At 67.5% G+C, this 57,671-nt stretch carries 47 protein-coding genes, 4 pseudogenes and 1 riboswitch (1 of these 52 running past the window's edge); of the genes and pseudogenes, 12 read left to right on the plus strand and 39 right to left on the minus strand.

Going from position 1 to position 57,671, the window contains the following annotated elements:
• A pseudogene (locus tag NR112_RS00005) lies at positions 1-220 on the plus strand (cupredoxin domain-containing protein); the annotation flags it as partial.
• Between the two features lie 90 nt (positions 221-310).
• Here the strand turns inward: NR112_RS00005 and NR112_RS00010 are convergent.
• The 3 genes and pseudogenes from NR112_RS00010 to NR112_RS00020 all read right to left on the minus strand — a co-directional run.
• A pseudogene (locus NR112_RS00010) lies at positions 311-850 on the minus strand (transposase); the annotation flags it as partial.
• Positions 851-1,002: 152 nt separating this feature from the next.
• A complete protein-coding gene (locus NR112_RS00015) occupies positions 1,003-2,469 on the minus strand; it encodes a hypothetical protein (protein ID WP_256791948.1) in 1,467 nt (488 codons plus the stop codon).
• A complete protein-coding gene (locus NR112_RS00020; protein ID WP_256791949.1) occupies positions 2,469-2,849 on the minus strand; it encodes a hypothetical protein in 381 nt (126 codons plus the stop codon). Before NR112_RS00020 ends, NR112_RS00015 begins: the two co-directional genes overlap by 1 nt.
• Before the next feature lie 182 nt (positions 2,850-3,031).
• On the opposite strand from NR112_RS00020, the gene NR112_RS00025 reads away from it, so the two are divergent.
• Positions 3,032-3,937: a hypothetical protein gene (locus NR112_RS00025; protein ID WP_256791950.1), complete on the plus strand. Its 906-nt coding sequence runs from the start codon at positions 3,032-3,034 to the stop codon at positions 3,935-3,937.
• A gap of 231 nt (positions 3,938-4,168) precedes the next feature.
• Here the strand turns inward: NR112_RS00025 and NR112_RS00030 are convergent, their stop codons facing one another.
• Together NR112_RS00030 and NR112_RS00035 are read right to left on the minus strand one after the other, a co-directional pair.
• The gene (locus NR112_RS00030) at positions 4,169-5,251 is read right to left on the minus strand and encodes a DUF4192 domain-containing protein (protein ID WP_256791951.1); all 1,083 of its coding nucleotides are present in this window, start codon (positions 5,249-5,251) and stop codon (positions 4,169-4,171) included.
• Between the two features lie 132 nt (positions 5,252-5,383).
• The gene (locus NR112_RS00035) at positions 5,384-5,803 is read right to left on the minus strand and encodes a hypothetical protein (RefSeq protein WP_256791952.1); all 420 of its coding nucleotides are present in this window, start codon (positions 5,801-5,803) and stop codon (positions 5,384-5,386) included.
• A 329-nt stretch (positions 5,804-6,132) separates the two neighbouring features.
• Between NR112_RS00035 and mobF the strand changes: the two genes are divergently transcribed.
• The 5 genes from mobF (at position 6,133) to NR112_RS00060 (ending at position 18,777) form a co-directional block, all read left to right on the plus strand.
• The gene (gene mobF / locus NR112_RS00040) at positions 6,133-12,255 is read left to right on the plus strand and encodes a MobF family relaxase (RefSeq protein ID WP_256791953.1); all 6,123 of its coding nucleotides are present in this window, start codon (positions 6,133-6,135) and stop codon (positions 12,253-12,255) included.
• A gap of 604 nt (positions 12,256-12,859) precedes the next feature.
• Positions 12,860-13,192 carry an Lsr2 family protein gene (locus NR112_RS00045; protein ID WP_256791954.1) on the plus strand — a complete coding sequence of 111 codons (333 nt, stop codon included), beginning with the start codon at positions 12,860-12,862 and terminating at the stop codon, positions 13,190-13,192.
• 1,471 nt (positions 13,193-14,663) lie between these two features.
• Entirely contained in the window at positions 14,664-15,032 is a 369-nt protein-coding gene (locus tag NR112_RS00050) for a hypothetical protein (RefSeq protein WP_256791955.1), read from the plus strand.
• An 8-nt stretch (positions 15,033-15,040) separates the two neighbouring features.
• Positions 15,041-16,555: a hypothetical protein gene (locus NR112_RS00055; protein WP_256791956.1), complete on the plus strand. Its 1,515-nt coding sequence runs from the start codon at positions 15,041-15,043 to the stop codon at positions 16,553-16,555.
• Positions 16,556-16,602: 47 nt separating this feature from the next.
• Positions 16,603-18,777, plus strand: coding sequence for an ROK family protein (locus tag NR112_RS00060; RefSeq protein ID WP_256791957.1), 2,175 nt, complete (start codon positions 16,603-16,605; stop codon positions 18,775-18,777).
• A 1,098-nt stretch (positions 18,778-19,875) separates the two neighbouring features.
• On the opposite strand, the gene NR112_RS23130 is transcribed toward NR112_RS00060, so the two are convergent.
• The 3 genes from NR112_RS23130 to NR112_RS00070 are packed head-to-tail and all read right to left on the minus strand — an operon-like array spanning position 19,876 to position 22,595.
• Positions 19,876-20,670 carry an SDR family NAD(P)-dependent oxidoreductase gene (locus NR112_RS23130; protein WP_374510793.1) on the minus strand — a complete coding sequence of 265 codons (795 nt, stop codon included), beginning with the start codon at positions 20,668-20,670 and terminating at the stop codon, positions 19,876-19,878.
• 15 nt (positions 20,671-20,685) lie between these two features.
• Positions 20,686-21,678, minus strand: coding sequence for a hypothetical protein (locus tag NR112_RS00065; protein WP_256791958.1), 993 nt, complete (start codon positions 21,676-21,678; stop codon positions 20,686-20,688).
• On the minus strand, positions 21,675-22,595 hold the full coding sequence (locus NR112_RS00070) for a hypothetical protein (RefSeq protein ID WP_256791959.1): 921 nt from the start codon (positions 22,593-22,595) through the stop codon (positions 21,675-21,677). Before NR112_RS00070 ends, NR112_RS00065 begins: the two co-directional genes overlap by 4 nt.
• Before the next feature lie 813 nt (positions 22,596-23,408).
• Between NR112_RS00070 and NR112_RS00075 the strand changes: the two genes are divergently transcribed.
• On the plus strand, positions 23,409-23,711 hold the full coding sequence (locus NR112_RS00075) for an IS110 family transposase (protein ID WP_256791960.1): 303 nt from the start codon (positions 23,409-23,411) through the stop codon (positions 23,709-23,711).
• Positions 23,712-24,139: 428 nt separating this feature from the next.
• Here NR112_RS00075 and NR112_RS00085 read toward each other — a convergent pair whose 3' ends face one another.
• The 13 genes from NR112_RS00085 to NR112_RS00145 all read right to left on the minus strand — a co-directional run bounded on the left by NR112_RS00085 (position 24,140) and on the right by NR112_RS00145 (position 36,694).
• Positions 24,140-24,814 (minus strand): hypothetical protein, encoded by a 675-nt coding sequence (locus NR112_RS00085; RefSeq protein ID WP_256791961.1) that lies wholly within the window; start codon positions 24,812-24,814, stop codon positions 24,140-24,142.
• Positions 24,811-26,205 carry a type IV secretory system conjugative DNA transfer family protein gene (locus NR112_RS00090; RefSeq protein ID WP_256791962.1) on the minus strand — a complete coding sequence of 465 codons (1,395 nt, stop codon included), beginning with the start codon at positions 26,203-26,205 and terminating at the stop codon, positions 24,811-24,813. The genes NR112_RS00085 and NR112_RS00090 overlap by 4 nt, the downstream gene beginning before the upstream one ends.
• A 134-nt stretch (positions 26,206-26,339) precedes the next feature.
• Positions 26,340-26,807, minus strand: a complete 468-nt coding sequence (locus NR112_RS00095; RefSeq protein ID WP_256791963.1) for a hypothetical protein — start codon at positions 26,805-26,807, stop codon at positions 26,340-26,342.
• Positions 26,808-26,854: 47 nt separating this feature from the next.
• Positions 26,855-27,190 carry a hypothetical protein gene (locus NR112_RS00100; RefSeq protein WP_256791964.1) on the minus strand — a complete coding sequence of 112 codons (336 nt, stop codon included), beginning with the start codon at positions 27,188-27,190 and terminating at the stop codon, positions 26,855-26,857.
• Positions 27,187-28,851 carry a peptidoglycan DD-metalloendopeptidase family protein gene (locus tag NR112_RS00105; protein WP_256791965.1) on the minus strand — a complete coding sequence of 555 codons (1,665 nt, stop codon included), beginning with the start codon at positions 28,849-28,851 and terminating at the stop codon, positions 27,187-27,189. Before NR112_RS00105 ends, NR112_RS00100 begins: the two co-directional genes overlap by 4 nt.
• A 12-nt stretch (positions 28,852-28,863) precedes the next feature.
• Positions 28,864-30,183: an ATP-binding protein gene (locus NR112_RS00110; protein ID WP_256791966.1), complete on the minus strand. Its 1,320-nt coding sequence runs from the start codon at positions 30,181-30,183 to the stop codon at positions 28,864-28,866.
• 250 nt (positions 30,184-30,433) lie between these two features.
• Positions 30,434-32,008, minus strand: a complete 1,575-nt coding sequence (locus tag NR112_RS00115) for an SCO6880 family protein (RefSeq protein ID WP_256791967.1) — start codon at positions 32,006-32,008, stop codon at positions 30,434-30,436.
• Positions 32,009-32,024: 16 nt separating this feature from the next.
• The gene (locus tag NR112_RS00120) at positions 32,025-33,488 is read right to left on the minus strand and encodes a type IV secretion system protein (protein ID WP_256791968.1); all 1,464 of its coding nucleotides are present in this window, start codon (positions 33,486-33,488) and stop codon (positions 32,025-32,027) included.
• Positions 33,489-33,490: 2 nt separating this feature from the next.
• Positions 33,491-34,396, minus strand: a complete 906-nt coding sequence (locus NR112_RS00125) for a hypothetical protein (RefSeq protein ID WP_256791969.1) — start codon at positions 34,394-34,396, stop codon at positions 33,491-33,493.
• Positions 34,397-34,479: 83 nt separating this feature from the next.
• On the minus strand, positions 34,480-34,791 hold the full coding sequence (locus NR112_RS00130) for a hypothetical protein (RefSeq protein WP_256791970.1): 312 nt from the start codon (positions 34,789-34,791) through the stop codon (positions 34,480-34,482).
• Positions 34,788-35,618, minus strand: a complete 831-nt coding sequence (locus NR112_RS00135; protein ID WP_256791971.1) for a hypothetical protein — start codon at positions 35,616-35,618, stop codon at positions 34,788-34,790. Before NR112_RS00135 ends, NR112_RS00130 begins: the two co-directional genes overlap by 4 nt.
• Positions 35,615-35,836, minus strand: coding sequence for a hypothetical protein (locus NR112_RS00140; protein ID WP_256791972.1), 222 nt, complete (start codon positions 35,834-35,836; stop codon positions 35,615-35,617). Before NR112_RS00140 ends, NR112_RS00135 begins: the two co-directional genes overlap by 4 nt.
• A gap of 51 nt (positions 35,837-35,887) precedes the next feature.
• The gene (locus tag NR112_RS00145) at positions 35,888-36,694 is read right to left on the minus strand and encodes a hypothetical protein (protein WP_256791973.1); all 807 of its coding nucleotides are present in this window, start codon (positions 36,692-36,694) and stop codon (positions 35,888-35,890) included.
• 230 nt (positions 36,695-36,924) lie between these two features.
• On the opposite strand from NR112_RS00145, the gene NR112_RS22355 reads away from it, so the two are divergent.
• The gene (locus NR112_RS22355) at positions 36,925-37,242 is read left to right on the plus strand and encodes a hypothetical protein (protein ID WP_306216573.1); all 318 of its coding nucleotides are present in this window, start codon (positions 36,925-36,927) and stop codon (positions 37,240-37,242) included.
• Positions 37,243-37,851: 609 nt separating this feature from the next.
• Here the strand turns inward: NR112_RS22355 and NR112_RS00155 are convergent.
• Entirely contained in the window at positions 37,852-39,069 is a 1,218-nt protein-coding gene (locus tag NR112_RS00155) for a hypothetical protein (protein ID WP_256791974.1), read from the minus strand.
• 72 nt (positions 39,070-39,141) lie between these two features.
• Here NR112_RS00155 and NR112_RS00160 point away from each other — a divergent pair.
• Positions 39,142-39,546: pseudogene (locus NR112_RS00160) on the plus strand (IS3 family transposase); the annotation flags it as partial.
• A 398-nt stretch (positions 39,547-39,944) separates the two neighbouring features.
• Here NR112_RS00160 and NR112_RS00165 read toward each other — a convergent pair.
• The 8 genes and pseudogenes from NR112_RS00165 to NR112_RS00195 all read right to left on the minus strand — a co-directional run.
• On the minus strand, positions 39,945-40,316 hold the full coding sequence (locus NR112_RS00165; RefSeq protein WP_256791975.1) for a hypothetical protein: 372 nt from the start codon (positions 40,314-40,316) through the stop codon (positions 39,945-39,947).
• A gap of 146 nt (positions 40,317-40,462) precedes the next feature.
• Positions 40,463-41,995 (minus strand): zinc-ribbon domain-containing protein, encoded by a 1,533-nt coding sequence (locus NR112_RS00170; RefSeq protein ID WP_256791976.1) that lies wholly within the window; start codon positions 41,993-41,995, stop codon positions 40,463-40,465.
• 166 nt (positions 41,996-42,161) lie between these two features.
• Positions 42,162-42,262, minus strand: a riboswitch (SAM riboswitch).
• Positions 42,251-43,225, minus strand: a complete 975-nt coding sequence (locus NR112_RS23135) for a DUF6308 family protein (protein ID WP_374510812.1) — start codon at positions 43,223-43,225, stop codon at positions 42,251-42,253. It overlaps the preceding riboswitch by 12 nt.
• Positions 43,226-43,482: 257 nt before the next feature.
• Positions 43,483-44,796, minus strand: coding sequence for a hypothetical protein (locus tag NR112_RS00175; RefSeq protein ID WP_256791977.1), 1,314 nt, complete (start codon positions 44,794-44,796; stop codon positions 43,483-43,485).
• A 63-nt stretch (positions 44,797-44,859) separates the two neighbouring features.
• On the minus strand, positions 44,860-45,156 hold the full coding sequence (locus NR112_RS00180; RefSeq protein WP_256791978.1) for a hypothetical protein: 297 nt from the start codon (positions 45,154-45,156) through the stop codon (positions 44,860-44,862).
• 247 nt (positions 45,157-45,403) lie between these two features.
• The gene (locus tag NR112_RS00185; RefSeq protein WP_256791979.1) at positions 45,404-45,811 is read right to left on the minus strand and encodes a hypothetical protein; all 408 of its coding nucleotides are present in this window, start codon (positions 45,809-45,811) and stop codon (positions 45,404-45,406) included.
• Positions 45,811-46,017, minus strand: coding sequence for a hypothetical protein (locus tag NR112_RS00190; protein WP_256791980.1), 207 nt, complete (start codon positions 46,015-46,017; stop codon positions 45,811-45,813). The genes NR112_RS00185 and NR112_RS00190 overlap by 1 nt, the downstream gene beginning before the upstream one ends.
• Before the next feature lie 129 nt (positions 46,018-46,146).
• A pseudogene (locus NR112_RS00195) lies at positions 46,147-46,314 on the minus strand (ATPase, T2SS/T4P/T4SS family); the annotation flags it as partial.
• 184 nt (positions 46,315-46,498) lie between these two features.
• Between NR112_RS00195 and NR112_RS00200 the strand changes: the two are divergent.
• A complete protein-coding gene (locus NR112_RS00200) occupies positions 46,499-47,569 on the plus strand; it encodes a DUF262 domain-containing protein (RefSeq protein WP_256791981.1) in 1,071 nt (356 codons plus the stop codon).
• The gene (locus tag NR112_RS00205; RefSeq protein WP_256791982.1) at positions 47,566-48,240 is read left to right on the plus strand and encodes a HEPN domain-containing protein; all 675 of its coding nucleotides are present in this window, start codon (positions 47,566-47,568) and stop codon (positions 48,238-48,240) included. The genes NR112_RS00200 and NR112_RS00205 overlap by 4 nt, the downstream gene beginning before the upstream one ends.
• A 231-nt stretch (positions 48,241-48,471) precedes the next feature.
• On the opposite strand, the gene NR112_RS00210 is transcribed toward NR112_RS00205, so the two are convergent.
• From NR112_RS00210 to NR112_RS00250, 9 genes are all read right to left on the minus strand, one after another.
• On the minus strand, positions 48,472-51,540 hold the full coding sequence (locus tag NR112_RS00210; RefSeq protein WP_256791983.1) for a LysM peptidoglycan-binding domain-containing protein: 3,069 nt from the start codon (positions 51,538-51,540) through the stop codon (positions 48,472-48,474).
• 581 nt (positions 51,541-52,121) lie between these two features.
• Entirely contained in the window at positions 52,122-52,514 is a 393-nt protein-coding gene (locus NR112_RS00215) for a pilus assembly protein TadG-related protein (RefSeq protein ID WP_256791984.1), read from the minus strand.
• Positions 52,515-52,633: 119 nt separating this feature from the next.
• On the minus strand, positions 52,634-53,023 hold the full coding sequence (locus NR112_RS00220; RefSeq protein WP_256792828.1) for a TadE/TadG family type IV pilus assembly protein: 390 nt from the start codon (positions 53,021-53,023) through the stop codon (positions 52,634-52,636).
• A 98-nt stretch (positions 53,024-53,121) separates the two neighbouring features.
• Complete coding sequence (locus NR112_RS00225; protein ID WP_256791985.1) at positions 53,122-53,538, minus strand: TadE/TadG family type IV pilus assembly protein; 417 nt, start codon at positions 53,536-53,538, stop codon at positions 53,122-53,124.
• A 25-nt stretch (positions 53,539-53,563) separates the two neighbouring features.
• Entirely contained in the window at positions 53,564-53,800 is a 237-nt protein-coding gene (locus tag NR112_RS00230; protein ID WP_256791986.1) for a hypothetical protein, read from the minus strand.
• Positions 53,801-53,923: 123 nt separating this feature from the next.
• On the minus strand, positions 53,924-54,838 hold the full coding sequence (locus tag NR112_RS00235; RefSeq protein WP_256791987.1) for a type II secretion system F family protein: 915 nt from the start codon (positions 54,836-54,838) through the stop codon (positions 53,924-53,926).
• A complete protein-coding gene (locus tag NR112_RS00240; RefSeq protein WP_256791988.1) occupies positions 54,838-55,722 on the minus strand; it encodes a type II secretion system F family protein in 885 nt (294 codons plus the stop codon). The genes NR112_RS00235 and NR112_RS00240 overlap by 1 nt, the downstream gene beginning before the upstream one ends.
• On the minus strand, positions 55,719-57,287 hold the full coding sequence (locus NR112_RS00245) for a CpaF family protein (protein WP_256791989.1): 1,569 nt from the start codon (positions 57,285-57,287) through the stop codon (positions 55,719-55,721). The genes NR112_RS00240 and NR112_RS00245 overlap by 4 nt, the downstream gene beginning before the upstream one ends.
• Before the next feature lie 53 nt (positions 57,288-57,340).
• Positions 57,341-57,671 carry the 3' end of a hypothetical protein gene (locus tag NR112_RS00250; protein WP_256791990.1) on the minus strand. The gene runs 473 nt beyond the window's last position, so the window shows 331 of its 804 coding nt (coding positions 474-804); its start codon lies off the right edge, out of view — the gene reads right to left on this strand; its stop codon occupies positions 57,341-57,343.

The raw sequence follows: 57,671 nt of genomic DNA on the forward strand, positions 1-57,671 counted from the left end.
CCCCGCGCCGGCGACCATCCCGCTGAAGGTGGGTGAGACGCTGACGATCGTTGTCACCAGCGACCACGCCGACGAAGTGCACGCGCACGGCTTCGAGATCGAGCAAGAGATCAAGCCAGGCGTCCCCGCGTCGCTCGAGCTGACCGGCGCGACTCCCGGGGTGTACGAGGTGGAGATGCACCATCCGGCTCTGACGCTGCTGCAGGTTGCGGTCAGTTGAGCAGACCACGTCGTGACCACAGCCACCGTGACCTGGGCCTCGGCAGTCCAGTTCTCACTCGTCGCTCCCGCCCACGGAGTCGGAAGCCAGCAGCGGCCTGGAACACCAAGCCTGCATGTCCTCGATCACCCGGTCCGTGATCCGGCTGACGGCGTCCTTGGAGATGCTCGCGCCGTATACCTCGGCGAAGTGCGCACTGATCTCTCCGGTACTCAAACCCTTGGCATACAACGAGCTCGTGACCGCGTCCACGTCCGTCAGGCGCCGCTGCCGCTTCCGGACGATGACCGGCTCGAACCTGCCGTCCCGGTCCCGGGGGACCTCGATGGTGACCTTGCCGGCGTTGTCCGTCAGGACCGTCTTGGCGCGAGTCCCGTTGCGGGAGTTGCCGCCGTTGCGGCCGGCGACCTCATGCTTGTCGTAGCCGTCGTGCTCGCTCATCTCCTCCTCGAGCGCGGACTCGAGGACCTGTTTGGTGATCGCCTTGAGCAGCCCGTCCGGGCCGGTCAGATCCTCACCCCTGGCCCGAGCGGCCTTGACCAGCTCACGCACCGCGTCACGCTCGACCTGAGCCGCCGTGCGCGTCTTCCCTTCCTTACCAGGGCTCACGCCCTCCAGCTTCTCGGTCATGACCAGACCCTTCCCGCTGAACAATCAGCGACTTGGACCAGTTACACCCTTTTCCGGACACTCCCGATCTCAGCGCGTTCTTCTCTGTTTACATCTCGGCCGAGGCGGGTGGGCTCCTTTGGGGCTTGCGGTCGGGGCGTTACCCGAGAAGATCACCTGAGGCGTCCGCTGCCGGATGTCGCCGCCGGAAGAGCGCGTGTCTGACTGTGGTGATGCGCGAGTGGATCAGGTTTCAGGCCAAGTGTTTTCGCTGCGTCATTACCGTTGGGGCCGCTGAGGTAGGCAGCGGCTCCGGCTGCCGTCTTGGCTCCTTCTATGGCCCGGTCTGCTGCTCGCATGAGTGCTTCCCTGACGATGTCGGGGAGCGCGACGGGTCGGTCATGAGCGTGGTCGACGGGCCGCACCCAGGACTCGGTGGAGGCGTTGCCGTACGGGCCACGCGCCTCGAGCGCCATCGCCATGGTGTTCACGCCGCGAGCCGACCCGAGCAGGTCTGGATCCTCAGTGGACTCTCGGAGGGCATAGGCGAGGTCTGCAGAGGTTGCGAGACCCAGCTGCAGCGTCCGGGACACCTGTTTCAGATCGACCGTGGCGGCGAGGACTTCGATGCTCGCCAGGCCGGAGCGGTCGTGAATGATCTCGCGCGTCGCGGCTCGGATCTCGTTGGCCGCGTTGACCAGGTCAGGGCCTGGTCGGCGTCCGCGGGACGGTGCGAGCTGCGGCCACACGGTCGCGAGCCCGACCCAGCTCGCTTGGGCGGACTCCAGCGCCGGCGCGAGGCGAGTGCGGTACGCGCCGGGTTCGATCGCGCCGGACCCGGACCCGGCGCGCAGCAGCGTCTGGCTGGTGAAGGCGATGTGCGCCTGGGTCTGCGCGATGAGCGCGATCGTCCCGGCGGTCGGGGCGCCGGACAAGGAGCGGTGCGCCTGGATGTCCCACGTGGCCAGCGCCTGCCGCAGCCGATCTGGCTCGGCGGGTGGTTTGTGTTCGCCGTGCAACGCTGTGGGGAAGGTGCCGGCGACGTAGGAGCCGGCGAGCTGTTCGAAGGCGGCCACTCGGTCGCGTGCCTCCACGGTGCGCTTCCGCGACTCAGGAGGTACCGCGGCGCGCCTGGTCGCGGACAGGGCGGTGAGGTCGCGCAGGTCGCGGTTCAGAGCGACCTGCACGCCGTGGGCGCCGACATAGAGGACGTGCATCAACCGTGCCTTGGCGGCGTCGAGGTCCGCTTCGACTTCGGGGCGCATGGGGCGGACATCGGTGCGGCGGCGCGGCAACAGCTCAGCGGCTGTCGTGAGGTTTTCGCACACCGTGAGCAGCCGGTCGTCGCCGAGGCCAGTCCCGGGCCATGGGCTCCTCCGGGAGGCCTTCATCAGGTTGTTGTTCATCGTCTGGAGCTGCTTCATCAGGTCCTGAGCAGAATTGTGACGCTCGGATTGGCCTGCGTGTGGGGACGGTTCGGGGAACGCGCGCCACAGATCGGCGGCGGCTTCGACGACCTCGCCCCATGTCCGGATCATGACCCGGCCGTCCATCAGCGGGGTGTCCATGAGCACCTCGCGCACGAGCAGATCGCTGTCCAGCAGCAGCTCCCCGAGGCTGCGGCCCTCGCGGGCGGGCATCAGCCGTGCTCTCCAAGGAGGTCGCAGAGCGCGACGACGACGCGGCTGCCGCCGACGGGCAGCGCCTCGATCGGGACCGTTCGGGTCAGGGCCTCCGCCGCCTGCACCAGCTCGAGCGGGTCGCCTCGGTCCGGGCGCGACACTGAGGGCTGGATATCGTCGTGCTCGACGGCGGCGGGCAGCAGGCCGCGGGCCTGGCTGGCTGCGAATGTAGCGCCCAGGCCGAGGTCCGACAGGGCGAAGGACTCCTCCAGCCCGGGCTGCGGGTCGGCAGCCAGGATGCTCAGGCAGCGGTCGGCTGCAGCCTGCAGGAGCAGGGCCACCCCGCCGATCACCGCCAGACCATCGTTGCCCGTCGTCGTCTCCGTCTTCGACGTCATGGCGCGTCCCTTCTTCGTCGGATCTGGCCGTCTTCATCCACGCAGACAGCGGGCGCGGCGGACCGCCCCGCCGCGGGCCTGTGGATAACCCACGGGGTGTCGGTGCGTCGTCGGACACTGTTCTCACGGACAAAAGCCGGGCAGCCGCCTGCTGACGATCAGCCGGAGCACGACGGGCGGCGTTGTCGCTCGGCTTGGGGGTGGGTGTGATGGGAGTACGGCTGACCACGCTGCTGGCGCAGACGCCGGGTATAGGCGTCAGCACCGTTGCGATGGCGACGCTGCCCCCGTTGCTGCCGGGCCCGCTCGGCTGGGTCGTCTTCCTCGGCGCACTATCCCTGGCGGTCGCCCTGCTTGGCGGCGCCGGCGAACCGGCCGCGGTACGTGCGCTGTTCGGTGCGCGGGCGTTGACGCCAGCCGAGGCCGCCGCACTGGCTCCGGCGATCGTTCTGCTCTGCCGGCGCGGCCTGGGGCCGCCGCTGGTTCGCCTCTACCTCTGGCCCGGAGGACCGGCGGTGGCCGCGACAGGAGCCGGCCGCCGGTCCGTTCTCGTCTCCGCAGAGATGGTGTCGCAGGTCCGTCGGGGCCGGCTCCCGCCGGAGCAGGCAGCCGCGGTGATCGCCCACGCGGCGGGTCTCGTCCGAGTCGGGGCCCTCCGGTCCGAGCTGGCGGTGCAGCTGTGGACCATCCCGTGGCGGTTCCTGCGCGGCCTCGCCCGCGCCGTTGGCGCGGCAGGCGGGCGCCTGCCGCTGGTGGCGCTGATGTGGCGGGCACGTTTCGTCGTGGGCCTGATCGCCCTCGGCCAAGGCGTCAGCACCGGCCCGCCCGAGGCTGTCGTGGCCGGCGCGTTGAGTGCGGCCGTCGTCGGGTTGAGCTACCTCGTGCCCCGGTGGGAGCGAGCGTGGGCCGCGCGGCTGCAGGCCATCGGGGACGAGGAGGTCGCTCGCATCGGTCTGGCATCGGCGTTGGCTGATTTCCTGCTGCGGCAGTCACGCTCGGCCGCCACGTTCGAACGGGTCCACGCTCTCGAGCTTGCTCACGCCTCCCTGCAGCCGTCGGGTCCACAGGATAGGACGAGGCGACGCTGACAGGCGACTCGAGCGACGCCGCGCGCGTGGTCCGGCAGGCCGGGCCATTGACGCTCACGCCCACACGTCACCGCCTTGGGCACCGGTGCCGTCGCGAGTGACCTTCACAAGGAGGGCGCGGGTCCCCTCTGAACTCGATCGCGTTCTTCACGAGTCGTTGTCTCATCCCGTGCACCGCCCAGTCGAGGCGTCCGACGCATGCCACCGGCCGGCCTGCGAGCTCACCGCGTCTCAGCGGTGTGGTCCGTCAGGGCCGCGCCCGGCCGGGGGCTTCGGTGGCTCGCGGGTCGCGTGGCGCAGCTCCTCCGACGTGGACGATGCGGACGGGTCACGGCCGGGTCCGTCGAGGTCGTCCGGGACGGTCCAGGTCCGTGGGTCCATCCCGAGCTCCAGGGCCACCTCGATGAGGCGGGTCATCTGGTACGCGGTCCCCGCCGGGACGCGGTCCAGAGCGACGCGCGCCTTGAGGGCGTCGCCGTCTAGCCAGTGCGCGAACGCGGTCAACGACGCCACCGGCGCCACCGGTGACTCCGGCCACGTGGCTGATTCGGGTGACTCAGCGCTCTCGGGGCAGCGCGTCAGCAGGTCGCGCCACAGCTCGGCGTGACGGGATGCCGTCGAGCGTTCCATCGACGCCCAGGCTTGATCCCGGAGCGGGGTGTGCTGCACGTCGGCGATCAGGCGCGCCGCATCAGCGTCCGGCAGGACGGTGTGGCCGGCCGCCGCGCGGGCCAGCGTGGTGGTGATCCACACCCGCTCGGCGTGGCCGCCGCGGGCAGCCGCCGCGGCGCGCTCGGCCGCGAGAGCCATCAGCTCGCCCGGGACCGGGTGGCCAGGGGCGTACGCCTGCCGCAGATCCCCCGGCGTCGCGAACGGTGTCGGACGCTCCAGCACGAGGAACTCCGCCGTCATCAGGTCCCGGTCGCTCTGGGTCACCTCACCGCGGTTCGGTCCGTCCAGACGCGCCCAGCCGTCGCCGTCGACCGCCACGGCGCCGATCACCGGGATCGCCGGTTCGAGCCGTTCCCGGACGGTGTCGCACACCTCACGTGCCAGGTCCGGCTGGTCCGTGTACGCGAGCAGCACGACCCCCACCCCCGTCCCGACACCCGTGCCGGCATACGTCCGGGCGAGCCCCTCAGCGACCGCTTCCTGCTGGGTGACCCCGTGCGGCAGGTTCACTCTCGCGACCGGGGCCTGGCCGGTTACCTCGGGGACGACCACGAGGGAGTCCTGCGGGTGCACTCCGAGGAAGTGCGGGACCGCCGCAACCACCTCGCTCATGCTGTGCAGCACGAGGTTCTCCTGGCTCACGATGCTCTCCTTCGTCTCGGACGGCACGGTCACCCACCAAAGCCACGTCGGTGGCCGTGGCGATCACGTCACGCCCAGCTGCCGCGACGCCCGCGGCCGCGGCTCGAGGGCCTCGACCGCCACGGTCACGTCTCAGGGGGTTGTCTCAGGGGGTTTCTGCGTGCGATGCACCGTCGGGCGCTCTGGCGGCTGCCGACCCTGATTCCAGGTTCCGGCCAGGGCGCTGTCGGTCGTCCCCAGACGGCGCAGCCGCGTGATCTCCCGCGGGGTCAGGCTTGGGCCACACCACTGCGCCGCCTCCGCCACGCTCACGTGCTCACCGTCGAACAGCTGGCGCAGCGCCGCACCCGCGCGCTGCTCGTACGTGATGACGGCCGCGTCCCGCTCCCCCAGGGCGACCAGCACGGTCGTGGCTAGGGCGGCCAGCCGCTTGTCCCGCTCCTGCCGGTGAGCGCGCACCTTCGCCTGCGCGGCCAGGGCGGCGCGGCGCGCCGCCTGCCGCACCGACGCCCGCCCCGGTCGCCCAGAACGTTCACTAGTGGGTTCACTCATGATCAGCCCTCACGACGGCATGGCTTGTGTCATCGACGTAAGCCGCGAGATCGCTCCCCAGCGATCAGTCCCCCACCGATCAGTACCGACCGTCCGACCTCGCCATTCGAGCCTGACATCGCGACGACGTCGCGACGTCGCGCCTCGACACGCCGCGCCGCCCGACCTGACCCCGACGAGATCCCCCACCTGACCGGCGCTGACCCAAGCCCGTACCCCCACCGAAACTGCAACCGCTCATGTCACACACACCTCATGCATTACCGGTCGTTTACGTTTCAACGATGTGATCCTCTGGACACGAGGATCGGGCTTTGGTGGGTGTGACGATGTCCATTCACAAGCTGACGGCCGGGAGCGGGTACGACTACCTGACCCGTCAGGTCGCGGCCCAGGACGCCACCGACAAGGGCCATACCGGCCTGGCCAGCTACTACGAGCAAAAGGGTGAGACGCCCGGGGTGTGGGTCGGCTCCGGGATGGCCGGCATTGACGGCCTGCAGGTCGGGGACGTCGTCACAGCCGAGCAGATGCAGGCCCTCTTCGGCTCCGGCCACCACCCTCTCGCGCAGCAACGACTGGACCGGCTGGCGGGCCCGGACCTGACCGCGCTCGACTACCGGACGGTGACCCGTCTCGGGGCGCCGTACAAGGTCTATCCGAGTGATGTCAGCGCGTTCCGGATCGAGGTGGCCCGCCGCATCGCCGAGCTCGCGTCCACGCTCGACGAAGGCTCGGACGCCGCGGTCCCGCTGCAGGAGCGGGCTCGGGTTCGGACCGAGGTGGCGATCGAGTTGTTCCGCGCCGAGCACGGCCGGGACCCCGCGAGTGGTTCGGACGGCGCCCGGGAGATCGCCGCGACGATCGCGAAACACTCCCGGCCCCGGACGACCGCGGTCGCCGGCTACGACCTGACCTTCTCCCCCGTCAAGAGCGTGAGCACCCTTTGGGCTGTGTCTGATCCGGCGACGGCCGCGGCCATCGAACGCGCCCACGTGGCGGCCGTGCAGGACGCGCTGCGGTTCCTGGAGGAGCACGCCCTGTTCACCCGCACCGGCGCAAACGGGGTCCGCCAGGTCGAGGTCCGGGGGCTGGTGGCGACGGCGTTCACGCACCGGGACTCCCGGGCCGGGGACCCGGACCTGCACACCCACGTCGCTGTCGCGAACAAGGTCCAGACCCTCGACGGGCGCTGGCTCAGTATCGACGGGCGGGTCCTGTTCAAGGCCAACGTGTCCGCGTCCGAGACCTACAACACCGCCCTCGAGAAGCACCTCCACGCCAACCTCGGCCTGCGCTTCACCCAGCGTGCAGGGTCCGATGTCGGTAAGCGTCCGATCCGGGAGGTGGTCGGCGTCGACGCCCGCCTGAACGAGCGCTGGTCGGCCCGGCGGGCAGCTGTCGAGACCCGCCGCGGCGAGCTCGCCCAGGCCTTCCAGCACGCCCACGGCCGTCCCCCGACCGCGGTCGAGTCGATCCAGCTGGCGCAGCAGGCGACCTTGGAGACCCGGCACGCCAAGAAGGACCCGCGCCCCCTGATTGAGCAACGGACCACGTGGCGTCGACAGGCCCTCGAGGTCCTTGGCGACGAGGACGCCCTCGAGGCGATGGTCCGGGCAGCCACCGCACCGCAGACACCCGGACAGGCGGGCCTCAGGTCTCATATCGAGGCGCCCGGCGCAGCGGTTGATCAGCGGATAGACGCGGCGTTGATCGACACGGCGTGGGTCGAGGCGACCGCTGCCTCGATCGTCGCCACGTTGGAGTCGAGCCGCAGCACGTGGCAGGTGTGGCACGTCCGGGCCGAGGCACAACGCCGAGTCAGATCCGCCGAACCTGACAGTCCCCACGTCCGCGCCGGCGTTCGGGCCGGCGACGTCGACGCGGTCGTGGGGCTTCTCGTCGACGAGGTCCTGGACCGCCGGTCGGTACGCCTGACCGACCAGGACGACGGGATGAGGGAACCGGCGCAGCTGCGCCGCCGGGACGGCGCCAGCGTCTACACGGTCCACGGCGCCGACCAGTACACCTCCGCCGCCGTCCTCGCCGCCGAACACCGCCTGCTCGAGGCCGCCGGACGCCTCGACGGGACCGCGGCCGCGACCCGCGATGTGGAGCTGGCGCTGTTCGAGTCCGCCGCGAACGGGGTCACCCTCAACGCCGGACAGACAGCCCTGGTCCGCGCCATGGCGACCTCCGGGGCCCGGCTGCAGCTGGCGATCGCACCTGCCGGGGCCGGGAAGACGACCGCCCTGCGGGCGCTGGCCACGGCCTGGGGCAACGGCGGCGGCCACGTCATCGGGCTCGCCCCCTCAGCAGCCGCCGCGGCCGTCCTGCGCGACCAGATCAGCGCCGCTACAGCGGCCTCCACGTCCGAGGCCGGCGCGCACACCGGCGGCGTTCCGGGCGATGTCGGCACCGCCAACACGTCAGGGCCGGCGTCAGCCGTCACGGACACCCTCGCCAAGCTCACCTGGTCCATCACCCACGGCGAGCTGCCCGATTGGGCCGCCAACATCGGCCGGGACAGCCTCGTCGTGGTCGATGAGGCAGGCATGGCCGACACCCTCACCCTCGACACCGTCGTGCAGTTCGTCACCGCCCGGGGCGGGTCCGTCCGGCTCATCGGGGATGACCAGCAGCTCGCCGCGATCGGCGCAGGCGGGGTCCTTCGCGACATCGCCCACCGCCACGGGGCGCTGCGTCTGACCGAGCTGCTGCGCTTCACCGACCCCGCCGAAGCCGCCGCCACCCTCGCCCTCCGCGACGGGGCGCCCGAGGCCCTCGGGTTCTACCTCGACCAGCACCGCGTCCACGTCGGCGACCCCGCCACCACCACCGAGGACATCTTCACCGCCTGGCGCGCCGACACCGACCGCGGCCTGGACGCGATCATGCTCGCCCCCACCCGCGAGCTCGTCGCCCAGCTCAACCACCGCGCCCGCACCCACCGCCTCCAGCGCCAACACCCCAGTGCCGGCACCGGCGCCGGCTCAAACGCTGAGGTCACTCTGGCGGACGGGAACGCCGCCTCGGTCGGTGACCTCGTCATCACCCGGACCAACGACCGCCGGCTACGAGTGAGCGCCACGGACTGGGTCAAGAACGGCGACCGGTGGACCGTCCTGGACGTCAGCGACGACGGCCGGATACGCGTCCAGAACACCCGCCACCGACGCACCATCACCCTGCCCGCCGGGTACGTGACCGCCTCGACGGAGCTCGGCTACGCCACCACGGTCCACGCCGCGCAAGGCGTCTCCGCTGACACCATGCACGGCCTGGCCAGCGGGCAGGAGTCGCGCCAGCAGCTCTACACGATGCTCACCCGCGGCCGGGTCGCCAACCACGTCTACCTCCAGGTCGTCACCGACGGCGACCCCCACACCGCGATCCACCCTGACACCCTCGCCCCACCCACCGCCACCGACATCCTCGAAGCAATCCTCGCCCGGGACCATTCCCCCGTCTCCGCCACCACCCAGCTGCGCGACGCCGCAGACCCGGCCCTCCTGCTCGGGCAGGCGACCGCCCGCTACACCGACGCCCTGCACCACGCCGCCGAGGACCTCCTCGGCCCCCGAGCCGTGACCACTCTGGAGCGCGACGCAGAACAGGCCGTTCCCGGGCTCACCCAGGCCCCCGCCTGGCCCACCCTCCGCGCACATCTGATCCTGCTCGCCGCCCACGACCACGACCCCCGCACCGCCCTGCTCGACGCCGCCGGCAGCCGAGAACTCGACACCGCCGACGACCCCGCCGCCGTCATCGACTGGCGCATCGATGGCCTTGCCGCCGGCACAGGACCGTTCCCCTGGCTCCCTGGCATCCCAGCAGCACTGCTGCAGCATCCGGGCTGGGGCGAGTACCTCACCCGCAGAGCCGAACTCGTCACCGGCCTCGCCGACCAGGTGAGGCATACCGCTCTCGCCGAGACGCCCGCGCGGGTCATCCACACCGGCCGCCGCCCGGACCCTGCCGTCCTCGCTGACGTGCAGGTCTGGCGGGCCGCGACCCAGGTCCCCGAGCAGGACCGTCGCCCCACCGGGCCACCGCAGCTGCAGAAGGCCGCAGCCCTGTGGCAACGCAGACTCACCACCGCCCTGCACGCCACTCACGCACCAGCCCTGCAGGAATGGCAGGACCTCCTGCAGATTGTCGCGCCGGGTGTCCGCGGTGACGACTTCACCCCGACCCTGGCCGAACGGCTGGCCGCGATGTCCCGGGCCGGACTCGACACCCCCGACCACCTGCGACGCGCAGCCACCAGCTCGCCGCTGCCCGATGACCACCCTGCGGCCGCCCTGTGGTGGCGCATCAGCCGGCACGTGGCTCCCGCTGTCGCCGTCGACACCGCGCACCACCAGCACGACGCCCTCACGACGTCATGGCTATCCCGCGTCTCCGAAACGTTCGGCCCGCAGCACGCCGGGGAGCTGCAGGCCAGCCCGTGGTGGCCCGCCCTGGTCACCAGCATCGACCACGCCCTACAACGCGGCTGGACCCTTGCCGATCTCCTCGGCACCCACCTGCGCTACGAGAGCGGCCCTCACCGCGACGAAGACCTCGACGACTGCCAGGCCATGGTGTGGCGCATTACCGTCCTCACCGACCCACCCCCACCAGCCGAGGACCTCGACGAGAACCCACCTCCCGAGGACGACCAGTCTTGGATCGAGCAAGCCACCGTCCTCCACCACCCCGATGAGGACGCCGACCACGATGTCGAGCACGAGCTCGAACCGGACACCGGTCGTTGGTGCGAGGCGCCCACCCCGCAACAGTGGCAGGACCTCCTCGACCCGAACCGTGACCCGAGCACCGACCCGAAGATCGACGAGAGCGCCGACGGCGTCAAGCCCGACGAGCCCGACGAGGCCGCAGCGGCGGTCGAGATGCGGCTCGCCCTCGCCGCCATGGTGCGCGACACGATGGGACCCCCTCCGCCCGACGCAGACGACGTCGAGACCATGGTCGCCCGCGCCGCGCTCTGGGACGACAGCCCCGTCAGCCGGGAGCGGATGCTCGAGATCAACCACCTCACCCTGGACTACTTCCGCGGCCAGCTCGCGAACAGCTGGGCCGACACCTACCTGCACGAACGCCTCGACCCCACAAGCGAATCGGCGACCGGTCGACAAACGGTTCCCCACGCCGCGGCCCTCACAGCCGCCCTGTCCGGGCTCGCACCCGGGTACGCGCCCGCCGGGTGGACCAACCTCGTCACCACCCTGCGGCGCTACGGCATCAGCGACGGCGAGATGCTCGCGACCGGTGTTGCCACACGCGCCCGCAGCGGCAGGCTCATCGACCGGTTCCGTGACCGCGTCATCCTCCCCATCACCCGCGACGGCGACGTGCTGGGCTTCATCGGACGCCGCCACCCCGACCTCGGCGATGACCACATAGCGGGCCGTTGGGTGCCGAAGTACCTCAACACCGCCGACACGCCCCTGTTCCACAAGGGCGCCCAGCTCTACGTGACACCGCCGTGGCCCCTACCCGTCGACACCGCCGTCGTACTCGTCGAGGGCCCGATGGACGCTCTCGCCGTAACCCTCGCCGGCGCCGGGGCCTACGTCGGCCTCGCCACCCTCGGCACCTCCCTCACTCGGCAGCAGAGCGCCGAGCTGGCGGCGATGGGACGAGCCCTGGTCGTGGCCACCGACGGCGACCAGCCCGGCCGGGCCGCCGCCGAACGGGACTTCTGGACGCTCGCACCCCACGGCCTGTCCCCCGCAGTGGCGATCTTCCCCGACGGGTCAGACCCCGCCGACGTCTTCACCCGCCACGGCCCCCACGCGCTGCTCGACACCCTCCAGCGCGCCCGACCCCTCGCGTCGACGCTCATCACGGAACGCCTCTCCAGCCTCAGCGACGACACCCGGCTGCAGCGGGCCACCCAAGTCCTCGCCGCCCAACCCGCCACCACGTGGGACACCGGGACCCGGCTCATCGCACGCGAGCTCAACACAACACGTCGGGCTGCGCGCGCCTGCCTCGCCGACCTGGCCGAGGCCTGGAACCGCGACCCCCGCGCCGTCGCCCGGCAGCAACTAACCGGCCTGCACGATGAGCGCAGGCGCCCCGCGTCGCCCGATATCCGTCAGCACGTCGAGCGATGGCTCGGGCTGGCCCGCGAGCTCGACCCCCGGCTTCCCGCCCAGAGCGACTGGCCCGCCCTGGCCGCCATGCTTGCCCAGGCACACCAGAGCGGACACGACATCGCGACCGTCTGCCGTCGGCTCATCGAGGACGAACCGCTGCAGGACCGGCCCGCGCAAGAGCTCCGTCGTCGACTCGCCGTCCACCTCTCCCATGACGAGACCGCCGTCGACGAGACACCCGTCAACACGTCCGAGACGCCCGCACACCTACGAACCGGAGCCGCCCAACAGCAGCGCGCCGCGTACGTCACGAGCGCGCCCCGCCGAGACCCTGCCAGGCGCTGAGGAACACCCCAGTCCGTCGCGATGACCACTGACAGCCGCACAAGGTGCGAAGTGACACAGTCCCTGCCGTCGACCGCCCTTCGCTTCGATCTCGAGTTTGGCGGCTCAACCGATGTCCGCGCGAGCGATGGAAACGGCGCGGGCGCGGGACAGCACCACCGGTGGACTCCTGAGCACTCACAGAACTCCCCCGACTGGCCGAACGTACCCCGGGACCGTCCCGTTCACTTTGCCTTTGACGCGGCTCAGACGCCGCGTACGTCATTGACCGAACGGCGGTCGCGACGGACACGGCTGGCCGCACAACGGGCGGTTTCGTAGCCTGCCGTCAGCGCGGCCACGGAAAGGGTCAGGGCGGCAAGGGTCAGGTCCCCTTGTTGTGCCTACGCAACCGCATCCACAACCTGTCCGAGATCTCGTGGTGTGGACTCAGGCTCGATCTCCGTATCTTCGCGTATGACGTTCGCACAACATCGAGCGATTAACCTCGCGGCACGATGGGTGCGGTCGGCTCCCATATGTCAGTGCCGAGGTGGCAGGTATTGCCTTGCGTGTGATTCGATGCAGTCGCAGGGAGTCATCGAGCAACAGGAGCGCCCGAAGCATGGCACAGCGAATCCAGACCATCCTGGAAGACGACATCGACGGTGGCCCCGCCGACACCACCATCCAGTTCAGCTACCAAGGCACCCAGTACGAGATCGACCTCTCCAACAAAAACGAGGAGAAGTTCATCAAGGCGCTCGAGCCCTTCACCAGCAAGGCTCGCAAGACCGGCGGCGGCGGCCGCCGCGCCGCTGCCAAAACCGCTGTCGGAAAGACCGACAAGAACCAGCTCCAGGCCATCCGCGAGTGGGCCCGAGCCAACGGTCACACGGTCTCGGACCGTGGCCGGATCAGTCAGGAAGTTCAGGACGCTTACAACGCCTCTCGCTGAGGCTGTCATGGAAGCCTCCCGAGGCGCGAGACCGAAGGCTTTCGAATCGTCGGTTCGGTCGAGCACCAGCACGTCGCGGATTTAGTCGATGGCTCGAGGCGCTCAGGTGGCATGAGCATCAGGCGATGTCAGTGATCTCAACGACTTGCATGCCTGCCCGCCCCGTCGACCGCCGCCTAACTGGCGTGCAACCCCCCGGCCTAATCGTGTCCCGGACGAAGGGTGAACGCGAACCTGACGGGCTACCGCGGCCGCGTCTCTTTCCACCGGGTCGCCAACGTCGGCTCGCGTCCCGCACCGCGCGCCCACGTTTCGTGTTCGGCGCGGTGAGCCAGCCATCAGATCGTCGGAGCTGCCGGCGCCGCGTGCGCGGACCCGCGCTCTAGGCGGTGCGTCACAGATGCCTATGTTGTGTTACTAGCCGAGACCTCGTTGGTCGGGGATGGGTTCGACCCGGCGTTCCCAGGGAGAATTTCCTTGGCCTTGTCGCACTACATCTGAGCTGATGGGGTCGTAACCGCACTTAGAAACCGCCGCAGAAAAAAGCTCTAGCCGTGCTCGATGACCATGCCGTGTCCACGTCCAGCACTTCGACTTCGCTCTGACCGCGTCCGCGAGCCGGGAGGCTGGTATCCCACCGGCCGCCGCGGGCTGCGACCAGTCCTGCCGGCGGACTTGCGCCCGGCCGCTCTCTCCATACGGCGGATCGCTGCCGGGACTGGCTCGTCCCGAGGCCGCCGGACCGAACCCGTCGACGCGATTGGCCCTAGTCCTCCAGTCGAGGTGGAGCAGCGTCTCAAATCTCAGGGATGGCTCCACCGTCGTCCGTGAGCTGAACCGCGATTTCGGTCACCGCCTGCTCCAACCAGGGACTGGGCGGAGCCTGCCCGCTCGGCCCCGGCGACAACCCCACAGTCAAACCGACCCGACTCGGTCCGCCAGCAGCCGCGGAGCGCAAGCGTGCATGGACGCAACACCCCGTCCCGTCAGCCACAACTGTCCACCCGGACAACCGCGTCACATGGTCGCGTGCGGAGTGCCCTCGGAACGAACGGCTGAACTCGGCCAAGTCCAGCATCTAATCAAACAACGGGTCCTCGCCGAGTCCGGGCTCCATGTCGGATCGCACATCGGACGATCCCAGACGGCCGAACGGAGTCTCGCGCACCCACTTGCGGACGGCGGTCCCGCGCTGACCCCGAACCACTGGTGATCTTCGTCATCACACCCCGTTAGCGGCGCAATCTGGACGAACCCCTCGAGCGTCCTCACGGCCCGATCCTCTGCCTCAGTCCACACCTCGCGGACGTGTTCGCCCGCCCAGCACCAACCCGGCCAAGGTCGGTGCCCTCCGCATCCTCATGATCGAAACGAGTACACACCCGGCCAGTGCGACCTCCTTGCACTCGCTACACTGCCGTGTGGTGCGGCCAGCGCCTCGCCACTTGGGCGCACGTGAGAAAGGTGGAATGTGACTAGCACACTGTTGAGCATCCAGAATCCTCCGGATGGGCTTCTCGAGATTGTCCTCGATCGCGATGATTCGGTTGCTGTCCGTCTGATGTGGCCGTTCGATCGCAGTGAAAACGACTGGATTCGTCTCAACGACCGTTTTGACCTGGGTGAATTCACTCACGCGGTGCAAGCACTAGGTCAAGCTGGCAGCGATTCGCACGTTACGTCGGCTGCATCTGAGTTGCAGTTGGTCCGACATGACAACACCTTTACCTTTGATTTGGCGCGAACAATCCCCCAAAGCAAGCGTGCCATCCTCGACTTCCCAATTCACCACCTCCTCGAACTCCAAATTGAGCTTGACGCATTGGGCGAGAAGAAGTGAAAGAATCCATGTATAACTCAGCAAGCTACTTCGAAAAAGCTCTTCTTGCGCCTACAGGGTTCCGCGAGTATGACGCCCGTTGGGTGATATCGCCCACGCCCACCGAGAGTGAAATCGGTCTCAACTATGTGGGTGTCCGCGAACTTGGTCGGCACCTAGGAACGTTTCTGCGGACTGAGCTCCTCGCGGGGTCCTCTATTGTCGTCGGACACGACTTCCGGGAATATTCAGAAAACGTAAAGAATGCACTTGTCATCGGACTGCTTCAGGCCGGCATGAACGTCCACGACATCGGCCTGACAACCACTCCAGCCGCCTACTTTGCACAGTTTCATCTCAACATCGACTGCGTGGCAATGGTGACCGCTAGTCACAACGACAACGGCTGGACCGGCATAAAGATGGGCCATCGGAAAGCCTCCACGTTCGGACCAGAAGAGATGGACGCTTTTCGGCATCGCGTCCTCAGTGACGAAGCAACGGACGGCTCCGCAGCCTCTGGGACCTATAAGCCCGAGCCGGGCGTCCGCTCTGCGTACATCCAGGACCTAGTGGCCAAGTGGTCCCCTAGGTTCCAGGGATTGCCTCGGCTGCGAGTGGCCGTCGAGTGCGGTAATGGAACCTCGGGCCTCTACGCTCCGGAACTTCTGAAAAGATTGGGTTTCGATGTTGCTGAGGGGAACGTACGCCTGGACTGGAATTTTCCCAACTTCAACCCCAACCCGGAAAGTATCCCGTTTCTGAAATCGGTAGAGAATCTCGTCGCATCTACGGACGCCGACTTGGGCTTGTGCTTCGACGGGGATGGCGATCGCCTTGGTGTGGTCGATGAGACTGGCTCCCTCGTTTTCTCAGACAGAGTCGGTCTTCTCATCGCAAAGTTCTTGCAGGATGAAGAAGGATTCACGTCGCCCTTCGTCATCGACGTGAAATCGACATCCCTTTTTGAATCCGAGCTGGACAATGAGATCGTATGGTCCAAGACCGGTCACTCGTATGTTAAGGCAACTGTGGCGAAGTCCGGCGCCATCGCGGGGTTCGAACGCAGCGGTCACTTCTTCTTCAGCGACCCCCTTGGCTATGGCTTCGACGATGCATGTGTCGCTGCACTCGTGCTCCTCTGGGTTTTGATCCGCACTCGCGACGCCAACCCGCAATCAAGCCTCTCCGCGCTACTGGCAACCGCGCCACTCTCACATTCCTCTCCCAATCGTCAGCCCCGTGTGCCCGATGAAGACAAGTACGAGGCTGTTGAAACGCTGGCTGCTTACTTCGTGGGTAAAGGCACGTTGGCGGGAGAACCTATCGAGGATGTCAATAGGCTAAATGGCGTTCGCCTCACCTTGCCTGGAGGAAGCTGGCTCCTGATCCGAGCTTCCTCTAATTCCCCGAATCTCGTTGTAATCGCCGAAACCTTTGATTCCGATGGGTCACTTCTGTCCCGTATCGACGACGACGTTAGAAGCGCGATTCAGGCGACAGGACTAGACATAGGTCCTTTTGAGTCGCTTGCGGAGTTCTAGAATATCCCACGTTTGGCGCCTACTACCGGGATGTGAACTTGCATAGAGTGCCGCAATCACCCACGATCGTCTTGGATATGGGTGGAACCTGGTTTCGGAGTGCGATTCACGGCATTGATCGCCAGTTGATGCACGTGAGCCGTCACCCGGCCTTCACCTACGTTGTTCAAGACTCAGCGTCGGTGGAGGAGCTACAAGAGTTCGCCGCTCGATTCGTTCTCGATGAGGTCTCTCGCCTCCAAGCTGTTGGCGGCACCCAGTCAACCCAGGTAGGCATCTCGTTCGGTGCAGCAATCAACGGGCACACGAGCGAGATACTCAACGCCAGCCAACTCTGGGGTCCCGGAAGTGGTGGCTTCGACCTGCTTCATCGACTGACAGAATCTCGTCCTGATCTCGCCTGGACCCTGATAAATGATGTCTCAGCTTTAGCGCTCTACTTCTCGTCGCAACTCGACGTTGACTCTACTACACGCATGTGCGTGATGACCGTGAGTACAGGTATAGCCGCACGAACCGTTGAGACGGCCACGGGCCGTATTCCGCTGTCACGGAACATGGGTCTCCAAGGAGAGATCGGCCACCTTCCTGTCGACTTCGGAATCGCGGGATTGGGGATTTTGAGTTGCGATTGCGGTGCGGCGGGACACCTCAACGCATATGCCTCCGGGCGCGGCATTCTCAAGGTGATGAAGGCGGTGGGCGCACGTGTCGGCAAGACCGACTGGCAGGATCTGGGTCAGAACCCGGAACTTTGGCCGATAGTCCTTACCGCTGGTCTACTGCGAGGGGACCCGCACGCGAACCAAGTCTTGGACGCAGTTACGCACGTCCTGGCAAGAGCGGTTCACTGGATCGTCACTGTGGACCCGGAGATCGACCGAGTCATTATTTGCGGGGGCGTCGCCGAAGGCCTAGCGCCCTACTTTGAGCAGCGCCTTCGGGATCACCTTATTAAAGAACCCATGTACCTGCAAATGGAACGCCAGGGCTCCGGCTTGGCCCAGGTTGTGGAATTCCCCAAAGGCTCCGACACATACCCACTTCTTGGCGCAGCTATTGCCGCGGAGAAACAAGAGGCCCGACGTACCGTAATCCGCTTACCCCCCACGCTCACGAAGTTCCGCCTCACCGAGAATCGGTGGACTGAATATGAGGTCATGCTCACCGCTAAGTTCGAATCTTCCATGTTGGAAAACTGCTTGATGGCGCTTGGGGCTCAGCATGCCTTAGTGCTAATCGATCGTGACGTTCCGAAGGATCAGGCGTCCGCCTATCATTCAGCACTAGGAACAATTCTGGACCAGGTTACTGTGGCGGCGGTCAACATTGCTGCGGAAGGCAAAGACTGGCGTCTCGTAGAGTCGATTCTGGCAAGAATGGAAGACGCAAACTTCGGTCGCCGAACACACGTCCTCGTGGCTCTCGGCGGAGGAACTCTGCTTGATGCAGCAGGGCTGGCGGCAGGCCTGTACCGGCGTGGTGTTCCATACATACGAATACCTACAACACTCCTTGGTTTGGTGGATGCGGGAGTAGGCGTGAAAGTGGGCGTCAACGCTATGGGTATCAAGAACCGGATTGGCCTCTTTAACCCCCCTGACGCGGTCATCTGCGACATGCAGTTCGTCGAGCGCCTCAACCGTGAGGGCATCATCGGTGGCCTTGGAGAAATCGTGAAGATCGGACTGGTTGCGGACGTCGATCTCATCGAATCTTTAGAGCGACACTGGCACCATGCATTACAGAACTCTTTCTACGGGACGCCTCAAGGATACGGCATTGTAGAGCGATCCATCCGCGCCATGCTCACGCAGCTGTCAGGAAATCTGTGGGAGTCGGAGCTGAATCGCCCAGCCGACCTAGGACATAGCTTCAGTCAGGCTCTTGAGTCCCTACCCGATCCCAGGCTTGGTCACGGCAAGGCAGTCGCTATCGACATTGCGCTAACGCTTCAGCTGGGCCAAGAGCGCGGTCTCACCTCAAAGGCAACCGTGACGCGAGTACTTGCTCTGATGCAGTCATTGGGACTCCCCACTTTCGAATCCCGCATATCAACAGTCCAACTCTGGGCGTCGTTGGGAGACGCAACCGTCCATCGTGGGGGCCGTCAACGCCTGCCGATCGTCACTGATATAGGGCAGAAGCCGGTCTTCCTGTCGGACGTGAAGGAATCAGAGATTGAGGCAGCCTGGGGTCGGCTGAAGGACTGGCCGCATTGACCCGGCGAGAGGTGACCTCCTTGGTGTGCCGGCAGGGACGTCTCGTCGAACGTACTCATGCGCTCGATGATCGGCTCCTTGGCTCACTCAAGTGGTTCGTCCCTGAGTATGTCGGCCTCTGTGGAACGGATTTGGACATCATGAGTGATAGTCGACCCGATTCAGCACGAATCATGGGGCACGAGGCGCTTGTTCGTCTGGATCGAGGGGCGCCCCCAGCAAGCCAATCCAATTCTTCGGCCCGTTTCGTTTTGAACCCCGTGAATTCGCTCCGTCAGGACGACGTGATTGGTCACTCACGCCCTGGAATGCTTCAGAGCAGTGTCGCCCTGCCGTCAACTTGGATTCCAGAAAGACTAGTCCCACTCGCCGAAGGCGTGCCGGCGGTACTTTCGCCACTTTCCGAGCCTGTTGGCGTTGCACTGTACGCCCTAGACCTCTTGGGCCTCGCAAGTACGGCGCGCCGTAGACTACTTTGCATCGGTGCCGGTCCGATCGGCGCAACTATCTCTTTGGTTGCGTCACTAACATGTGGCGCATACACGGCCGTGGTGGATATATCTCCGTCCCGTGTTGATCGTGCAGTTTCCAAGAAGTTGAGCGACCAGGGCTATGTCACGGGTACTCGCACTGAACTCAGGCGTGTGCTGCAGCTGTTCCAGCCGGACACGATAGCTATATGCGTCCCGCGCGATGCGCGTATCAAAACACTAAAAGCGGTAGCGGAGATAGTGGAATCCGGCACGATTATCGACCTAGTGACTGGTTTCGAGCCCACGGACCACATACGAGAGTTGCCGGGCTTCTTTCCAAGCGCCGTGCGCCGAGGAAATGTATGCGGTGTGACGTCGCGCGGAGGTATTGAGTCAGTAAGAAGAAGCGACGGTCTGCTCGTTAGGTTCACCGGGCACCGGGGCACCTCGCCAGACCATTTAAGGCGTGCAATGGCCCTCATATCAGAATCGCCCCAAAGGTTTGGCGAGCTTATCACTGATGTGGTTCCCTTCGGCAAGGTACCGGAGATGGTAGCCAGCATCATGAAGGCGCGTCGTGATCCGGAACGCGCGCACTATCGGAAAGTCCTTGTGGACATGGTCACTAGTGACTAGGCGGCGCCGAGTCCGGTGTTACGTGTTGAAGCCACACAGATGTCAGCCCTCCAGATATGGTCAAGGTCTCCCCTGTGATGAAGGGAGCAGATCGCGAGGCTAGGAATACCACAGCAGCGGCCACTTCATCTGGTAGCCCCAATCTCCGCAGGGGCGTGTACCTTAACATTTCGTCAAAGTATATCCCGCTTTTCGTGCGTCTGATCGGGGTATCAATGCGACCGGGCGCTACTCCATTTACGCGTATGCCCCGTGCACCGTATTCAAGGGCCAATGACCGAGTAATCTGATCAAGTGCGGCCTTCGAACTGGCGTACGCAAGGCCTTCGAATGAACCTATTGAGCCAGCGATAGACGAGACGTTAACGATGTCCCCAGTTTCCTGCAGAAGCATGTGCGGCAAGACTGCTTTTGCACAAAGGAATGCCCCTCTCGCGTTGGTGTTCATCACTTGATCCCAAGTGCCCTGGTCCAGTTCGACTGTGGGCTGGAAGCTAGCTATTCCCGCACAGTTGATTAGGCAGTCCGGTTGTGCCAATCGCGAGGTCGTGTTTGATACGAACGTCTCGATCGATGCCTCATCCGTCACGTCCACCCGCAGAGGTATCGCGCGACCTGATTCTTCTGACAGGACCCTGCATAGTGACTCGGCGACGTCCTGACGATTCCGATATCCGACAGCGACCTGCGCTCCTTCGCTTACCAGGAGGCGCGCGATGGCTTGGCCGATTCCGCCAGAACCCCCTGTGAGCGCAACCACGCGCCCCTCCATAGAACCAGTCATCTCGGCGGACCTCTTTCAATAGTTTCTAATAGTGCGCCACATTCGCTTGAACACTTGCCGCAGAAATGTGAGACCGCTAACCAATAGCGCGATCATTACGCTCACGGCGACGTTCCCCACCCAAGTGTCGCCATATGGAATGGTGGTCATCGGAAGTCCGGACCTTAAGAGCGCGAAGGTAACACCGGTCAAGACCAGTACCAACAGTACGGCCGCCACTCCGTTCATCCAGGCGCGGCGGCGCTGTTTGGCATGGAAGGCTCTCACCGAAACAATGTGACGCAAGCCACCAAAGACAGTCGCTTCGATAAGGTCATGGACGTTGGATGAGGCGAGGTACATAGTCGTGACCACCCAAAGGCCCAAGCCCTCAGTCTTCACCAGCATGACGGGATGCTCCCCATCACTGGTGTAGAGAAGTGGCAGCCAATCTGAAGACCAACTTGCGAAAGCTCCTGAATACATCTTTGTAGGATTGAGTTCTTCTATGGACTTGGTGCTCGTGGAATCAGGGGGGAACCACGTATCGGCGGGGACTGGCAGGTAGGCCGAGTGGATGACCGTCGGCAAACTTGAAATCAGGGGGTGCTCCTTTAGCCTTGCGTTTCGCAAGACTGACGACCCGAACGAGTACGTGTCCCGTGACATGACTCGGATTTGTCCGGGTGTGAGAATGTCATAGGCGCGCTGGACAGGACGCCATCTCTTAGGCTGGTTTTCCATGATGATAATTCCGCCCTTTCTTACGAACTGGGCAAAATGGTCATCATAAAACTCAACTATTGCCTGCACGCGGTCGGAGGCGAACATGAGGGCACCGTCAAGGACGCACCAGTTGAATATAACGACGTCGTAGGCGTAGATGTTGAAGAATCGTCGCTCCTCCATCTTGGCCAAGAGGCTTACCAGCTCCACATGCGCTTCGGGCCAGCTGCGCAGTTTCTCCTCCCAGAAGCATTTTCTACGTCGGGCTGGGTCCAAGTCGTCCACGATAATGGCAATCTTCATCTCCGACCTCCTTTCAGAGCGTCTGACAAGTGGCTCAGCGTGTTTACGACAATCAAGCGATCGTCAACCACGCGAGGTTTGAGGGTGCCGCGATCAACGAGAACCCCAACAGCTTGCGTATTGAGTGACAGGGGCACTTCAATGTCACTTCGATACGAGTCGCCGAGGAACACAGTCAATCGTTTTGACTTGGGACGTTGCAGAGAGTCCACATGAGTAAATAGACGCGCGAAGTACTCAGGATCTGGTTTGTCTACAGGATCGCCGACAAATAGACCGCCGTGTGAGATGCCGAAGTCGTTGAGCTTTGCTATGCGGGCTTCCTTGAATGCGAGCGAACGCGCCACGTCATATTCGAACTGGCCGTCCAGACCGAGGTGAAAGCGCGCATCGCTAGACGTCATCAGAAGGGGCCAGAGTCCACTGTTCTCTCGCACCAGCGTGAACAGTTCCGGCGCGTCCGCAAAGACCTGCGGACGCGCAGTCATCTCTGCCCAGTAGGCATCCGTCGCCGACCCAACTTGGTCAGCAGTCAGTGCTAACCCGCAGTCCTGACCCGCAATCCAAATCAAGACCTCCCGGCTGAACCGTTTGGTCGCTCCCCAACGTCTGCGAATGGATATCTGACAATCTTCGACGCGCTCCTCAAGGGCCGTGTAGTCCGTAGCATCCTCCGAATCGTGTGATTCTTGGTGCGCATCCAGCAATGCGTCGAAGGTCGCGCGGAAGCAGTGCAGAACGTGTTGTGTTTTTGAGACGCCCAACGTGGAGTTGAGCGCTGGGGCCATTGCCTCAGCTGCCTTGCTGTGCATGGCTTTCGTGTCGACTAGAGTGTCATCGACATCGCTGACCCAGACAAGGGAAGCCCTATTCTCGAAGATGTGGTGAGATAGCCATGCGTCGGGGTCTCCAGCCACTTGCGCTCCTGTCCTTGGGTCTACGCCGTCTCAGTGGCCCCCGTGCGCGCCCTTGGTCCGCTGTTGCGAGCAAGCACGACCCGTTCATCTTGGGCGGCGGTAGGCCACCCTTGTCTACAGGAGAGCCGACCACTTTGGGTGCACAAACAGGCCACTTCTTGCCGTGCGATGACCCGAGCCGCCCGACGGCGTTCCCGCGACGAACTAGGCAGCGCCCCAAACGGATGCGAGGCCCTCGAGCGATCGATCCCGCCGGGGCCTATCGGATTGATGGTGCAACTTGCCCGCCACGCCGAAAGGCTCGGGTGGAAGCGTCGTCACCCATGACCGTGACCGTCCAGGTCATGGGCTCGATGCCGAGCGATGCGGAGAGTTGTCAACGGCAGTCGAAAACTGACCCCCTGGAGGCACTTGGGTTCTAGGTCTTGTCGCAACGCTCGGGTAATAGAGGGGCATGCAGATGGGATGACGAGGCCGCAAGCGGCAGCTGGCGGGAGAGGACGAGTACTGGAGGCCGATCATGTGCGGGGTGGGCACGGTCGCGGCGTGTGGACGTGTCGGGATCGCCCGGAAGACCGGATACCGGTGGCGGGCCGAGCGCGGCGGTCTGCCACAGCTGCGACTGCCGGAGTCCGAGCGCGGCCTGGGGTACCTGTCGCTGTTGGAGCGCCAGCAGATCAGTACCCTGCGGGGCAGAGGCTTGTCGGTTCGGGAGGCCGCGCGCCGGCCGGCAGGTCCGCCTCGACGGTGAGCCGGGAGCTGCGCCGGAACACGCTCGCCAGGACGGGAGGGTGTACGACGGTGACCTAGCTCATGCCCACCGCCCACGAGAGACTCCTGACAAGCCTCACCGCAGCAGCCGCGCCCGACCTCGCCGCCGCCTTCGCCGTCGGCCCCGACACGGTCGCGGAGATGCGCATCGTCGCCAGCGACAACCCCGACCGGATCTGGTCCGAGCCGGTGTTCGCTCGTCTGTGCGGCGTCGCGCCGATCCCCGCTTCATCGGGGCTGACGACTCGCCACCACATCAACCGGGGCGGCCATCGTCAAGCCAACGCAGTCCTGTATCGCGTGGTCATTGTGCGGATGCGGCACCATGAGGCGACCAAGGCCTAGGTCGGCCGTCGTACCGCCGAGGGCAAGACCAAGGCCGAGATCATCCGCAGCCTCAAGCGGCCCCTCGCCGGGGAGCTCTGGGCCGCGATGCGACCCCTACGCACCACCCCACGACCCCTCGAAGCCGCCGCTTGACGGCTATAGGAGCGTCAACGCCCTCATGGAAGGCACGATCGGGCTGTACAAGACCGAGTGCATCGCCGCGACCGTCCTCCACCATGGACCCTTGAAGACGATCACCGCTGTCGAGTTCGCGACCAGCGGCTGGGTCTCGTGGTTCAACACCACACGGCTCCACTCGAGCATCGGATGGGGCCACCCGCGGAGTACGAGCACACCTACCACCAGAGCCAGATCAAGCCGGACGCACCCCCATGACCACGGCCACGAGACCCCGGCGCCTCAGGTCTTTGCTTCGGGTTTCTGGTTCATTCGTTGCCGCAGTCGAGGATCTCGCCGGTCTCGAGATCGACCACGTCTGGATTGAGGTTTCCGGTGTCGATGAGGTGCAGCCGGAGGGACTCGCTGGCGTCTCGGCCTCTGGGCTTCATCAGGGCTTCGTCGTGGGCGAAGACGGTGTCGCGTTGCTGGACTGCCGGGTCGGCGCCGTGGCGGCTGTAGCGTGCCCGTGCTGGCCAGTCGCTGTGGCCTTCTTCGCAGTGGTCCTTCAGTCGGGTCCGGCCCCGTTCGGTGAACGCGGGGAGGGCGTAGCGGTGCCATTCCTCGAGTGCGTCGCTGTTGAAGCCCAGACCGGCGCTGCGACGTTGGTCTGCCAGCACGGCGATCTCGTGGACGAGGTGGGGGTGACGTGGCCAGCAGGGTGGGATGATGCCGACGACGTCCCAGACGTACTCGGCGTTGAGCCAGGAGACGACCAGGTCCAGCCACGTCCAGAGCTCGCGCCGCAACTGTGGCTCTCGGATGCTGCTGGGGTCCCAAGGGCGGGGCAGCATGCGCAGGTCACCGAGGGCTTTCCTCTGCTCGGCTGTGCCGTTGGCGGCGATGTGCAGCTCGCGGTAACAGTGCCTCAGTGCCCGGCCGGGCTCCGGGAACGGCCGGACCATGAACGCCCCCAAGTAGCTCGGCTTCGAGTTGGCGCTCATGGCGACAACCCGCGGTCCGGTCCGGTGATCGTGCCGCTGGACAGGCCGTGCCGTCGCGCCTCGACAAGGGCAGCGGTCGAGCGCGCCTGTGAGGAGACCACCAGCCGGCGCTGCTCCCCCAGTCTGGCGCGGGTGCCGGATTGTTCGGCGAGCAGCTGGCGCCCGTGCCGCCCGTCGATGCACCGGCGCAGGGCGGCGATGATCGGTTTGCCGTTCTCGGCGACGACGAGCGCGTGCCGTTCCTTGAGCTGACGGACCTCGGCTCCGGTGAGGATGGGGATGTCCTCCCCGGCGACGTTCCGCCCACCGCGTTGCCCGCTCTGCCAGCTGGTGCGGGCGACTCTGACCGGTCCTAGGAGGTCGCTGATCTCATGGTTGAACGCGACGTCCTTGGACCCGCCAAAGAGGATCAGGTTGTTCGTCAGCCCCAGCAGCGTCCGGGCTTCCTGGTCGCCGAAGATGGAGGAGAGCTGCGGGCGAGTCTGCGCGGCCCAGATGAAGGAGATTCCGAGGGCGCGCTCGTTGGCCATCCGGGTACGCAGCGTGGGCAGCGGCGCGGTGGAGGGCAGCTCGTCCAGGCAGGCGAGCATCGGCGGGCAGAGCCGCCCCCACCGCGACTTGTTCGCGGCGGCGAGGGCCGTGTCGAGCACGTGCTCGGCGACGGCCGTCATCAACGGCGACGCGCTGGCGTACGGGTCCTCCCTCCCGAGCAGGTAGATGGTGCCACGCCGTGCGATGACGTCGGCGACGTCAGTGGCGGGCCGTCCGGGGCCCGGGACGCACCGGCGCCTGATGGGCTCCTGGAAGAACAGGCTCATCGTCTGCTGCACCGTGGTGATCGTGTTCCCGGCGGTTCGGTCGTCTCCGCGGAGCGCCCCGAACAGCAGACCGTGCCAGAACGGCGCGGCGTGCGGGTGCTCGCGCAGGATCTCGGTCGGGTCGGTGGCGCTGAGCGGGTTCGCAACCCAGCGCAGCACGTCCTGCAGGGTGCGGCCCGTCAGGGCGGCCGCGTGGAAGTAGGCCTGCAGGACCTTCGCGGCCTCGGCCGCGTAGAACCGTGCCGCGTCGTCGCCGTGCCCGCCCGCGACGGCGCCTTTGACGCTGCCGGCGGTGAACGCCTTCGCGCGCCGCTCGGCCAGCATCGGGTCCACGCACCCGTCGATCGGGTCCCAGACCAGCTCGGGCAGCCCGGTGGCGGCGCCGAACGGATCGAGCACGACACAGGGCCGCTCCCCCGCAGAGCGCGCCGTCAGGCTCAAAAGCAGGTCATCGAGCTTCGTCAACGTGACGAGCGCCGCGCCGGGCGCCTGCAGCAACGCGGGGATCAACGCGTCCAGGGTCTTGCCGCTGCCCTGCGGGCCGATGACCCCTGCGGTGCGGTCCCACGGCACCCACAGCTGCCCGCCACGCGGCTGGGAAGACGTCCCGAGCCGCCACCCCACGTCAGTCGGCTCGAACCGCGCCCTAGACGAGGACCGCGACCGAGACCGTGACGCAGACGGCATTGGCGTGGTCGCGGTCGCCATCAGGGTCGCTCCTTGCCGTAGAGGTCGGGACGGATGATGGACCGGACACGGTGCAGCCGGCGACGCCCGAGCAGCTTCTGCGCCTGCGCCTTGCTGGCCATCCCGTGGATGCGGTGCGGTCCCCATCGCAGCCAGATGTCCCTGCCGGCCCAGCCCAGCACAGCCAGGACCACGAGCTCAGTCCCAGCCACCCAGGCCCGCACCGCGGCCGGTGACGCCCGACGCGCCCTGCCCGCCGTGCCCGTGTTCGTCGGTAGCCCGGCGCTGGCGTCGCCGGCGAGGATCCCGGGCGCGCTGGTGAGCAGCGCGTCTCTCGGTGGGAACGACACGCCCGAGCCGGCGGCGAGGTTCGCGGCTGCGCGGCCGGTCTGCGCCCCGAGCAGGAGCAGCAACAGCACCGTGACAGCGAGCATCAGCGGGATCTCCCACGTGAACGGGTACGGGTTCGAGCGTCGTGACTGCTGCATGATGGGCCTCCCTCACCGACCAAAGCCGCACGGACCGCCGTCGGCGTTCACCGCCGCCGACCCTGCCGTTCCTGCGTGGTGGCGGCTCGTCCTGGTGCTTCCTGGAGCTGTTGGTGGCGCCACAGCCAGGCCGCCGGGTCCTGCCCGCCGTTGCTGCCGTCGAGGGTGGGCTGCTCCCAGCCGCGAGCCCGGACGGTGCTGTGCCAGTGGAACGCCGGGTCGGAAGGGTCGAGTTCCCGCAGGGCAGGGTCGGCCTCCGTGACAGCCTCACCAGCACCCCCGTCAGCGCCCGCCGGGACGGCATCCGGCGCCGTGTCGCAGGACAGCTGCCACGGTGCGGGCTGCCTGGGGTAGTCGGCAGGTTCGGCGGGGATGTCGCTCATTCGGGTGACCGGGTCACGGTCGGCTGGTCGGCCATGTTGCCGGCGCGCCAGATCTCGAAGATGTGGTGGCTGCGCCCGCTGGCGTAGGAGAAGTGCCCGACCCCGAGCGATCTCGACCGGGCCTCGATGGTGGTCCGGGTCGCGGGGTCCCACACGAGCATCACGTGCCCGATCCGTGACGGGCCGAGGTAGGAGTCCCAGAAGACGACGTCGCCGGGCCGCTCCGTCCCCGGCTGGACGCGGAAGCCGTCGCCTTTGGCCAGCCAGGCCCGCTGCGCTCCGGCTGTGCGGGGCATGCTGACCCCGATCCGCGAGAACGCCGTCTGGACGAGGGAGGAACAGTCCCACGCGTCGGGGCCGTTCGCGCCCATGACGTATGCGTCCCCGGTCTGGCTTCCGGCCCATTGCAGGAGCTGCCGCACCCGGTCGCTGGTCAGCGGCGGCAGGGTGCGGTCACCGCCGCCGCCGGTGAGGGCAGGGGCGTCGCAGCCGCTCGGGTCGCCGAGGACGATCCCGCCGCCGTACGCGTGGGCGTAGTGCAGGACGTCGTCGACGTATCGGGCGGCGTGGTTGTACGCGTACAGCGCCTTGGTGACGCCGTTGGGGCCGTCGGTGGCACCGGAGCGCACGAGGTAGTTCGCAGCGGAGGTGATGCTGTCGGCGTCGTTGCGGATGTCGGCGCGTCCATCGCGGTCGCCGTCGACGCCCACCGCCGCGAACGTGGCCGGCAAAAACTGCATGAGCCCTTCGGCGCCGGCGCTCGAGGTGGCGGCTACGCGGCCGTGACCGGTCTCCTCCATGCCGATGCCGGCGAGCAGCGTCCACGGGATCGCGTACCTCGCGGCCGCCGCCTCGTAGAGCGCCTTGACGCGGACGGGTATTGGCAGCGGCGGGTTGCGCAGGGAGGCCTGCCGAGGGTCGCCGGGCGCGGGAAGCGGGAACCCGATCCCGCCCTCCATCCCCCCCGCCGTAGACCCCGCCGCCGCTCCGGTGTCTCCCGCTCCCCCAGTGCCCGCTCCCCCAGTGGCCGCTCCGCCCGTGGCCGTGCCGCCACCGGACCCGGTTGCCGCTGATGTGCCCGACGTGACGGCGCGGCCGTTGAGGGGTGCGCCGTGCGCGAGCATCCACGGGACGGGGTCGGTCGCGACCCCGTGCAGGAGGATCTCGAGGTGTAGGTGGTTGCCGGTGCTGGTGCCGGTACTGCCCTCGAACCCGAGCCGCTCCCCCGCCGTGACGGGCTGTCCGGCTCGGACGTCGATCCGGGCGAGGTGGGCGTACCGGCTGGTGACGTCGCCGGCGTGCGTGACGTCGACGTAGTTGCCGTAGCCGTTCCGGGAGACCCCGGCGAAGCGGACCCTGCCGGGTCCGATGGCGACGACCGGGCCCGGTCCGGGCTGGGAGACGAGGTCCTGGCCGGAGTGGTGCTCCCAGCGCAGGTAGATCGGGTGGAACTCGCGCCCGAACCCGCGCCGGCTGACCGTGTAGGGCTGGGTGAACGGCGGCCGCCACTCCCCTGTTGCAGGGACCGCGGCCCCGCACGCGACGGTACGCAGCTGCTCCCCCGCTGCCGGACCGGCGACCGTTATCACCAGCACCGCGGCCGCGATGGGGATGCACGCCAGCAGGACCAGCGGCAGCATGATGACGGCAATCCTCCTCATCGCCAGCGTCTTTCAGCGCGCAGTCTCGAGGGCTTGGTTGGTGAACGTGAGCTGCCGTTCGAGCGGGTGCAGGACGGTGACGACCTTGTAGTGCTGGTCGCCGACGCACCACAAGGCGCGGCCCTTGCCCTGCATCGCCCAGCCGGTGACGAGGTCGCGGGCGATCGGGCCGAGGCCGAGCATCGTCTCGAGCTCGGCTCCGACGGCGCGGTCCTGCCCGTGCAGGATCTTGATGTCGGCCAGGTGCAGCAGGTCCTTGGCGATCGCGACGGCCTGCGAGCCGCTGTCTCCGGCGGAGAGCAGGTCCGAGGGTTTGTGAGCGATCGCGAACTGGACGTCGCCGTCGCGTCGAGACAGGCGCAGATCCGCGTCGAAGCTCTTGACCGCCTCCGGCCCGAGCCGTAGCTGCTTCCACGACTCGTCGCGGACCACGACCCGCGCGTCCCCGGGGGCAGCGAGCTCCCGCATCCCACGGCCCCACGAGTTCAGGCACGTCAGGGCGATCCCGACGGCCCCGTCGCCGAGGGGCTCGAGCCGGGACAGGCTCAGCGACTGGATCGGCGCGGCCCAGTCGACGTCGATGCTGGTGTGGTCATCGAACAGGCCGGCCAGAGCCCCGGAGACGAGCTGGCCGAGGGCGTCCCGCAGCGTCCGGGTGTCGTCGAGGAAGTGGCGTTCGTCGGCGTACCGGCACTGTGCGATGAGCTCGCTGGTTGGTGTGTCGAGCAGGCGCCACAGGTGCGGGATGGTGGTCTCCCGCATCCGGGTGTTGCCGTGGGCGTAGCCGGTCAGGTGCGCCAGGGCGGCCTTGACGACGACCTCGTCGGTGGGTCCGAACTGCACCCGGTGTTCGCCGACGCGTTGGGAGCCGACGAGGCCACGGACGAGGGTGAGCCAGCGGGCGAAGACGATCGCAGCGCGGCCCTGGGCCTGCTCCGCGCTGAGCTGGTCCCAGCCGGCGATGAGCGGCCCGAACGCGAGCGGGTTGATGCGCGTGGGCATTCCGTGGCCGATCGCGAACGGCTGCACGCCGAGGGCCCGGCAGAGCGGCTCGTACTCGTCCTTCGGGTCGCCCAGGACGAGGACCCGGTAGCCGAAGTCCATCATTCGCAGGCAGAACGCTTTCGTTGTCGCGGATTTGCCTCTGCCGGGTTTGCCGAGGCTGAAGATGTTGGGGTTGGTCACCGGGACCGTGTCGTCGAGGACCCAGCCGAGCGGGTCGGCGTAGAACGACCCGCCGGAGAGCAGGTCGATCCCCATCTGCGCCCCGGTCGGCGGCAAGCCGGGGGTGGAGATGAAGGGCCACAGCACCGGGGCCTGCTCGGAGGTCATCCGCCACGCCGAAACCGGCGCTGACCCCGACGCCCAGCCCCGGCCGGGTCGGCGTGCCCCGCGCCGCGGGACGTGCCGGAACAGCCGGGAGTCCCTGGGTCGGTGCAGGGTGGGCGGGACGGAGGGAAGCTCGTGCCCGAAGTCCGACAGGAGCCGGGATATGTCCCGACCGTCTCTCCCAGCGAGCACTCGACCGTGCCGGGGACCGTTCGTGAGGTTGGTGCGTGCAGGGCGCATGTCAGTCGGGCTCTCAATCGGCCTGGCGGGTGAGGCTGACCCCGAGCGGGACGCTCGACGCGGCGAACGCGACGTCCTGGGCGAGGTCCAGCCGCAGGGGTGCGAACCCGGCCCGGCGCACGGACGCGTCGAGGTCGCGCCCGAACGCCGAGACCCTGGCGGTCTTGGGGACGGTGACGGTCACGACGGCATACGGGCGGGTGAGGCTGTTGCCGCGGGCGAGCTTCGCGTCGAGGCGACGGACCGTCTCGCTCTCCTGGTTGGCCTTGGCCCGCTTCTTCACCTTGGCCCGGTGCCGCAGCTCGTCACCGATGTCAGCGGCCCACTCGCTCGTGGCGCTCTGCCGGTTCGCGACCGACGCGCTCAGGATCGGATAGCAGACCATGAAGGAGCGCCGCTCCCCCGGCGCGGTCGGGGTCAGCGCTGGCGCGAGGGCTCCCATCGCGGCGCCCCTGACGGGCAGCTTCACCGTCGAGGAGATCGAGTTCCACGCATCGTGGCTGTAGTGCCGCACGGCCGGGTCCGCGCCGGATGGCCCGGCCATCGCCCACGGCACATCCGCGTTGATCCCCGCGTTGATCTCCGGGCTGCGCTGAGACGCGTCGCTGGCCGCGTCGGTGGTGTCGCGGATGTCGGCGCTGTCGGTGGTGGCGCGGCCGGCGAGGGCGTCGACGATCCCGGCCCGGTCACCGGGCGCGAAGCCGGTGCGGCAGGCCAGCGCCAGCTCGGGGCTGGTCAGCCAGGCCACGCTGGTCATCCCCATCCCGCCACGCAGCTGCGCCTCGACCTCGTCGGCGAGGCTGTAGAGCACCCGGGCGCGGCCGTCGAGGCCGCCGCCAGATTCCTTGGCCTCCCGGGCGAGCCGCCCCTCGGGGACGACGATGGTGACGAACGCCTCGGTGCGGACGCTGGCCCGGGTGAGGTTCGCCTGCAGCTCGTCGTTGACGAGCCGAGCGACTTGGGGCCCGGTGGGCCGGCGGTGCCGGGTGATCCACTGGTCGCGTTCAGCACCGTCCTCCGGGACGGTCCGCACCAGGAACACGACCGCGTCGATCAGCTCGGTCCGGGCTGCGAGGTCGAGCAGCTCTCCCAGCCCTGCGCCGAGTTGTTCGCGCTGGTCGAGCTCGGCCAGGCCGATGCCGGGGTGGATCACCGACGCGGTCAGTGCCCACGTCCGGCAGCGGTGGTCCTGGATGATCGCGGTCCGGGTGCACGTGGCCCCGCGCGGGGGGCCGTCGTGGATCCGGACGCCCTGCAGCACCCCGGGCAGGTCCGGCTCCTCGAGCGAGTCCACTTCTCCGGTGGAGGCTTTCGACCGGAACCGGGTCCACCCAGTGAGGCCACCGGCCGCGAACGACAGGGACGCGAGGACCCAGCCCACTGCCGACCGTCCACGGACCGGCGTCACTGTGACGAGTACGACGAACGCCCACAAGAGCGTGAACAGGGCCACCGACGTCCACGCCGCCTGCTGCATCGCCCACGCGATCGGCAGGAAGGTCAGCGCGACCGTGGTCAGCTGCCAGCCGGACAGTCCGAAGAACCACCCGATCCGGGCCCGCGAGTAGTCGGAGTAGATGACTCCCATGACGTGCTCCTCTCTCCTATGCCGGCACGGCGGGCACGGCGGGCACGGCGCCCGCGGCAGCTCCCCCGCCGGCGCCCGCTCCCCCAGCGCCCGCAGCGCCGCCTCCGGCACCTGCGGGTACGGCGCTGCCCCCACCGCCTCCCGACATCCCTGTCGCGCCGGGGTCGGTCCCCGACGGCGTGGTGGGCATCGTCGGCGTGTTCGGGAACGAGGGCTGCCCGCCGCCGCTGCCTCCACTGCTGCCGCTGTTGCCGTCAGGTCCGGTGCGGTCGGCGCCGTTGATCTCCGGGTTGTCGTCGTCGCGTCGCTGGTTGCGCTGGCGGCTGTTTCGCCGGTCTGAGCTGAAGTCCGGGACGTAGCTGGAGTCCCCGACACCCATCTGGTTGGTCAGGTCCGCGCCCACCGCGGCACCCCGGGCGCCGACCGTCGCGACCAGACCCAGACCTGCCGCTGCGAGGCCACCGAACCGGCTGTTGGTGGAGCTCTCCCCGGCGCCCTCGGCCTGGGAGCGTCCGTGCTCGTCGGTGCTCGACGCGGCCGTAGAGGTGGAGTCCCCGGCACTGCTTTTGCCACCGAGGACTCCGCTCAGGCCGCCCTGGGCGGCCATCCCGGCGCGCAGGGCGGCACCGGAGGAGGTGCCCGGGTCGGTGAAGGCGAGCAGCTTGAACAGGGCGAGCGGGCTCGCGCAGCCGATGCAGATGAGGATCACGCCGGGCACCGCGGTGCCGATGGCCTTCTGCAGGTCGTCGGTCATCCCGGTGGCGACCCCGGAGGTCATCTGCACCCCCACGCCGAGGACGAGGACCATCAGGACCGGGGTGAACGCGGCGGCGTGGAACCAGCGGAAGCTCTTCCAGAACCAGCTACGTCCGAAGTCGTAGGACAAGCCGGCTGCGGAGATCGGTGTCGTCGCGGCCAGCACCATGAGCGCACCGGCGCGGGTCAGCAGGACGAGCAGGTGCCCGATCGCGGCGAAGACCAGGACGATGCCCATCAGCCCGAGGACGGTGGCGACCGTGCCGTCGGAGATGTCGGCGGTGGAGACCGGGGTGCCCAGCGGCCTGAACTGCGCCCAGGTGTCGACGTGCAGCAGCGTGGTCATCAGGGCCTTGGTCAGGCCGCCGCACGCGGCGAGGACGGCGATGCCGTAGCCGATCCATGCGACCCACACGAGCAGGAACTGGCCTGTGCCGATGAGCACCTGTCCCACGGAGCGGCCGTCTCGGCGGAAGGCGGCGACCCCGAGCTGCGCCACCGTGAGGACCAGCATGAGGGTCAGCCCGATCCAGAACGTCACCCGGTAAAGCGGCCCGGCCGGCCCGCCCTCGCTCAGGTCCGGGGTGGTGAAGTCGTCGACGATGCCCAGTACGAGCCTGAGCAACCACAGGCCAGCGTTCCACAGGCCGAGCATCGCGGCCGTCCAACCGTCGGCGACGACCTTGCCGGCCGCCGACGCCAGGTAAGAGAACGGGTTGAGCATGCTCAGGACCCCGCGCTTCCGGCGGCCGCACCCGAGTCGGGTGTGGTACCCGTTCCTGCGGCGTCGACCCAGGTCCGCCACCCCGCCCGGAGGGCCAGGTCGGTGCCCGGCCACGTGGACGGCGCCGGGGCCGGGCTCGGTCCGGGCGCGATCATCCACCGGCCACCGTTCACCGCCTGTCGCCGGGCTCCGCCGGTGAGGTTGGACTCGGGCTGCGCCGTCCATTGCATGCGTTCGCAGTGGCCGTAGGCGATCTGCGCGTCGGTCGTGATCACGGCCTGCACGTCGAGCAGGACGCAGGCGAGGACCCAGTCGTCGCCGTCGACGCCCTTGACCATCCCCGCGGCCGGGGTGACGGTGACCGTCACTCCGGGTTCCGTGCTCTGGCCTTGTCTGGCGGCGGCGAGGAAGGCTTGGACGTTCTGGGTGAGCGGCCATGAAGCCACCCCGACCGCCCCGACGAGGGTCCAGCCGTGGTGGACATCGTTGACCTGCGGGATGGACATGCCTTGCAGGACGGTGGCGTCGATCGCGGCGAGCTGGGCCACCGCCCCCGCCGGGGTCTTCGGGAAGCCGGTCGGGACGCCCGCCGGGCCGGTTCGCGTCGCCGCCGGCACGAGCAGCGTCGGGGCCGGTTGGGCTGAGGGGACGCCTCGGCGGGCACTGTCCGGGTCGACCTTGAGCATGGGTGCGGTGGCGGTGTTGTCGCGGTACGCCTGACCTCTCACGGCGCCCGCTGGTAGGCCGCGACCGGCGTCGCCCAGGATCTCGGCTTCGTGCGTCCCCCCGGTGGCCGCTGGGGATGAGGCTGTGGAGGTGCCCATGGAGCCGAGGGCGTAGTAGACGGCGAGACCCAAGCCGACCAGGAGGACGAGCGCAGCCAGCACACCGCCCGCGAGAATGGTCACCAGGCGCCGCCGACCCCACCCGGTGCCGGCGGAGCCGTCGCGGCGAGCAGCGGATCGATCGGTAGGTCGGAGGGTGGGTCGCATCAGACGCAACCGTTGCCGGTCATGGCGCTGACGATCCCCGGGAGGATGAGGTAGCCGATGACGGCCACGAACACCATCGCCAGGCCGACGACGCCCGCTTTGCTCGCGTGGGGCATGCCGAAGATGCGGCCGCCGACGACGGCGCCGATGCCCACGACGATCCCGAGGGTGAAGAGGATCCCGACGCCCCACAGGACGTAGCCCATGAGCTGGTCGGCGTAGACCTGGGCACCCGGCGGGGCCACCGGGCACACCACGTGCGGCAGGGCGGCATACGCAGCCGATGCGTACTGGGGGGTGGTGGCGTTCATGATGGGAGGTCCTTCTCGTCGATGTCGGCCCTGGCGAGCCGACGCAGGGTGGCCGCCGCGCTCAGCAGCGCCGGCGGGAGGGGCTGGGAGTCGAGTCCTCGAGCGGCCAGCGCCGCGTCGGTCGGGATGTCGACGAGCCGGCCGCACCGGTCCAGATCCCGCGTCCGCGGACCCACGGTTGCCGTGAGCCCGCGCGGCCACCGCGAGCGCCGAGGACCCACCACACCGGCCACGACGACAATGCCTTGGAGCAGGGCGACGACCCCCTCGAGCCGCCGGAGGCCCGGCACGGTTGCAGAGGTGACCGCAATGATCGTGGGCGCGTTCCGCACGTGCTCGGCCAGCCAGGTCGACCCGGCCAGCAACTGGCCGAGCTCCCACGAGAGATCCAGGACGCTGAGCCCCATCGGTCGTGTCGGCGTGATCGGAAGTGGCACGTCCTCAGGCCCGGTCACCGTCGCGGTCGCGCGCTCGAGCACCACTTGGTCACGGCTGCCTCGCGACCAGCCGTTGCTGTCACCGAGCTCGGCGGTGGCTGCCGCAGCCAGGCCCGAGGCGGTGGCGCTGGCGCACTCGATGACCCGCGCGGTCCCCGAACCTGACGCCACCGCGACGGCGAGGGTAGTGGCGCCGGCGCCGCCGTGGCAGCCGACAACGGGGAGGACCGGCTCGGCCGGCTCCCACATACCCTGGGGCCCAGACCTGGCGCCGCCCGGTGAGCCCCCGCAGTGGCGGCTGCCGCTGCGGAACTGCCCCGCCTGAACAGCCAGCCAGGCTTGCTTGAGCTCGTCCGTGCTGACCGCCGGGCGCGCGAGGGCGGTGCTCACGACGGTCCCCGATCGAACGTCATGCGGCGCGCGTCGAGGGCTCGCCGAAGTTCGCCTGAGTCGAGGTGTGAGAGCGCCACCTTGGCTCGTTGCACCTCGTGCAGCCGCTCGACACACGCAGCGAGCTCGTCGAGCGTCGCCATCTCCGTGCTGGCGAGGTCCATCAGGTGCTCGACGTCTCTTGGTTCTGTCTCGGTTTCTGTCTCTTGCACGGTCACTGTCATCACCTCGCCGCCTAAAGCCCGCGCGTTCCGGCAGGCGGTCACCGGTCACGCCGGGACCCTCACTGCCGTGACGCCCCCACGCAGTGCTCGGATGGCTCGGCTCGTGCGCCGGCGCACGGTGATGGCGGCGACTCCCTGCCGCTTGGCGACCTCGGCCGAGACGTCGTTGCCGAGCAGCCCCGCGTGGCCACGCCCCGACCTCACGGTCTGCTGCCGGTCGGCGGTCTGCGCCACGTCAACCAGCAGGAACCGGTCATCGTCGGTGATGACGCCGGCAGCGCACGCCGAGTCCAGCAGCTCGACCAGCATCTCTTGCACCGAGGTCTCGGAAACGTTGCAGGACTCCGCCGGTATGAACTCCCAGATCCTCTCGGACGGCGCGACGGGGATGGTCCGCGACCATGTCGGATCCGCCGCCACCCCAACGCCGAGGTCTCGCATCACGGCCTTGCGGGTGTTCATCAAGATGTTCGCCGCGACCCGATGCCCCCGCTGCCACCGGAAGGTCCGCGCCTCCATCCACAACGCGGCCGCCAGCATCTGGTCGATCCGCGGGGCAAGCGTGAACATCCGGGACGCCAGCAGACTCACCCCGGGCAGCAGGACCCACGCCAGAGCCCCGGTCGCGGCAACGTCATCACCACCCTCCGGCGAGGACAGCTCCGCCAACGCCAACAGGACCTTGTCGGCGTCATCGCGCTCGGCCCGCCGCAACCACGCCGGCAGCTCCAGCAGGTCATCCACCACACCCAGCACCGGACGGACCGACACCCAGACGGGCCACCGGGACCTGGCCGTGGCTAGCGCATGACTCTCCGGGTCACCCAGACCCAGCTGCGTCGCGACACTCATCATGAACTCCTTCCGCCGTGTAGACACGGCAGGAAGGTCGCTCTCAGACGTCCCCGTTGACGTCACCCAAATTGCGGATCCGAGACGGGGTACTTGTTACCGGCACCGGGGGTACATCCTCCTGAACTGCGACGATGCAACGTCCCCCAAGAATCCAAGGAAGTTATTGCGCGCGGCTCATGTCGCCCAGCAAGGGCGTGTCCGAACGGGGCTGCCGCCAGATGAAGTAGGTGCAACTCCCCGAGCAGACGAGACTGATCAACTCGAGCGGGGAGCCCGGGAAGATCCTCGTGCCTCACGATGGGATCGCCGGGCTCAGACGGACCACACTCACCGCCGACGACGTGCGCGACCTCGTCGAACGCATGCTGAAGAGCAGTGGACGCCGGGTCTATCTGAGCAGCCCGTTCGTCGAGGCACCCCTGCCTGACGGCTCCCGGTGGCATGTCGTCATTTCCCACATCAGGCTCGCACACTGGCCAGTCAACATCCGCAGGTTCGTCGTGACACGGACCATCTCGAGGACCTCGTGCGTCTCGGCACGATGATGAGGCTGGCCGCGACCTTCCTCGATGCGGCGGTGGGCAGCGGGCTCACGTCCTGGTGGCCGGCGGACTGCAGGCCGGGAAGACAACGCCCCTCACCTGCCTCGCAGCTCATGTCCCACCACGCGAACGCGCGATCACGCGCGAGGAGGTCTTCGAGCTCAAGATCGCGGCATAAGCCGCAAGTCCCCGGGGAATGACTAGCCAGCGTCCTCTGCCTGATGAAGGCAACCACGAGCTATTGCGGCGTCGCGTAGGAGCTTTGCAGCTCGAACTGCACCCTTGCGACTCAGCGCCGAGAAGTCGATTGAGGCATGGTCGGGGGGAGAATCGGGCAGGTGCTCATCGTCGAGGCAGGGCAGCGAGCTCTCGTCAGCTTCGGCGACAGAGACGCCCCATGTACCAGCGGATGCCAGCCCCGCATCTTTATGGCGACGGCAGGCTTCGTCAGGCCCGACACGCTCGCGAAGCGTTGAGAGCAGCCCGTGGTGATTACGGCTTGGTGTGAACGCGACACTCTGCACGACGGTTTCCTCGTCGAGGTGGACCGGATGGATCTGTCGGAGCAACACCTCATCCAGGTCGTCCAGCTTCAGTGGCGGCTTCGCATGGCTACCTGACATAGCTCGTGTCCCCCTGCGCAAAGTTAGTGATTACTGCTGCATCCCAGTCGAGCTCGGCGTCGAGTAGCTCGCCCGATCCACGATCGTCGACGCAAAGGTAGAGTCGGTCGGCTGGCTCGATCTCGGCTAGGAACTCGACAGCTTCGCGCTTCCACTCCAACGCCAGATGGCCGTCCGCTGTCGCCGCGACCCCGACGTGGACATCGACTAAGGACAGTGCGGTGACGACTTCCTCGAAGTGACGGATGACGTCCTCGGGCACAGCTTGACTACCCGGCCCAAGCCAGTCCGGCTCTAGGGCCGCAATCGCGGCAAGCTTTCGGAACAACCGTTTCTCCGTCCAAGGTCGGACAATTTCGATCTCCGACACGTCCGCTAATACGGAGATCGTGCCGTCGTCCTGTGGCGTGCCCAAGCCCGTGACGCTGACGTCCGGAGCGGTCACTCCATCTTCGGCCATGACCCGACGAACTGTCTTGGCAAGTCCGGGAATGTATGAGCCAAAGTGGCATCGCACACGCCCATCATCGATGTCACGCCTCAGCTGGAACGTCTGCGCAACGCTGTCGAATTCGACTATGACGCCGACCACCGACACAGCCTCCGGTGTCGGTGCGACAACCTCATCTATAGCGGCAAGAGTGACTCGGACGGACTCGTCGAGCTCGGCGACTGCAGTGCCGTCAGTCGAACCGACGGTGACCGTTTCGTCCGCCTTGAGCGTGGACCCGATCTTGCGGAATGTCCGGCGTTGACGAGGGGTGACCCCCGCAGGAACGATCCGGTCCGACTTGACCGAGGCCATGAGCTGTTGAAACGAGTCGGCCGCCTCCTCGTAAATGGCGAACCACTCGTCGTAGCTGGCGGACTGGAACCGGTCACCGCGATTCAGCCGCACGCGCGTTCGAGCGCTGCCCCGATCGACTCTGACGAGCCGGAGGTCGAAGGCCTCGTTGAAGCCTCCCGGAGCATTCGACTTGTCGGGATGCCGGTCAAGGTAGATCTGCCTCGCGACCTCAAAAAGAGCATCACGGTAATAGTCAACCTCCACGGCCGATTCGCTGGGCAGCCCACGCGCGTTGAACCGCTCCCCCTCAAGCTTGAGCTCTGCGTACCACTCATCGTCACCGGGCGCGTCGGAGCCGCCCCCGTCTACCTCAGTGGCCGAGAGGTCATCGTTGACTGCGGAGTCCCCTGATTCCGACATGCTGCGGAGGCTAGCAGGCAACTGCTCGGCGACGGCGTTGGCAGGGCGCTAGTCCTTGGCGCCCCGTGACGCTTCTCCATCGACTCACGGATGAAGTACTCCCTCGCCGTCGCGGCCCTGAACAACGCCGTCGCCCGCCGCCACGCTGACGGCGCCGACGTGACCGGCTGCGTCCTACGCACCGACCGCGGGTCGCAGTTCCGTTCCAGGAAGCTCGTCCACCAGCTCCACCGTCACGGCATGGTCGGCTCGATGGGCCGCGTCGGGGCGGCTGGCGACAACGCGGCCATGGAGTCGTTCTTCGCGCTGCTGCAGAAGAACGTCCTGAACCGTCGGGCCTGGGCGACCGGCGAGCAGTTGCGGATCGCGATCGTTACCTGGATCGAACGCACCTACCACCGCCGTTGGAGACAGCCCCGTCTCGGGCGGTTGACCCCGGTCGAATACGACTTGGTCATGACGACAACCGCCACCTAGGTGGCCTAACCGAAACTGTCACCCGTTCGTGCAGCAGACCCCCTTGAGTCCAGGCAGCTATGACACCACGACTGGCCGTCGAGCAGCGTGAATTGTGCCGCGGACTATGCCTACATGCGTCGAGCTCACGCCAGAAGTGTGCCTGACGGGTCAATCGCCGACTAAAGAAGGTACGGCTCCCCGAGATCGATGCCGGATGGCGCACCAACCGCGGTGGGCCATGCCTCGCTTCGAGGCCGTTAGCGTGGCAGCCTCCTCTCGCCGCATTGGGACGCCGTCGCGGTCCGTGGCCTACCGCTCCTCGTGGGACTCTCTGGACTGCGCGCGGGTACCCGCTGAGCTCCCAAGCCGATTACAGCCCGGACATGACGTGACGCTGGCTCACCGAACGGTTCCTGCTATCGCGCTTGGTCAGGGTCCCAGCCATCCTGGGGGCCACGCTTGTCCACCTTGTCGATCAGTTGGTCAAAGCCCTTGTCCCCGGAGGCTTCCGCTATCCATCGCAACTGCTCAGACACCTTCATCCACACGCCCTGTACCCAGACCTGAGGGTCCGTACCATGCTCGCGAAGGAAAGCGTCGAGCGCTGCCTTGCGGTAGACCAGCCGGCTGCCGCGCTTCTCCACCACCGGGCCCATGTCCAAGTAACGAAGGTCCCTGACGAACTTCGCGCTGAGGGTAGATCCCGCTGGGCCCGATAGGTAAGCCGCGGCCTCCTTCGTCGGCATCTCCATGTCTCGCGCTGGGTCATCCCCGGTGCCGGCCTCCATGATTCCTCATTTCCTTGCCACCTTGGGCCGACCGCCGCGAAGGCTCCGCGATTCTGTGTCCGGGCATGCTAGTCCTTCTGGGGCAGGTGGGCTCGGCGGCGTCAAGGTGCGCGAGCGTCGGGGCCAGCTAACGCTGCTCATTGCGCCTAGGCTCGGCAGGAACCGCACGTTTGCTGGTTCTGGTGGCGCAGGTACCAGTGCCCGAGGGCGCGTTCAGTTCCGCAGTCGCAGCGCACGACGTAGACCCAGGCGTCTGCCTTCCCTTCCCGCCCAACCTGCTGGGTGGGGCCGGAGATAACCACAAGCTTCCCCTGCCTGCCCCCAACCGGGAGGGGGTCCTTCGGGCGCCTCGGCTGCCTCGGCCTGCGCTCGGGCTTCTGCCTCGGCTTCTTGGTGTTTCGGATTGCTTGTAGGTACTGCTCGGCATCAGCAGCCCCTACTGGTAGGCCGGCTGCCCGGTAGTCGGCGAGGCCTGCAACCTCCTCCCCCACCAGGTGCTCGATCGCCTCGAGGACGGCGACGGTGAGGTCGAATGGGTGCGTTCGGGTGGAGGACGGGACTGATACGACGGAAGGCCCGTTGATCGCGGGGAGCTTCCCCTCACGCACTCGAACCAGCGGGATCCCAAGGTGCCCCAGCACGGCCTCTTTCCGTTCCTCCTCTGGGCGCCGGTCCCGGAACATGGTGCCGTGGTAGGCCTCGCCGTCGTACTCGATGCCCACGCAGCCACTGGGCAGGTCGACGAGGATGTCGACCTCCTCGAAGGCGTACCGGCGGGGGTATTGGGTCGCCATCGCCTCTGGCGCAGGCACGCGCATCGACCCTAAGTCGGGGACGCCGTCTGGGAGTCGGGGGTCGCGAGCACTCGGGTAGCGAATGCCCACCACGTGTGAGAGTTCGGCAGCCAGACGGGCCTGGGCGCGTGATGTTGTCGATGTGCACCAGGGGCAGCCAGTCCCGTAGACGCGGTTGTTGGTCGTGGCCGGGTACTCGTGGCCGTCGGGGCACCGCCATACGCGGTCGGCCCGGGCGTCCGTGCACGACAGCAGGTTGGGGTCGGGGCCGACGAGCTCGGCGGCGATCGAGGGGTGCCACCTTTGCAGGCTGGTGCTGGCGTCGACGAGGTAGCCGGCGCATACACGGCAGGCGTGCGCTTGTGTGAAGCGGTCTTTCGGGGTGGCGGTGAACTCGTGCGCCCATGGGACCCATTGCCCGTCCTCGGGGTTCACGGCCCACGTGTGGTGACGCCACAGGATCAGCTCGTTGGAACCAAGCGCTCGCCCCGCGTCGCGGGGGTCGGCCAACTGTCCAGCGAGCGCGGGGACGTCGGAGAGGGCCCCCACCCGTAGGCAGGAGGGACAGGCGGAGCCCTTTTGTGCCCGGTCCTTGACCGTCGCGGACCAGACGTGCTCGCGCTCCAACGGACACGACCACTCGTACCGTTCGTTCTTGCACGCCGACACCGACGCCGGGGCTCTGCCCGGGCTCGCCCACTGCTCGAGCAGGAGCGGGAGGTCAGCGACCGTTGTCCCCCGACGTGCAGGTCGCTGAGCCCACGCCAACGTCTGCTGCGCCTTCCAGTCGGCCCAGAAGGCCCTGCGCCGGGCCTGCTCAGTCCGGAGCTCAGCCCCCCGGCGCTCGACCGCGTCCTGCCAGTCGCGGTTCTCGCCGTTCCACATGGCTGCTTGCTCACAACGCATGCGGACGCGAGCAGCTCGGTCCCCGATCCCGTACGGCAAAGATAGCGGCTGCATGCGGCGGGGCGGCTCGGGCAGGTGGGGATCGCTGTAGGGCAAGGCAAACTCCTTCGGGGTCCGTCGGACCCCGATGAGCACACGCCCTGGAGATCCGCTGTTGTCATGGGATGACCGGCTCGTCACCTGGGGCACCTCCGCGGAGGAGGTTGCCAGACAGCTAGCCAGGGCTTGTCGCTGTCATTCGTGAGCCAGAAAGAGGATAGCGCCCGCCCGGAAGCTGGGTGGACAGACACACCGATCGCATCGGTAATGGGTCTCGAGAACGTCTTCCAGAAAGCTCGTCGACGTTTGCCACGGCCACTCGTGACCGCTCTCGCCTGCAGGGAGCACCGCCTGCTCCACGCCTCTGCTTCCAGCAGTCTCGCGCCTGCGGTGACGGAGTCCCGGACGCGGGCCCCGACGTGAGTCCCGGGGTGGGGGCCTAGCCGTCGATCCTTCGCCGTCGGAGCGAGACTCACCTGGTCCCAGGACGCGATCGTCGCCCTTGGAGTTCCAGGCGAGGATGTCAAGAAGGCGTACGTCACTGAGGCGCACCTGGCCCCCGGCCGCAGCCCTGAGGACGCCGAACGCTTCCGGTTGGCTCGTGATGTCGTCGCGGATGGCTTCCGTGAGCAGGACCATGTAGTCCGCCTGGGTGCGGTCGCGTGCGTGTGGGACTGGGGCTCCGTCGCCGACGTAGCAGGCATGCACCCACCGGTCATGGAGCACGACGGAGTGCGGTCGCTTGCGGTGGAGCACCTTGGACAGGGTGGTCGCGCCGACGCCCCAAGGGCGCGTGGTGGGGTCGTCCAGCACCTCGTACAGCGCACGCACGGCAGGTCGAAGGTCAGCGGGATGCCGCACATCGGCCAACGGTTTCCCAAGGATGGGGTTTCTTAATGCTTCTTCCAGCCGAGCTCGCACGCGCTGGAGTCCGTAGAAGGACCTGATCTTGACGGGCACGTTCAACAGCCCGGGTGCGAGCAAGTCCCCGTCCGTGAGCCGGCCCGGTTCCCGGGTGTCGCCGTCGAAGCAGTCGTACGCGGGGAAGGCGTACGGGTGCTCGCTGACGGCATTCGCTGCAGCGTTAGTGTAGTCGCGGACCCAGGCCGAGGCCCTTTCAACCGGGACGACCACTCGACCTACCCGGATCTCCCCTGTGTGCCGTGTCATGGTCCGGACAGTAGCGCCGTGGAGCGTGACGCCCGCGCACAGGCGTGCGCTCGATCCTTGCGCCGTCTGGCCGAAATCGGCGTTGGTGGGGAGAGACAGGAAAGGAAAGCACTTTTCCAGCAGGAGTCACCTCTCGCCGCTACCGCGGAGACCGTGCTGCAGGCCAGTTGTGGCAATCACCGGAAGGGGCCTTACGGCTCACGGCTTTGGTCGGCACGGTGAACGTGCCAGCACTGGCTCGACTGTCGGTTGCGAACCTAGTCAGGATCGAGCTCGGCGAGCAGCGCAAAGAGGTCGTTGGCGAGGTTGTCGTCGTGGTACTTCGCCATCATTCCCCGGCCCTTGCGCATGAGTCCGAGTGTAAGCCGGCGGGCGGGTTCCACCACGTCAGGTCGCTGCAGCAGGTCAATGAGACCCGCGGCGCCGACGAAGTAGATCGAATCGACGTCGCCGACAGTCCGGTAGTGACCTTGCTTCAACGGACCCCCGTCCTGAGGGTGCCTCATGAGCTTCCCGGGTGAGACGTTGACGAAGCCGTTCATGACCCACCCGTCCGGCCCAAGCGCCTCCGCTACGACGAGCGTCTCGACGTTGTTGACGCTGATGGTGCTCAACCGGCGCTGCGTGCGGGACTGGTTCGTGCTGGGCATCGAGGTGATCGACCAGAAGCGGCGCTCCGTTTCGTGCGGCCACGGGACCACACTGAGCAAGTACACGAGCAGCGCGAGACGGAGCTCCGGGTAGTCCGCCCTGGCCCGCAGTGCCTCGAACTTCCCACCCGCCCGGGGGTGCGCAACCGCGGCTGCGACCCTGTCGCGAAGGTCGTACTCACCGTCAATGGCCCCATCGAGCCACCGCTCTTGTTCGACTCGGTCGACCACCACGTCCAACGTGCTCTCACCCATCGGAAGCCCCACAAGGGCCGAGTTGTACGGGCCCACGCCATCCCGCTCGAGGCGCTGGATGGTGCGACGTTCCAGGTCGTCCAGCTCGCTCGGCGCCGCGGGCGCGAAGTCCAACCCGGCGACCCGCCCAACCCAGTGGCGACGATGGGACGCGAACCGGGTCAACACGTCTCGGGCCTGGCCGACGTACCGGTAGCCGTCATCGAAGTGGAGGACGTAGATGCCACATCGCGGCGACCCTGCAGGGAGGATCGCCGACAGCGACACCCCCGGTGGCGCCTCGTAGTGGCGAAAGGCCAAGACCTTCCCCGGCTTGGACCTGACAGCGCCCGGGGCGGGTGGCCTCCGATTGGCTGGCGCCCTACCCGGACTGCCCCGCTGTGGCCTGACTGGATGCGCCGCCTCGGTCGCTGTGCCCTGTGCGGGAGTCTCGTCGACCATTGTCCGGAAACGTATGCCGGGGCGGAATCGCAGCCGGACGATGCCATTCTTGGTCGCCTTGGGAGTGCCGGCGTCGAAGACGCCGAACCCCGCGACTGCGACGCGGCCACCCCGGGCGACCTCCCCGAGGACTACCTCGGCGAACGCGCCACACATGGCCTCGGCTGCCTCTCGGCCGCCGAGGCGTCCGGCCAGTGCCTCGATGAAGCTGGGCTCTTCCACCATGCGCCTCCTGCCCGCGGGAGCGGGCGCGCCTCGGGGCGCTTCACTCCATGCTCGCTCGCGCGGCTACCCGCTGGCAGGGGAACCGTGCCGTTCGCTGCGAACCAAACAGGTCCAGGAGGGCGCCGACGGCGGGGGCGTGAGTCGGACGGAGGGGCAGCTGCGGGCCGCCAGACGGCCAAGTACCTCTGCGTCCTCGACGTCGTCTGGACCGTCGAGGTCGATGACGATGTCCTGCATGGTCTGCTCGAACCGGTGGGTGACCGTGACGTCCGCGCCCTTGCCCGCCGAGATGCCCGCCCTGTCCAGCAGCGTCTCGGCGATCTTGCGCCGCCCCTGAGTCTGCACCTTGTCGTCGTTCATCCACTGGATGAGTCGCGACGCCGCGTCGTCAGCAGCCATGACGATCCGCTCGGCCGCACGACGCTTGACCCCCCGGCGCTGCACCGCCATGCGTCTGGCAGACGACCGCGCCGTCGATGGCCAGGTGACGACACTGCCGGACTTGTCCGAGCGCATTGCCTTGCACCGGACGGCGTGTGGGCGGAGCGCGAACCACTCCTCGCTGAGATATGTCACGACCTCGTTGCCCGCCACCCCCATCACCGCCTCAGCGCGGGGTACTTGCGGTGCAGCTCGTCCACGCTGCTCTCGGGTCGGCCAGCACGGCCTGGTTGGCAGTCGCCTGCGACGCGAGACTCTTGTACGCGCCGACGATGCCGTTGTACCGCTCACGCGCTGCCGTCAGGCGCTTCACGGCTTCGTCCTTCGTGATGCGGCCGGCCTTGGCCTCACGAGCGATCAGACGAACCTCGTCCGCGATCTGCGACGCCTCCCCACGCAGGTCTTCCGCCTCATCAGCGAGCCTCCACGAGGTCTGCGCCGCCTGGTCCTGAAGCCTCTCGGCGGCGACCTGACGGTCGTGCTGCTTCTCCTGCGCGACGAACTCCTCCGCCGCTGCCTGTGCGCGCTGCTGCTCGATGACTGCAAGGACATCGCTGGGGTGGAAGTCGCTCATCACTCGCCCTCGATCTCGGACTTGGCGGCCAGGTCCTGCTCCGGCTTCTCGTAGAGAGTTCCGCGTGCCTGCTCGCGCTGGACGAGTGCGACCACCGCGTCCTCGGCGTCGCCGAGCGAGTCGGCAACGAGGAGGTTCGCCGACTCCACGGCAGCGAGGTTGACTGACTTCGGCTGCATCGCACCCAGATACTGGACGCGTGACATTCCGGTCTCCTTGGTAGGTGCTGAAGCAGGAGCGCCGGAGGTTCAGCACCGCGCAAGGAATCGCATCTCTGATCAGACGACGCTCCTGCCGAAGACCTAGAGTCCGCTGTTCAACTAGGCGACCATCGACAGGTCGAGGCTCTCCTCCTGGCGCACCTCCCCGACGATGATCCGCGACGGCCGCATGCGCAGCGCCTCCTTGACGAGGCGACGAAGCGGCACCTCGCCCATGCCCTCGAGGCTCGGTTGCCGGCACTGCATGGCCGCCACGTCGCGCCATGGGATCTTCAGCCTGAAGTCTCAGTTTCTGCACTAGTTTGAGGTGGAGGCGTCGACCTCAGGACGAAGGAACCCCGCACGACCGTCACCACGGCAGCCGTCTACTGCCGCATCTCGCTCGACCGCTCGGGTGGCGCGACACGTTCACACTTGCCCGACGCCGCCAACGGACCTTCGGGCTCTGGGCCGATACCGTTCAGGCATGTCCTCCGATCCGAACGCCCAGCGGCTGCAGCTCGCGCAGCAAAGGCGAAAAGTAGACTTCGACTCCTACGACATCACCGTCGATGAGTTGGTTCGTCGCGTCTCCCGTGGGCGAATCGAGATCGCACCGGCTTACCAGCGACAGTTTCGATGGGATGAAACTCGACAATCCCGCCTCGTCGAGTCCCTTCTCCTCGGCATCCCAGTTCCTCCCTTGTTCATGGCCACCAATGTGGACGCCAGCCAAGGCACTCGGTGGGAAGTCGTTGACGGACTTCAGCGACTTCTGACCTTGGTCAACTTCATCGGCGACAGCGAGGTGCGCGGTGTTGTCAGGTTTGACAAGGACAAGAAACCTCTTGAATTGGTGGGCCTTGAGAAGCTCACGCGGCTACATGGCCAGGCTTTCAACACCCTGCCGCCTGACCTGCGGACCGGCCTTGAGGATCGCCCTCTTCGGGTCACGGTCCTCAACGATAAGAGCGACCTGCAGGTGCGCTTTGACTTGTTCGAACGCCTAAATACGGGTGGGATACGCCTAACGGACCAAGAGGTTCGCGAATGCGTGTTTATGGGTGAATTCGTCAATCTGCTAAGCCATTTAGCCAAAGATGCGAACTTCCGCACGGTCGTCCGTCTCCCGAAGACGAACATGCAGGATGGAACAGCGGAGGAGTATGTTCTACGATTCTTCGCCTTCCATGACCGGTACAAACAGTTCGACCACTCCGTCAAAGACTTCCTTAACGACTACTGTGAGGCTAATTCGAGGACCGCCAAGGCTGAGACCCGAGTCGCGCTCTTCTCACAGACATTCAGGTATCTGGCTGCCGCATTTCCCGAAGGATTGAAGTCACGAAAGGGAACCACAGCGGTCAATCTCTACGAGGGAATCTCGGTCGGGGCCGCGCTGGCCCTTAAACAGAATCCCCAATTGGACGTGCCAAACTCGCTCGACTGGGTGAGGTCCGATGCAATGCGCGCAGTGACGACGGGCGCGACTAACAATCGGTCACGCGTCACCGGGCGCATAGAACTCTGCCGTGATCACTTCCTGTCCGGGTCATGATCAGCGTCGCTACCCACATCGACGAACTGAACGATCGCATGGACGCAGCCGTTCTGCTTCTCGATCAGACACACCCGGACCCTAAGAGTTCACAATTGCCAGGGCCGGTCGCTCGCGAAGCACGCGGCCTTGTGGTCGTAATGTTGTTTGCAGCTTACGAGAACCTCCTGAAGTCGCTGACGCGCACCTTGCTGGAAGCAGCCATTAGATGCAATGTGTCAACGAAGAGGCTTCAGCCCGGTATCATGACATTCGCGCTGCTCAATGCGACTAAGGGCACTCTCGCAAAGGGCACCAAGAAGCTATTTTCGGACAGCCTCCCAGAACTAATTGACACGTTCCGATCGGGTCAGTCCGACTGCCGGATCAATAGTGCCGCATTTCCAGATGACGGATCATTTATGAAATCTAGCCAAGTAGCACTGTGGTGCGAGGTGTTCGACATTTCTAATCCTCCATCCATTCTTCGCCACACTTGGCAGGCACTCGACGGAGTTGTTAGTCAACGAAACGACGTGGCTCATGGCGCTCGCACGCCTGGCGAAGTAGGACGCCTCTATACGGAACAAGAGATGCGCGCTCTCGTCGATCAATGGCGCGGCGATTGGACAATCTTCTTGCAGCACATTGAGTCCGCCGCATCAACTAGGGACTTCTTCCGAGTGCCTTGACAGTCAGCGAACCGAAGTCGCCCGGCTCATCAACTCTACTTCTCGCCAGCTTCAGAGTTCTCTTTAAGGGCGACCCACACTCGCCCGCGCTCGGAGGGAGAGCAGCGTCTACACCGCCCGGCATGTCGGGAGACTCCCAACCTTGGGAAGGTTGGAGTCATGTCGGAGAACACGTCCAAGAGGTACTTGCCTGAGCTGAAGGCTCGGGCGGTGATGTCAATCCGCCTAACTTCAGCTGGCGTGGCTTGTCCGTTCCAGCCAGTTCCTGCCTGCGATGACCTCCATGGTGCGGTCGCTGAGATCGAGGGGTGCCCCTTCGATGTCCGAGCGGTTGAGGACATCTTCGCGAAGGATCCGGCGCGCTTCGGCGTGGTGGCCTTCGGCGTCGGCGATGGCGGCGAGGTCGAGCCGCGGGATGTCCTCGTCGGGCGCGGCGAGTGCGGCGGTCTCTGCGGCGAGTCTGGCCCGGCGCAACTCGTTTGAGTGGAGGCTGTGAGTGGTGACGAGGTGGGCGACGTCGACGATGGCGCACAGCAGGTGCTGGTCGATCCGGTCGCCATCGACGAGCCAGTACCAGCGGTCCTCTTTGAGGCTGCTGAACGGTTGGCCCTGCACGAGCCGCAGGGCGGCGTCGAGGTCCTCGATACCCTCGGGTCCGCGTGCCTCTCCGCGGACTCGGAGGCGGCGGAAGAGGTCGGCGTCGACGAGGACGTCGACGACTTGGTAGACGCCGACGCCGCGGGCGAGGGCGGCTGGTGCCTTCCGGGCGTCGGGGAGGTGCTTGTCGCCGGAGCGGGGGTTCACTCCGAGCCAGTCGCGCAGGATCCGGATGTAGTCGCGGGCTTTGGCCTGGGTGATGTTGAAGGTGTCGGCGAGCTCGCCCGGGGTGGCGCCATGGGGGCGGGTGGCGAGGTAGGTGAGCATCTCGGTGAAGTAAGACTTGCGCTTGGTCAGCGGGGTTCCGCGGGTCCGGGCGCTCACCGGCCCGAGCAAGGTTAGGCGTGGTAGCCGGCAGTCGTTGGACCACCACGCGGCGAGGTCAGCGTCGAGAGTGGGGTCCGCGGCGAGCACGGAGTCGCTGACCTGATTGGTGACCTTGGGTGCGAGTGCTTGCAGGTCCTCTCTGGTGGTCGCGCCGCCGCGGAGGTACTCCTCGTCGTCCTGGTCGAGCACGGTGGTGACCGGTTCGCCGGGGCTCTGCTCGTCGACCGAGCGGGGCATGGTGTGTTCTTGGCGGAGGGCCCCGGCGTCGTTGGTCCAGGACCGCCACCCCTCGGCAGCATCGGCAGAGGTCGGGATGGGGATGTCGTTGGGATCCTCGCTCTGGGCGAGCAGGGCTGCGCAGCCTTGGGCTTCGTCGTGGGTGAGGCCGACTGCGACGAGGTCGAGCCCGACGCCCGGCAGCACGACCCGCCCATCGGCCGTCACGGTGATCTCCATGGGTGTGGCTGGGCCGGCGCCGTCGCTACCGGTTCTGGTGCCGGTGCCGGTGCCGGTGAGGTCGCCGCAGACGACGACGCTGGTGGCGGTGCGGCCGGCGTGTGTGTGGATGAGGTCAAGCAGCTGTGTCAGGGCTGGGGTGGCCGCGGTCTGGGCGGCACTGTCGAGGATGAGTAGGCGTGCGGGCCAGGCGTCGGCGCCGGCCTGGGCGGCCCGGGCAGTGGGCACGTCGTCGCCAAGGTCGTGGGCCCTGTCGAGGGTCGCGACGGCCTCGGCCAGGACGTCCGCGGCCGGGTCGCCGCCGGCGTGGACGCGGAGCCGGTCTGGGTTCATGCCGGCCACCTCTATGCCGACCCCGATCATGTCGACCCGCACTCCGTGTGACCACGGGTTGCAGGCGATCTCGGCGAGCAGGTACCGGGCCAGGTCGCGACTGAAGTCCGGGTCTCCGGTGATGCTGACGTCGAGGTCCTCGAGGTTGAGCAGCCAGAACTCGCCGGTATCGCTGGCTCCGATCGTCACGAGCAGAGGGTAGGGAGCGGGCTGGTCCGGCACGGCTGGCCCGACTTTGTCGAGAAGCGTGCCGTTCGGGAGGGTCCAGTGAAGCTGGTCGGGAGTGCCCTGCCAAGGCGCGGCGAGGGCGGCCGGGGCGGCCAGGTGCAGGTGGATCGTCGAGGCGGTCAGCTCGACGGCCGCGAGCGGCGGTACGGCGCCACCGGCTCGGGTGTGGACAGCGGCGAGACGGCGGAGCAGCCCGTCCACGTAGTCGACGGTCGGGGCGCTGATGCCGCCCACCGCGATGATGGACTTCTCCACCGGCGCCAGTGCCGGCTCGGGGGTGGCGATCGTGCGGCCCGGACGCCGTGCCCGGAACTGGGCTGCCCGTCGCCTCCGCAGACTCAGGAGCATCGAGCCTGCGAGGAGCGCTCCCGCGCCGGAGAGGCCGGCCAGTATCCACGGGGTCGGCACGTCACCCTGCTGATCCGTGACCGATGGTTCCTCGATCGACGCCCCGGGGGTTGATGGTCGCGCGGATCTGCTCGTGGCTGTGGGGTTCTCGGCCGGTCTCGTAGGAGGCTGTGTGGCCGGTGTCGGTCCCTCAGCCGCGGTAACGGTTGAGCCTGCGACATCGTTGGGTTCTTGGGCGGATGGAGACGATGGTGGAGGGTCGCCGTGTTCGGGTGCCGACCGGAGTGGCCCGTGGCGCTCAGGTGATGGGGCTGGCTCGCCGGGCGCCGGCGGGATGGCCGGTTCCTGAGGCGCGGGGATGCTCAGGATCCATCCGGGGCGGATGAGGTCCGGGTCGCGCATCCGCTCGCTGTCGGCCTGCCGGGTGTTGGTGGAGGCGGCGAAGATCTCCGGGTAGCGGTTGGCATCGCCCAACTGCTCCTGCGCGATGTCGGAGAGGGTGTCCCCCGGCTGCACGGTGACAGTGTCCGCGCGGGCGTCGTCCGCCCATCGGTGGCTCTCGGGAGCTCGAGACTCCCCTTCGGCTGCGCTCGGCACGGTCAAGGACCACCCCGGCTGGATGAGGTCCGGGTCCGTCAGTCGCGCGCCATCGGCCTGGCGAGTGTCCTTCGAGGCCTCGAAGATCTCCGGATACCGACTCGCCGCCCCCAGCTGTTGCTGCGCGATCTGCGAGAGCGTGTCTCCCCGCTCGACCGTGACGGTGTGTGCGGCGTCTGCGGTGGCGGCCTCCTTGGGCAAGACGAGCACGGTGCCCGGGGTGAGGAAGCCGGGCTTGTCCCCGAGCACGTCGGCGTTGCGGGCGGCGATCTCACCGAAACGGGTGCCAGAGCCGAGGCGCTGTTCCGCGATCGACCACAGCGACTCGCCTCGCTTGACCGTGTGCGTCGGCACCGGTGAAGCACTCCCCCGCTGGGTCCCGCGGCCGGAGATCAGGTCGTCTCTCGGCGCTGCGTCGACTTCCGAAGCGGCGTTCACGGCGTGCCCTTCCGACGGCGTTCCATTGCCGTCCGCGTGGACCCCTGCGGGGATCTCGACCACGGCAGCGACAACCGATGGAGATCTCGCGATGGTCGCAGCTTTGGCCGGCTGGGCACCGACTGGCGCGGTGATGAAAAGCAGCAGCGCGGCGCTGACCAGGTTCCGGGCGGCCACTTGGGGCAGCGCCAGGCCCGGCAGCCGGGGGGCTCGCACCCCGCGCCGCCGGGAGATCACCTCCAGCACAATGGATCCCGCCAAGAAGAGCCAGACGGCCCAGCCGACGATTGTGAGAACGCCGAGCACGAGGGAGCCGTCGTCCGGGCTGGTCAGCGCCGCCCAGACGTGCCCGGAGGACGGCAGGGTGTCCGGGATGAGGTCGGCTCCGACGGCCAGCAACGCGGCGGGGAGGCCGACGAGGATCGCGGTGAGCCCTACCGCGGCGGCCAAGCCGATCAGACGTGCCCGCGGCCGGGCGCTCCGCTCAACTCCGTGGGTCATCGCTCGACCCCGTGGACGGAGCGGGTGGTGCGGGAGTCAGCGGCCCCGTGGACGGTGAACGAGCTCAGCCCGATGATGCCAAGGAACGTGCACTCGTAGGTCGCCGTGGTGGTGACGTGCACGGTCTGGCCGTCCACCAAGGACGCGGTCCCGGTCATGCCCGATCCGGCGAGGTAGGTCTGGGCGGTTCGTCGGCCGGCGGACGGATCGACGGTGACCCCGTCGCCGCGGACGGCTGCCGCCGCCTGCAGTTGCTGGCCGCCGGCGCGCGCAGCCTGACGGGCGACGTCCTGCGCGCGCTGCTGCGCGCCGACCTTTCCTCCGAGGTCCACGGCGAGCCCGACGAGGACGATCATGACCAGCCCACTGGCTGCCAGCCAGATGCTCACCGAACCGCGGTCGCTTGCCATCCTGCCGGGTGGGCGGCCTTCACGAATCGTCCAGCGCTCAGGGCTCGGTCGCTGTGTCGTCGTGCTTGTCGTGCTCGTCGTGCTCGTCGTCATGGTCATCACCGCTCTCGGTAGGTGTCGATGGCGGACCGCATCGTGGCGGTGACGGTCTTGCTGCCGGGGACCCCGGGTACGGACAGGTCGGCGAGGTCGACCTCGCAGGTCACGGTCGCGGTCACCTGGGCGGCCGTTCCCACTGGTGCGGCGAAGCCGGTCGTGTCGATCGACATGGCCACGCTGGCGCACGTGATCCCTTGGTCGGTCAGCGTGGAGCCGGCTGCGGAGGACGCGGCCGTTTGCGCCTCTGCTTGCGTGCGGGAGATCGACGCCGAGCGGGCAGCGCTGTTGGCGGCTGCCTCGACAGCTTGGTGCGCGATGGCCATCCGGCCGGCGAAGATGATGAGCCCGACGAAGAGTAGGAACGCGGGGACGCCGATCACGGTCTCGATGACGGCCGAGCCACTGTCCGAGCAACGGTCCGAACTTCTCCGACCGCATCGGAAGCGGGCGCAGCCGGGGCGTGGGAGGCGGGGGCGTGGGAGGGGGGTCATCGAGTGATCCGCTCGAGGGGCACCGTCGCCGACTGCCGCACCACGGGCGACCAGCCCGGGATGACACTGAGCGAGGTCCCGGTGACGACGACGGTCGCAACCTCCGCGGTCCGGCTGCTGCTCACGCGCGCGCTCTTGAGGACGTCGTCTCCGCCGGCGGCGGCAACGAAGGATGCCGCCGCCTCGGCGCCCGCTCCCCCGCTGCCCTCCTCGACCGAGGAGGCCCTCGCGCCTTCCTGCGCGGCGGCGATCGCGACGGACCTCGCGTGGTAGAACAGCGCTGCCTGCATCCCGAGGAACATGACTGTGAAGAGCACGGGCAGCAGCAGCACCATCTGGATCGAGGCGGAGCCGCGCTCGGATGGCCCCGCCGCGGTGCGGCGAGGCTGTCTCGGCGACCGGCTGCTGCTCATCGTCAGCCAGTGGATCCGGTGGCGGCTATCTGATGCTGCCGGCTTTGGAGGTCACGTAGTTGGTGATGGCGGCGACGACGATCCCGACGATGCCGATGATCGCGACCGCCCAGATCACCATCTCCATCGTGACCGCACCCCTGTCAGAGACATGGTCATCGCCGGGATTCAGATGGTGTCTGGGCCTGGTCGCCAGCGTGGCCTCGGCCTTGTCCGTGAGGGTGGCTCCGAGGATGTGCAGGGTCGCTGCGAGGTAGTGCATGAGTCTCTCCTGTCGTCGTGTTGCTGCCGGGTGGTCCCGAGTTCTCCCGGGCTGTTTCGTTCGGTTGGTGCTGCGAGTGATACGAGTTCGATTGCGGTGCAGTGCTCTTCCAGTTCGTTGAGCTCAGGTGTCGCCAATGACCCGCAGCAGCGCGGGCGCAACGAGGATGGCGAGGAAGATGACGCCGAGCAGGCTCATCGGGATGGACATGCGTTCGCCGACCTCGTTCGCCTTGGCCTTCTCGGCGCCCAGCATCGCGGCGCGCATCCCAGCCGACCGGGCTCGAAGGTTGGAGTAGATCTGTGCGCCTTCCTCCCCGGACAGGCGCATGATGTCGGCCAGGTCCTGCAGCTCGGGTAGTCCGAGTTCGTCGGCGAGGTTGCGCAGCGCGTCCCATGGGGTGAGGCCCGACCAGCGGGTGCGGGCGAGCTCCTCGCCGAGGCGCCGAAAGACCCAGGAGTCGCCGACGTCGGCGGCGGCCTCCATCGCCTGCCGGGGACCTGCTCCGCTGTTGCGTTCGAGGGCGACGAGGTCGATGTAGGCGCCGAGGGCGCGGGCGAACTCTGCCCGGGCCTTCTTCGCGTCGTCGCGGGCGTTGTAGTCGGGCAGGAGGAAGCAGACCACAGCCGCGCCGAGCGAGGCGATGACGGGGATGACGACCGGGACGGGCAGGCGCATCAGGGTGAAGCAGGTCGCGAGCAGGGGCGGAGCCAGCAGCCCCAGCCCGGCGAACATGAGCTTCTCGCCGTAGAAGCGGCTCACCGGGATACGCAGGATCGCCAGCTCCTTGACGGGGACGCTTCCCCACGCCCCGGCGGGGAGCGTCTTCATCGCCCACACCCCGAGCCGTTCCCGTGTGTCGCCTGCTCCTGCGCCGGCCCGGTCGAGGTCGCCCTGCGGCCGGGTCCGGTTGGGCGAGAGCCGCTTCAAAGCGTCGCCCAGGTCCGGGTCTGCTGGGGTCAGCCGCCACACGATCAGGGCGATGCCGAGCCCGACGAGGCCACCTGCTAAGATCGCCAGCTGCAGTCCGGTCGGCATCAGCGAGCCACCTCCTTCGCGGCTGCGCCGATGAACCGAGGGAGGCTCTCCCCGATGGCCATCCGCTTCATCCAGATCAGCGTTGCCACGTAGAGGCTCAGCAGCGCGACGAGGATGACCTGACCGAACGGGGTCGCGTACGGGGCGATGTAGTCGCCAGTCAGGGCGAGGACGCCGAGGACGCCGATCGTGATGATGGTGACCCAGCGGGCCGTCGAGCGGGGCTTGGCGCGGTCGGCCTCGATCTCGCGTCGGGCCCGGACGTCGGCGGCGACGGACTCGGCGAGGGCTTCCAGGACGCTGGCGACGCCGGCGCCGCGGCGGCGGGCGCCGAGGATGAGGTTGGCGGCGATGAGGTCGCCGGTCGCGTCGTCGAGCTCGTCGGCGAAGGCCCGCAACGCTCGTTCGGTGCTCCACCGGGCCCGCAGCCGAGACGCCAGCCGGGTGACCTCGGGCCGGATCTCCTCCGGTGTCGAGCGCAGGGTGGAGATTAACGCCTGCTCGAGCCCGACGCCGGCGGTGAGGATCCCGGACAGGGAGCGGGTCCACTCCTCCATCGCCTCAAGACGCTCGATCCTGCTCGCCGACTCCGGGGAGGACAGCAGGTAGGGCAGCCCGGCGAGTGTGGCTGGGAGAATGAGGATCGCGACGACCCACCCGGTCAACGCCGCCGCCAGGACACCGGTTGCGAGGCCAGCCAGGATCAGCCGCTGGCTGCGCCTGCTGACCCCGGCCATGGGCCACCAACGTGGCCCGCGTGAGCCGGGCCGACCCCGCCGCTGCGGCGCGGCCGTGTCCACCGGTCGGGGGCGCAGGCCCAGGACGAGCCCGAGCAGGCCCGCGACGACGAGGGCGCCGGCCACGGCCGGGATCAGCGGGGTCATGACGCGGCCTCGTCCCGGGGATCGTCCTGGTGCCCGTAGAAGCCGGGGAGGTCGAAGCCCCACTGCTGCAGGTCCCGGTAGTCGTCCGGAAGCACGTTCGGGGTTGCCACCCGCGCGCCGGGCGTGGTCGCGAAGACCTTCTGCACGGCATACCCCTTCTCCCGCTCGCCCGGGGCGACAGTGATGACCTCGGAGACCCAGCGGGCGCGTTGCGCGGTGCCGTCGGCCAGCGGGCTGGTCTCCAGATGGACGTGCACGACCAGGTTGATGCTCGCCGCAATCGCCCGCACCGCGTAGTCGTGCGTCACGTGCGGCCCGGCCTCCATCGCGCAGGTGACGAGCTTGTTGATGGCGCCCTCGGCGTTGACGGCGTGCGTGGTGCTGATGGAGCCCGCGCCGGACTCCATCGCCTTGAGCATCGCGAGGATCTCCTGACCGCGGACCTCACCGACGATCTGCCGGGAGAGGTTGAACCGGAACGAGTCGAACAACGCCTCATTGAGGGTGAACTCGCCCGCCTGACGCCCGTCCGCGCCCCGCTCCCCCGACCCCGGCCGGGCCTCCCACGCGAAGACGATGGGGTGGGTCTCGGTCAGCTCGTGCAGGTGCAGCTCGTACTCGGTCTCAAAGGTGCCGATTATCTCGTGCCTAGGGATCTCGGCGCACAACGCGCGCACCAACGTCGTCTTGCCGGCGCCCTGGGCCCCCGACACGACAATGGACTTGCGGGCCCGGACCGCCGCCCGCAGGAACGACGCGGCCGTCTCGGACAGGTTGCCCCGCTCCACGAGATCGGCCAGCGTCACCTGCCGCAGCCGGTGCCGGCGAATCACCATCGACGGCCGCGGCATCACCCACGCGACCGCGGCCAGCCGCGCCCCACCGTCGAGGCGCAGGTGCAGCTTCGGCTGCGCCTCGGAGAACGGCCGCGCGTTGGCCTCCGACCTGCTCGCCAAGAACACGAGGAAGTCGATGAGCTCCTGGTCGCTGTTCGCGACCGCCGGACCAGGCACCATCCGCCCGTCCGTGAGCTCGAGAGTCACCCGGTCACATCCGGTGACGATGATGTTCTCGACCCGATCGTCGTCCACCAACGGCTGCAGCCTGCCGAGCCCGAACAGCGCATCGTCAAGGGCCTGAGCCATCTCGTCCTGCTCGACCGGGCTCCACTGCGTCTGACCCGCTTCGACGCGGGCCACCGACTCGTCATTGAGCAGGTCCAGGATGATCGCGCGCCCCCGCTCCCGCTGAACCGCCGCCGCAAGGTGCGCTCGCTCGTCCCCCAACGCGGCGCTGAGCCGGTCGGAAGCCTGCTGCCGCAGCGCTGCGACCAGCTCCCAATCCAGCCCGCTGCCGTAGGCCGCGCCGACCCGACGCAGGTCCCCCGGCGCCCGCTCCTGCCGGTCCTGTGAGGCGCCTCGCTCGCTCGTCGGCCGCATCGAGAAGGTGCCCCGCACCCGGCCCGGTCGTGGCCGCGGTGTGGTCTCTGCCGCTGGTGGCGCAAGCGTCGGCGTTGCCGACGGCGTCGCGAACAGCGGCAACGATGTCGGGTCGGTCGGGTCCATTGAGTCGCTGTGGTCCGCCCGCGATGCTGGGCTCGTGAAGCCGACGTGCTCGTTCATGCTCGAGCTCCCATAGGGCTACGGGCCGGCTGGCCCGCGATCTCGGCCCGGTCGGCGGCGACCGTTGCGTCGATCGCGTCCCGGGCCGCGGACAGGCCGCGAACGAGCGGTGACGTATCGAACTTCCGCGGCGCCTTGGCGCCCCTGCCGAATACCTGCGCGACGGCCGGATCCCATGCGAGAGAGGCAATCACGGGAGTCTGCAGCACCTTGCGGACCTCACGCGCGCTGTACGGGTCGCCCTCGCCGACCATCAGCAGCCCCAACGACGCACAGCCACCGACGCGCTCGAACCCCGCCCGCAGGGTCTGCGTCCAGGAGCGGGCC

The organism is Terrabacter sp. Ter38 (genome assembly GCF_024519435.1).
Lineage (GTDB): Bacteria > Actinomycetota > Actinomycetes > Actinomycetales > Dermatophilaceae > Terrabacter.

What these genes read in the sequence shown, in the direction of transcription:
- NR112_RS00190 (WP_256791980.1), bottom strand. Translation starts at nt 46,017, where the DNA reads ATGTCACGCGTCCAGTATCTGGGTGCGATGCAGCCGAAGTCAGTCAAC.
- NR112_RS00100 (WP_256791964.1), bottom strand. Translation starts at nt 27,190, where the DNA reads ATGAGCGACATCCCCGCCGAACCTGCCGACTACCCCAGGCAGCCCGCA.
- NR112_RS00165 (WP_256791975.1), bottom strand. Translation starts at nt 40,316, where the DNA reads ATGGAGGCCGGCACCGGGGATGACCCAGCGCGAGACATGGAGATGCCG.
- NR112_RS00240 (WP_256791988.1), bottom strand. Translation starts at nt 55,722, where the DNA reads ATGACCCCGCTGATCCCGGCCGTGGCCGGCGCCCTCGTCGTCGCGGGC.
- NR112_RS00180 (WP_256791978.1), bottom strand. Translation starts at nt 45,156, where the DNA reads ATGAACGACGACAAGGTGCAGACTCAGGGGCGGCGCAAGATCGCCGAG.
- NR112_RS00115 (WP_256791967.1), bottom strand. Translation starts at nt 32,008, where the DNA reads ATGGGAGTCATCTACTCCGACTACTCGCGGGCCCGGATCGGGTGGTTC.
- NR112_RS00035 (WP_256791952.1), bottom strand. Translation starts at nt 5,803, where the DNA reads ATGAGTGAACCCACTAGTGAACGTTCTGGGCGACCGGGGCGGGCGTCG.
- NR112_RS00130 (WP_256791970.1), bottom strand. Translation starts at nt 34,791, where the DNA reads ATGAACGCCACCACCCCCCAGTACGCATCGGCTGCGTATGCCGCCCTG.
- NR112_RS00015 (WP_256791948.1), bottom strand. Translation starts at nt 2,469, where the DNA reads ATGCCCGCCCGCGAGGGCCGCAGCCTCGGGGAGCTGCTGCTGGACAGC.
- NR112_RS00170 (WP_256791976.1), bottom strand. Translation starts at nt 41,995, where the DNA reads ATGTGGAACGGCGAGAACCGCGACTGGCAGGACGCGGTCGAGCGCCGG.
- NR112_RS00145 (WP_256791973.1), bottom strand. Translation starts at nt 36,694, where the DNA reads ATGAGTGTCGCGACGCAGCTGGGTCTGGGTGACCCGGAGAGTCATGCG.
- NR112_RS00230 (WP_256791986.1), bottom strand. Translation starts at nt 53,800, where the DNA reads ATGCACTACCTCGCAGCGACCCTGCACATCCTCGGAGCCACCCTCACG.
- NR112_RS23130 (WP_374510793.1), bottom strand. Translation starts at nt 20,670, where the DNA reads ATGACTGGTTCTATGGAGGGGCGCGTGGTTGCGCTCACAGGGGGTTCT.
- NR112_RS00065 (WP_256791958.1), bottom strand. Translation starts at nt 21,678, where the DNA reads ATGAAGATTGCCATTATCGTGGACGACTTGGACCCAGCCCGACGTAGA.
- NR112_RS00095 (WP_256791963.1), bottom strand. Translation starts at nt 26,807, where the DNA reads ATGCAGCAGTCACGACGCTCGAACCCGTACCCGTTCACGTGGGAGATC.
- NR112_RS00185 (WP_256791979.1), bottom strand. Translation starts at nt 45,811, where the DNA reads ATGAGCGACTTCCACCCCAGCGATGTCCTTGCAGTCATCGAGCAGCAG.
- NR112_RS00175 (WP_256791977.1), bottom strand. Translation starts at nt 44,796, where the DNA reads ATGGTGGAAGAGCCCAGCTTCATCGAGGCACTGGCCGGACGCCTCGGC.
- NR112_RS00045 (WP_256791954.1), top strand. Translation starts at nt 12,860, where the DNA reads ATGGCACAGCGAATCCAGACCATCCTGGAAGACGACATCGACGGTGGC.
- NR112_RS00055 (WP_256791956.1), top strand. Translation starts at nt 15,041, where the DNA reads ATGTATAACTCAGCAAGCTACTTCGAAAAAGCTCTTCTTGCGCCTACA.
- NR112_RS00075 (WP_256791960.1), top strand. Translation starts at nt 23,409, where the DNA reads ATGCCCACCGCCCACGAGAGACTCCTGACAAGCCTCACCGCAGCAGCC.
- NR112_RS23135 (WP_374510812.1), bottom strand. Translation starts at nt 43,225, where the DNA reads ATGACACGGCACACAGGGGAGATCCGGGTAGGTCGAGTGGTCGTCCCG.
- NR112_RS00110 (WP_256791966.1), bottom strand. Translation starts at nt 30,183, where the DNA reads ATGACCTCCGAGCAGGCCCCGGTGCTGTGGCCCTTCATCTCCACCCCC.
- NR112_RS00200 (WP_256791981.1), top strand. Translation starts at nt 46,499, where the DNA reads ATGTCCTCCGATCCGAACGCCCAGCGGCTGCAGCTCGCGCAGCAAAGG.
- NR112_RS00020 (WP_256791949.1), bottom strand. Translation starts at nt 2,849, where the DNA reads ATGACGTCGAAGACGGAGACGACGACGGGCAACGATGGTCTGGCGGTG.
- mobF (WP_256791953.1), top strand. Translation starts at nt 6,133, where the DNA reads ATGTCCATTCACAAGCTGACGGCCGGGAGCGGGTACGACTACCTGACC.
- NR112_RS00225 (WP_256791985.1), bottom strand. Translation starts at nt 53,538, where the DNA reads ATGAGCAGCAGCCGGTCGCCGAGACAGCCTCGCCGCACCGCGGCGGGG.
- NR112_RS00245 (WP_256791989.1), bottom strand. Translation starts at nt 57,287, where the DNA reads ATGGACCCGACCGACCCGACATCGTTGCCGCTGTTCGCGACGCCGTCG.
- NR112_RS00120 (WP_256791968.1), bottom strand. Translation starts at nt 33,488, where the DNA reads ATGCTCAACCCGTTCTCTTACCTGGCGTCGGCGGCCGGCAAGGTCGTC.
- NR112_RS00085 (WP_256791961.1), bottom strand. Translation starts at nt 24,814, where the DNA reads ATGAGCGCCAACTCGAAGCCGAGCTACTTGGGGGCGTTCATGGTCCGG.
- NR112_RS00105 (WP_256791965.1), bottom strand. Translation starts at nt 28,851, where the DNA reads ATGAGGAGGATTGCCGTCATCATGCTGCCGCTGGTCCTGCTGGCGTGC.
- NR112_RS00205 (WP_256791982.1), top strand. Translation starts at nt 47,566, where the DNA reads ATGATCAGCGTCGCTACCCACATCGACGAACTGAACGATCGCATGGAC.
- NR112_RS00155 (WP_256791974.1), bottom strand. Translation starts at nt 39,069, where the DNA reads ATGTCGGAATCAGGGGACTCCGCAGTCAACGATGACCTCTCGGCCACT.
- NR112_RS00235 (WP_256791987.1), bottom strand. Translation starts at nt 54,838, where the DNA reads ATGCCGACCGGACTGCAGCTGGCGATCTTAGCAGGTGGCCTCGTCGGG.